This is a genomic window from Klebsiella sp. 18074 (assembly GCF_902705905.1).
Lineage (GTDB): Bacteria > Pseudomonadota > Gammaproteobacteria > Enterobacterales > Enterobacteriaceae > Klebsiella > Klebsiella terrigena.
Window position 1 is genome coordinate 1 of record NZ_CACSIS010000038.1, and the last position, 48,989, is coordinate 48,989.

At 58.2% G+C, this 48,989-nt stretch carries 46 protein-coding genes, 2 pseudogenes and 2 riboswitches; of the genes and pseudogenes, 22 read left to right on the top strand and 26 right to left on the bottom strand.

The features are described 5' to 3' along the window. Together GVK32_RS25675 and GVK32_RS25680 are read right to left on the bottom strand one after the other, a co-directional pair. On the bottom strand, positions 1-411 hold a 411-nt coding region (locus GVK32_RS25675), incomplete at its 3' end, for a hypothetical protein (protein WP_227697907.1). A gap of 35 nt (positions 412-446) precedes the next feature. Continuing rightward, positions 447-1,487: pseudogene (locus tag GVK32_RS25680) on the bottom strand (ISNCY family transposase); the annotation flags it as partial. A gap of 252 nt (positions 1,488-1,739) precedes the next feature. Here GVK32_RS25680 and GVK32_RS25685 point away from each other — a divergent pair. Both GVK32_RS25685 and GVK32_RS25690 read left to right on the top strand, forming a co-directional pair. Next, the gene (locus GVK32_RS25685) at positions 1,740-1,976 is read left to right on the top strand and encodes a hypothetical protein (RefSeq protein WP_159873425.1); all 237 of its coding nucleotides are present in this window, start codon (positions 1,740-1,742) and stop codon (positions 1,974-1,976) included. A 48-nt stretch (positions 1,977-2,024) separates the two neighbouring features. After that, positions 2,025-3,128, top strand: a complete 1,104-nt coding sequence (locus GVK32_RS25690) for an NADH:flavin oxidoreductase/NADH oxidase (protein WP_159873427.1) — start codon at positions 2,025-2,027, stop codon at positions 3,126-3,128. A 147-nt stretch (positions 3,129-3,275) separates the two neighbouring features. On the opposite strand, the gene GVK32_RS25695 is transcribed toward GVK32_RS25690, so the two are convergent. Continuing rightward, positions 3,276-4,286, bottom strand: a complete 1,011-nt coding sequence (locus GVK32_RS25695; RefSeq protein ID WP_159873429.1) for a LacI family DNA-binding transcriptional regulator — start codon at positions 4,284-4,286, stop codon at positions 3,276-3,278. A gap of 202 nt (positions 4,287-4,488) precedes the next feature. On the opposite strand from GVK32_RS25695, the gene GVK32_RS25700 reads away from it, so the two are divergent. Further along, positions 4,489-5,613, top strand: a complete 1,125-nt coding sequence (locus GVK32_RS25700) for an aryl-sulfate sulfotransferase (RefSeq protein WP_159873431.1) — start codon at positions 4,489-4,491, stop codon at positions 5,611-5,613. 54 nt (positions 5,614-5,667) lie between these two features. After that, positions 5,668-6,993 carry a uracil-xanthine permease family protein gene (locus GVK32_RS25705; RefSeq protein WP_159873433.1) on the top strand — a complete coding sequence of 442 codons (1,326 nt, stop codon included), beginning with the start codon at positions 5,668-5,670 and terminating at the stop codon, positions 6,991-6,993. A gap of 22 nt (positions 6,994-7,015) precedes the next feature. Here the strand turns inward: GVK32_RS25705 and GVK32_RS25710 are convergent, their stop codons facing one another. The 3 genes from GVK32_RS25710 to GVK32_RS25720 are packed head-to-tail and all read right to left on the bottom strand — an operon-like array spanning position 7,016 to position 11,476. Then, positions 7,016-8,260 carry a sigma-54 dependent transcriptional regulator gene (locus GVK32_RS25710; protein WP_159873435.1) on the bottom strand — a complete coding sequence of 415 codons (1,245 nt, stop codon included), beginning with the start codon at positions 8,258-8,260 and terminating at the stop codon, positions 7,016-7,018. Next, the gene (locus GVK32_RS25715; protein ID WP_159873437.1) at positions 8,241-10,253 is read right to left on the bottom strand and encodes an ATP-binding protein; all 2,013 of its coding nucleotides are present in this window, start codon (positions 10,251-10,253) and stop codon (positions 8,241-8,243) included. Before GVK32_RS25715 ends, GVK32_RS25710 begins: the two co-directional genes overlap by 20 nt. Further along, positions 10,250-11,476, bottom strand: a complete 1,227-nt coding sequence (locus GVK32_RS25720; RefSeq protein WP_227697906.1) for an ABC transporter substrate-binding protein — start codon at positions 11,474-11,476, stop codon at positions 10,250-10,252. The genes GVK32_RS25715 and GVK32_RS25720 overlap by 4 nt, the downstream gene beginning before the upstream one ends. A 501-nt stretch (positions 11,477-11,977) precedes the next feature. On the opposite strand from GVK32_RS25720, the gene pgtP reads away from it, so the two are divergent. Beyond that, on the top strand, positions 11,978-13,357 hold the full coding sequence (pgtP, locus tag GVK32_RS25725) for a phosphoglycerate transporter PgtP (RefSeq protein ID WP_159873439.1): 1,380 nt from the start codon (positions 11,978-11,980) through the stop codon (positions 13,355-13,357). A gap of 53 nt (positions 13,358-13,410) precedes the next feature. On the opposite strand, the gene oxlT is transcribed toward pgtP, so the two are convergent. Next, the gene (gene oxlT, locus GVK32_RS25730; protein WP_159873441.1) at positions 13,411-14,685 is read right to left on the bottom strand and encodes an oxalate/formate MFS antiporter; all 1,275 of its coding nucleotides are present in this window, start codon (positions 14,683-14,685) and stop codon (positions 13,411-13,413) included. Positions 14,686-15,001: 316 nt separating this feature from the next. Between oxlT and GVK32_RS25735 the strand changes: the two genes are divergently transcribed. Further along, positions 15,002-15,439 (top strand): GNAT family N-acetyltransferase, encoded by a 438-nt coding sequence (locus GVK32_RS25735; RefSeq protein WP_159873443.1) that lies wholly within the window; start codon positions 15,002-15,004, stop codon positions 15,437-15,439. A gap of 308 nt (positions 15,440-15,747) precedes the next feature. Further along, a pseudogene (locus tag GVK32_RS25740) lies at positions 15,748-15,969 on the top strand (SDR family oxidoreductase); the annotation flags it as partial. A gap of 29 nt (positions 15,970-15,998) precedes the next feature. Here GVK32_RS25740 and GVK32_RS25745 read toward each other — a convergent pair. Next, entirely contained in the window at positions 15,999-16,592 is a 594-nt protein-coding gene (locus tag GVK32_RS25745; protein ID WP_227697904.1) for a TetR/AcrR family transcriptional regulator, read from the bottom strand. A 73-nt stretch (positions 16,593-16,665) separates the two neighbouring features. Here GVK32_RS25745 and bdcA point away from each other — a divergent pair, with 73 nt between their 5' ends. The 3 genes from bdcA (at position 16,666) to GVK32_RS25760 (ending at position 18,422) form a co-directional block, all read left to right on the top strand. Then, the gene (gene bdcA, locus GVK32_RS25750; protein WP_159873447.1) at positions 16,666-17,379 is read left to right on the top strand and encodes an SDR family oxidoreductase; all 714 of its coding nucleotides are present in this window, start codon (positions 16,666-16,668) and stop codon (positions 17,377-17,379) included. A 141-nt stretch (positions 17,380-17,520) separates the two neighbouring features. Then, complete coding sequence (locus GVK32_RS25755) at positions 17,521-17,964, top strand: antitoxin Xre/MbcA/ParS toxin-binding domain-containing protein (RefSeq protein WP_159873449.1); 444 nt, start codon at positions 17,521-17,523, stop codon at positions 17,962-17,964. Then, positions 17,961-18,422: an RES family NAD+ phosphorylase gene (locus tag GVK32_RS25760; protein ID WP_159873451.1), complete on the top strand. Its 462-nt coding sequence runs from the start codon at positions 17,961-17,963 to the stop codon at positions 18,420-18,422. Before GVK32_RS25755 ends, GVK32_RS25760 begins: the two co-directional genes overlap by 4 nt. A 57-nt stretch (positions 18,423-18,479) precedes the next feature. On the opposite strand, the gene GVK32_RS25765 is transcribed toward GVK32_RS25760, so the two are convergent. From GVK32_RS25765 to GVK32_RS25775, 3 genes are all read right to left on the bottom strand, one after another. Further along, positions 18,480-18,725 carry a DUF2543 family protein gene (locus tag GVK32_RS25765; RefSeq protein WP_159873453.1) on the bottom strand — a complete coding sequence of 82 codons (246 nt, stop codon included), beginning with the start codon at positions 18,723-18,725 and terminating at the stop codon, positions 18,480-18,482. Between the two features lie 174 nt (positions 18,726-18,899). Further along, complete coding sequence (locus GVK32_RS25770; protein ID WP_159873455.1) at positions 18,900-19,391, bottom strand: GNAT family N-acetyltransferase; 492 nt, start codon at positions 19,389-19,391, stop codon at positions 18,900-18,902. A gap of 95 nt (positions 19,392-19,486) precedes the next feature. Beyond that, positions 19,487-20,164 carry a transporter substrate-binding domain-containing protein gene (locus tag GVK32_RS25775; RefSeq protein ID WP_159873457.1) on the bottom strand — a complete coding sequence of 226 codons (678 nt, stop codon included), beginning with the start codon at positions 20,162-20,164 and terminating at the stop codon, positions 19,487-19,489. 258 nt (positions 20,165-20,422) lie between these two features. Next, positions 20,423-20,497: riboswitch (Fluoride riboswitch) on the top strand. Between the two features lie 42 nt (positions 20,498-20,539). Between GVK32_RS25775 and GVK32_RS25780 the strand changes: the two genes are divergently transcribed. Beyond that, positions 20,540-21,499 carry a DHHA2 domain-containing protein gene (locus GVK32_RS25780; protein ID WP_227697905.1) on the top strand — a complete coding sequence of 320 codons (960 nt, stop codon included), beginning with the start codon at positions 20,540-20,542 and terminating at the stop codon, positions 21,497-21,499. A 40-nt stretch (positions 21,500-21,539) separates the two neighbouring features. Here GVK32_RS25780 and GVK32_RS25785 read toward each other — a convergent pair whose 3' ends face one another. The 6 genes from GVK32_RS25785 to GVK32_RS25810 form a co-directional block, all read right to left on the bottom strand. After that, positions 21,540-22,823 carry a citrate synthase gene (locus GVK32_RS25785; RefSeq protein ID WP_159873461.1) on the bottom strand — a complete coding sequence of 428 codons (1,284 nt, stop codon included), beginning with the start codon at positions 22,821-22,823 and terminating at the stop codon, positions 21,540-21,542. Positions 22,824-22,995: 172 nt separating this feature from the next. Continuing rightward, positions 22,996-23,712, bottom strand: a complete 717-nt coding sequence (locus tag GVK32_RS25790; RefSeq protein ID WP_159873463.1) for an ABC transporter ATP-binding protein — start codon at positions 23,710-23,712, stop codon at positions 22,996-22,998. Continuing rightward, on the bottom strand, positions 23,709-24,584 hold the full coding sequence (locus GVK32_RS25795) for an ABC transporter ATP-binding protein (RefSeq protein ID WP_045855347.1): 876 nt from the start codon (positions 24,582-24,584) through the stop codon (positions 23,709-23,711). Before GVK32_RS25795 ends, GVK32_RS25790 begins: the two co-directional genes overlap by 4 nt. Next, on the bottom strand, positions 24,581-25,867 hold the full coding sequence (livM, locus tag GVK32_RS25800; protein ID WP_159873465.1) for a high-affinity branched-chain amino acid ABC transporter permease LivM: 1,287 nt from the start codon (positions 25,865-25,867) through the stop codon (positions 24,581-24,583). Before livM ends, GVK32_RS25795 begins: the two co-directional genes overlap by 4 nt. Positions 25,868-25,877: 10 nt before the next feature. Further along, the gene (locus GVK32_RS25805) at positions 25,878-26,792 is read right to left on the bottom strand and encodes a branched-chain amino acid ABC transporter permease (protein ID WP_041145492.1); all 915 of its coding nucleotides are present in this window, start codon (positions 26,790-26,792) and stop codon (positions 25,878-25,880) included. Between the two features lie 106 nt (positions 26,793-26,898). Beyond that, positions 26,899-27,957: a branched-chain amino acid ABC transporter substrate-binding protein gene (locus GVK32_RS25810; RefSeq protein ID WP_200842943.1), complete on the bottom strand. Its 1,059-nt coding sequence runs from the start codon at positions 27,955-27,957 to the stop codon at positions 26,899-26,901. A 653-nt stretch (positions 27,958-28,610) separates the two neighbouring features. Between GVK32_RS25810 and GVK32_RS25815 the strand changes: the two genes are divergently transcribed. The 5 genes from GVK32_RS25815 (at position 28,611) to GVK32_RS25835 (ending at position 33,127) form a co-directional block, all read left to right on the top strand. Further along, positions 28,611-29,933 (top strand): glycoside hydrolase family 10 protein, encoded by a 1,323-nt coding sequence (locus tag GVK32_RS25815; protein ID WP_159873469.1) that lies wholly within the window; start codon positions 28,611-28,613, stop codon positions 29,931-29,933. Positions 29,934-30,121: 188 nt separating this feature from the next. After that, a complete protein-coding gene (locus GVK32_RS25820; protein ID WP_132510399.1) occupies positions 30,122-30,694 on the top strand; it encodes a peroxiredoxin in 573 nt (190 codons plus the stop codon). A 15-nt stretch (positions 30,695-30,709) separates the two neighbouring features. Beyond that, positions 30,710-31,942: a protein-disulfide reductase DsbD gene (locus GVK32_RS25825; protein ID WP_159873471.1), complete on the top strand. Its 1,233-nt coding sequence runs from the start codon at positions 30,710-30,712 to the stop codon at positions 31,940-31,942. Between the two features lie 14 nt (positions 31,943-31,956). After that, the gene (locus tag GVK32_RS25830; RefSeq protein ID WP_159873473.1) at positions 31,957-32,511 is read left to right on the top strand and encodes a sigma-70 family RNA polymerase sigma factor; all 555 of its coding nucleotides are present in this window, start codon (positions 31,957-31,959) and stop codon (positions 32,509-32,511) included. Next, positions 32,498-33,127, top strand: coding sequence for an NrsF family protein (locus tag GVK32_RS25835; RefSeq protein ID WP_159873475.1), 630 nt, complete (start codon positions 32,498-32,500; stop codon positions 33,125-33,127). Before GVK32_RS25830 ends, GVK32_RS25835 begins: the two co-directional genes overlap by 14 nt. On the opposite strand, the gene GVK32_RS25840 is transcribed toward GVK32_RS25835, so the two are convergent. The 9 genes from GVK32_RS25840 to GVK32_RS25880 all read right to left on the bottom strand — a co-directional run bounded on the left by GVK32_RS25840 (position 33,124) and on the right by GVK32_RS25880 (position 41,929). Continuing rightward, a complete protein-coding gene (locus tag GVK32_RS25840) occupies positions 33,124-34,443 on the bottom strand; it encodes a type II toxin-antitoxin system HipA family toxin (RefSeq protein ID WP_159873477.1) in 1,320 nt (439 codons plus the stop codon). The genes GVK32_RS25835 and GVK32_RS25840 overlap by 4 nt on opposite strands. Further along, on the bottom strand, positions 34,443-34,715 hold the full coding sequence (gene hipB / locus GVK32_RS25845) for a type II toxin-antitoxin system antitoxin HipB (RefSeq protein WP_045855339.1): 273 nt from the start codon (positions 34,713-34,715) through the stop codon (positions 34,443-34,445). Before hipB ends, GVK32_RS25840 begins: the two co-directional genes overlap by 1 nt. A gap of 185 nt (positions 34,716-34,900) precedes the next feature. Further along, on the bottom strand, positions 34,901-35,461 hold the full coding sequence (locus tag GVK32_RS25850) for an RNA polymerase sigma factor (RefSeq protein WP_159873499.1): 561 nt from the start codon (positions 35,459-35,461) through the stop codon (positions 34,901-34,903). 5 nt (positions 35,462-35,466) lie between these two features. Further along, entirely contained in the window at positions 35,467-35,901 is a 435-nt protein-coding gene (locus GVK32_RS25855; RefSeq protein ID WP_159873479.1) for a hypothetical protein, read from the bottom strand. 139 nt (positions 35,902-36,040) lie between these two features. After that, entirely contained in the window at positions 36,041-36,997 is a 957-nt protein-coding gene (locus tag GVK32_RS25860) for a hypothetical protein (RefSeq protein WP_159873481.1), read from the bottom strand. Positions 36,998-37,107: 110 nt separating this feature from the next. Beyond that, entirely contained in the window at positions 37,108-38,346 is a 1,239-nt protein-coding gene (locus GVK32_RS25865) for a sensor domain-containing diguanylate cyclase (RefSeq protein WP_159873483.1), read from the bottom strand. 318 nt (positions 38,347-38,664) lie between these two features. Next, a complete protein-coding gene (locus tag GVK32_RS25870; protein ID WP_159873501.1) occupies positions 38,665-39,771 on the bottom strand; it encodes a DUF4056 domain-containing protein in 1,107 nt (368 codons plus the stop codon). 54 nt (positions 39,772-39,825) lie between these two features. Next, positions 39,826-40,785 carry a hypothetical protein gene (locus tag GVK32_RS25875; RefSeq protein WP_200842941.1) on the bottom strand — a complete coding sequence of 320 codons (960 nt, stop codon included), beginning with the start codon at positions 40,783-40,785 and terminating at the stop codon, positions 39,826-39,828. A gap of 16 nt (positions 40,786-40,801) precedes the next feature. Further along, the gene (locus GVK32_RS25880) at positions 40,802-41,929 is read right to left on the bottom strand and encodes a BamA/TamA family outer membrane protein (protein WP_159873485.1); all 1,128 of its coding nucleotides are present in this window, start codon (positions 41,927-41,929) and stop codon (positions 40,802-40,804) included. 295 nt (positions 41,930-42,224) lie between these two features. Continuing rightward, positions 42,225-42,326: riboswitch (TPP riboswitch) on the top strand. 65 nt (positions 42,327-42,391) lie between these two features. On the opposite strand from GVK32_RS25880, the gene GVK32_RS25885 reads away from it, so the two are divergent. The 6 genes from GVK32_RS25885 to GVK32_RS25910 all read left to right on the top strand — a co-directional run bounded on the left by GVK32_RS25885 (position 42,392) and on the right by GVK32_RS25910 (position 48,695). Further along, positions 42,392-43,087, top strand: coding sequence for a TenA family protein (locus tag GVK32_RS25885; protein WP_159873487.1), 696 nt, complete (start codon positions 42,392-42,394; stop codon positions 43,085-43,087). After that, positions 43,084-43,812 carry an ABC transporter ATP-binding protein gene (locus GVK32_RS25890; RefSeq protein ID WP_123707887.1) on the top strand — a complete coding sequence of 243 codons (729 nt, stop codon included), beginning with the start codon at positions 43,084-43,086 and terminating at the stop codon, positions 43,810-43,812. The genes GVK32_RS25885 and GVK32_RS25890 overlap by 4 nt, the downstream gene beginning before the upstream one ends. Continuing rightward, positions 43,809-44,549: an ABC transporter permease gene (locus GVK32_RS25895; RefSeq protein ID WP_159873489.1), complete on the top strand. Its 741-nt coding sequence runs from the start codon at positions 43,809-43,811 to the stop codon at positions 44,547-44,549. Before GVK32_RS25890 ends, GVK32_RS25895 begins: the two co-directional genes overlap by 4 nt. Before the next feature lie 27 nt (positions 44,550-44,576). Further along, on the top strand, positions 44,577-45,512 hold the full coding sequence (locus tag GVK32_RS25900; RefSeq protein WP_159873491.1) for an ABC transporter substrate-binding protein: 936 nt from the start codon (positions 44,577-44,579) through the stop codon (positions 45,510-45,512). 306 nt (positions 45,513-45,818) lie between these two features. Further along, entirely contained in the window at positions 45,819-47,204 is a 1,386-nt protein-coding gene (locus GVK32_RS25905; protein ID WP_159873493.1) for a diaminobutyrate--2-oxoglutarate transaminase, read from the top strand. 9 nt (positions 47,205-47,213) lie between these two features. Then, a complete protein-coding gene (locus GVK32_RS25910) occupies positions 47,214-48,695 on the top strand; it encodes an aspartate aminotransferase family protein (protein ID WP_200842942.1) in 1,482 nt (493 codons plus the stop codon). Positions 48,696-48,989: the final 294 nt, after the last annotated feature.

The following is a 48,989-nucleotide window of genomic DNA, read 5'->3' on the forward strand; positions in this document are numbered from 1 at the left end:
TTTTAGCGCGGCTTTATCATCAGGGTTTTCAGTCTGCATAAAACCCTGTTTCCACTGAATAATCTGTTCAGGATAAAGTCCTTTTTTACGACAGTATTCCGCGATTTCGGCCTCACTGAGTGTGGCGAATTGAATTTCTATACTTCTGGCCTCAATTTTGCCTCTATTGAATATCTTAAGCCTGTAGTTATTTTTTGATACCTTAACAAGACGAGCACCAAGCTCAGCCTTCATTTCATTTATTGCCGAATTTGTTTCTTTCTGAAGAAGCAGCTTACGTAGTCTATCTTGCTCATCCTTCATAACCCGCTGTTCAGAATCACTTTTTTTTGACTTTAGCTCGGAGCGCACTTGACAGGCAATTGTTACCAGAAGGGCTAATGATGCAATGATATCGCTTGTTGTCATCATTTGATCCTTATATTTTTATTCCCTTTAAATGCATTTTCGCTGTCCTCAATCAGATAGAGCATTTTATCGTATTGTACGGTCAGACTTTTTGACACACGACGGGGCTCTCGCCATGTAAATTCCGCATCCAGGTCATCGTCTAATGTCAGCGGTCGATGCGCGTTAAAATCATGCAGAGGTGCTTTGGAAAAGCGCCGGTTGTAATCGGCCATGTATTCTTCCGCAAACGCATTCGCTGCGTCTATCGTACAGATCCCTTTAAGTCTGAGTTCCTTAACCAGTCGATCCTGAAGTGTCAGATGGGCGCGTTCCACGCGACCTTTCGCCTGGCTAGTTTCCGCGCAGAGTGGGGTTATATTGAGGCAGCGCATGGCCCTGGCAAACTGGGTTTCACCGGGACCAGTGGTGGCGTGCTTATTATTGACTCTGAATACGCTGGCTTTATCGCTGTAAAGGATCATGGGCTTACCGTATTTCTCGATATAGCCACGGGTCGCTTCAAAATAGGTAAAGGTGGACTCAGATTTCACAAACAACAGGTGCATCAGACGACTGGTGGCATCGTCAACATAGACCAGTGCCGTACAGGGCCGACCCCGATTTTCAAACCAATGATGGTCACAGCCGTCAATTTGTATCAGCTCGCCAGTACAGGGCCGCCGGTAACGGGGCTGATGAATTTTCGGTGCGCGTTGTCTGCGGGGGATCCAAAGTCCGGCTTTTATCATGAGACGTCTGATGGTTTCCTTGCCCAGGACCAGGCCGTGGACTTCCTCCAGTTTCTCCCGTGCCAGCGTGGGGCCAAAATCGCGGTAGCGTTCTCGTATGATACCCAGAGCCAGGTCAGTCAGTGACGCGGGCAACAGGCGATTACCAGTGCGACCGCGACTCTGATTGTTCATACCAAGCGGCCCGGACTGGCGATAACGTTTCAGTAGACGGCTGCAATGACGTGGCGTGATACCGAGCATCTCGGCCGCCTGGCCAGGACGCAGGTTACGTTCAATGACATCCTGAAGGATTTTGAGGCGGTTGATTTCTTTCACGGTGAACATCCCGGCGTCATGTATAGCCATAGAAAACTCCTCATCAGGAAAAGTGAGTCGTTGACTAGACATACAGGTTTGAAAACTATAGCCTGGACATTCCTAATGAGCCACAAATAGACATTAGCATTGAGCCACTACAGCATTGGTGCGCATAATGTATATTATGTTAAATTGATTATAAAGCTCACAGATTCGCCAGCATCCATAGCCCATCAGAAACCATAATCACCCTTCCCTTTACATTTTGACGCGCTGCGTATCACCAGAATATTGCATCTGATGCAATCTGCCTTTGCGCAAACTGGATGTTCATTTGCAGATAGCAATAAGCTATTGTTAATGAAAATTATCATTGTTGAGGCATCGCTCGGTTACCTTGAGGAACGCAAAGCCAAAAACTATTTCAGCGGCCTGACGACGTTTATCGGCGGCAAAAAGTTGGCCACACCATCGGCAAATTATTTCCTTTTTGACCAGGTCTGGGGCCTTCAGCAAAATCATCCAGAAGACTGCTGACGCACACGGCCAGCCCTGTTTCTAATGCTTCAACCCGGAGTGACAAATATGTCTAAACCCAAGCTATTTACACCGTTGCGCATCCGCAATCTTGCACTTGATAATCGTATCGTAATTGCCCCAATGTGCCAGTATTCCGCAGAGGATGGCTGTATGAATGACTGGCATATTCTTCATCTGGGACAGCTGGCGCAATCGGGCGCGGGCCTGCTCACCATAGAGGCGACGGCCGTATCACCCGAAGGCCGAATCACCTATGCTGATGTTGGCCTCTATGATGACAATACCGAGGAAGCAATGTCCCGAGTCCTCAAAGCCATCCGTCAGTGGTCAGATATTCCCGTTGGCATTCAACTGGCGCATGCGGGACGAAAAGCGTCAACCTATAAGCCATGGGATCGACACGGTCAAATACCGCCCGACCAGCAAGGCGGCTGGCAAACTCTGGCGCCCTCTGTGGTGCCCTACAGCGACGGCTATACCCCCCCTATCGCTCTCGACAACAGCGGCTTAGCCGAAATTCGCCGCCAATTTGCTGAAGCTGCAAAACGTGCGGCAAGACTTAACATTGATCTTATTCAGATCCACGCGGCACATGGCTACCTGCTGCATCAGTTTTTATCACCGCTGTCTAACCGGAGAACGGATAATTACGGCGGCTCGCTGGAAAACAGAGCCAGATTTCCGCTGGAAATAGTCGATGCGGTGCGCGAGGCATTCCCTGCAGATAAAGCAATCAGCGTGCGTATTTCCGCAACCGACTGGTTCGACGGCGGATTTAGCCTCGAGGAAGCCGTGGCGTTTTCTAAAATGCTTGAAGCACATGGCGTCGATGCCATACATGTCTCCAGCGGTGGTCTGCACCCCGACCAGCAAATTGATGTTTATCCCGGTTACCAGGTTCCGCTGGCAAGAGTGGTTAAAGCCGCAGTGGGTATCCCTGTTGTGGCGGTAGGCCTAATTACCGAACCAGAGCATGCGGAATCTATCGTGGCAAGCGGGGATGCCGATATCATCGGTATTGCCCGTGGCGCGCTCTATAATCCAAGATGGCCGTGGCATGCTGCGGCAGCGCTTGGTGCTCAGGTTCATGCGCCTAATCAGTACCTTCGTTGTCAGCCCCATACGCTGAAGAACTTGTTCAAGTCCTGAATAAATGCGCGATGTCCGTTGCAAGCATCGCGCATTTATACCGCTTTCGCCGGGCGCTGGCCTGGCTTGAGGTTCAGTGTGATATGCGAAACGCCGACACCTTCCTGCTGTTTCCAGATTCAGGCGACCCGCCGCCAGCGCGGCGGCTTACGATGCTCTGCTCGAGGCTCTGACCACCAATTCCGGCCTCTGTCCGCGGCTGCCGCTCACGTGATGACCGGCCAGCACTTCAAACAGCAGCGTGACGGCCTGACGAGCGACCTCGTCGAGGTGCATGTTCACCGCCGTCAGCGGCGGCTGGGATTCCCGGGCGCGAATACCGTCATAGCGGGTGGCTAAGCGCATCTGCCGCGGCATGGCGATCGACGCATCGTGAAAGGCGCGCACGGCACCGCTGGCAAAGGTATCAACCAGCACCAGGACGCCATTGACTTCGGGATGTTCCTGCGACATCTGACGCGCCGCCTGATAGCCAGCCGTTTCCCCTTCCTGCTCATCAAGGTAATAGATAACCGGCGCCTGCCGCCCTTCGCACCAGAGGCGATAGGCGGCCTCGGTTTCCAGCGCGGAAGTCCGCGGCGTATGCCCGACAAAGAGCGCGCAACAATCGGCGCCTTCTGCCTGCAGGTGGCTCAGCAGCAGTTTCGCCGTCGCCGCCGAATGCAGCTCCACCCACGGTACCGGCGTCGGCGTTCCCGGCGTTCGGCCGATGGTAATACAGGGGATCCCCGCCTGCTGCAGAGCCCGCAGCTGCGGATCGTTTTCGGCGGGTTCCAGCAAAATGGCGGCATCAAAGGTCACCATGTCCAGCGGGTTCTTCCCGGGCGGGACCAGGATCAGCGCATGCTGCTTCTCCAGCGCGATAATCGCCGCCGTAAGCGCGATCTCCATCATAAAACCCAGCTTTGAGGCTCCGGAAGCGATGGTCAGCGGCAAGGAAGAAAGAAGCGCAATGGTGTTGGTTTTCCCGGTACGCAGCTGGCGGGCGCGAATATTCGGCGTGTAGTTCAGCGCCTGAATCGCTTCCTCAATGCGCTGCCGGGTCTCAGGTTCGACAAAACGGGTGTGATGTAACGCATTAGACACGGTTCCGGGCGATACGCCGGCAAGGCGTGCAACGTCAATGAGCCTGGCGCGTTTTTTATCTTGAGCAGTCATCTGGCTGGCGGTCCCTCCCGAGAGTTTACGCTCAGGGTAGCACATTTCCAGGGTATGAATTTCGGCACTATTACATAACAAAATCATATTAAAAAAGTGGCCGTTTACCGTAGCTCTCTGGCGAGCATTCCTATCTAATACTTCTTCATTAAAACGTTTTAATGGCATATTTTGCTAGAAAATAATCGCTTCAGGAGGCTACGTGGCGCACTTATCTCAGGATCCTACATTCACCCTCGGGCGTCGTCCGGGCGGGCTGACCCTCGCCAACATGGAGAAAAGCTTCGGCGGCTATACGCTCTTTGCCCCACAAACCGCCGAAGGGCGGGTCTATCTGGTTGATGAGCGGGGAGAAGTGGCGCACCAGTGGCAGCTCCCGGTACGGGCAGGACGCGATGCCGTACTGCTGCCTAACGGTAACCTCGGTTATAACGGCAGCCACCGCACGTCGGCCAGCCTCTATCCGGCCTGGGATCTCTGGCACGGCGGCGATTTTTATGAAGTCACTCCGGATAACGAAGTGGTCTGGCATTATGAGGATATCTTCCATCACCACGACGCGCAGTGGCTGGCGAACGGTAACCTGCTGTATACCGCGGCGGCTCCGCTGCCAGCTGACATCGCCGCCCGCGTCGCCGGCGGCGATCCGCGCCGCGATGCGCCGGACGGCATCATACAGAGCGATGTCGTCAAAGAGGTCAATCGCGACGGTGAAGTGGTATGGGAATGGCGCGCCTGGGAGCATCTGGCCCCGGAAGATTTTCCGGTTCATGAGATCTTTGACCGCCGCCACTGGCCGATGATCAACGGTCTGTCGGTCACCCGCGACGGCCTGGTGCTGATGAGCCTGCGCACTACTTCCGGAGTGATTGCCGTCAATAAAGAGACCGACAGCGTGGTCTGGCACGCGGGTCCGAACGTTGTCGCCCAGCAGCATACCCCGATCGAGACGGATAGTGGGTCGATTCTGGTATTCGATAACGGCAACCTGCGCCCCGGCGTAACCTCTCCGCACTCCACGGTGCTGGAGTTCGACCCGCACACCCTGGCTATACGCTGGCAATATCGCGATATTTTCCCGCCGGCCTTTTTCTCACCCTACATGGGAAGCGCACAGCGCCTGGACAACGGCAATACCTTTATCTGCGAGTCTGCCTTCGGCCGCCTGTTTGAAGTCACGCCGCAGGGAGAAACGGTGTGGGAATACATTATTCCTTACTTCAATGAATACCCGGAGCATCTTAGCAAGGGGATTATTCCCGGTAAGCAAAACAGCGCCTTCCGCGCGCACCGCTACGCCGCCGATGCAGTACCGTGGCTGAAATAATCGCTCTTCGCCGGCGCGGTCGGCGGGGATTTATCACGTCTTTGGGAGGCATTTATGCCCTATTCTGACTCCGTCGTGCCGGAAAACGAAGCCTTGCGCTGGCAAACTAAGCTGCTGCTGGCCCTGCAACACGTGCTGGTTGTGGCCGCCACGCCGATCGCCGCCGTTTTTCTCATTGCCCAGGCGCTTCACTTCAGCGATGGCGTCACCACATCGCTGCTGAGCGCCACCTTTCTGATGTGCGGGCTGGGGGCGATCCTGCAAAGTCTCGGTATCGGCAGCTTCGGCGCGCGTCTGCCGTTTATTATGGTCCCGGGCGGTGCGCCGATCGCTCTCTTCATCGCTATCGCTTTGCAGACCAATATCCAGACGGCAATTGGCGCGGTGATCTTAACATCGCTGTTTTATTTTATTGCCCTCCCCGTTTTTCGCCGCTTTCTGCACCATTTCCCGCCGTTTATCATCGGGATTATGCTGCTACTGGTCTCCATCAACCTGATTCGCCTGTACGGTGGGCTCATTATCGGTCAGCCGGGGAGCAGCCACTTTGCCCAGCCAGCAAACATTATTCTGGCGCTGGTGACTATCCTGATTACGCTGATCTTCGCCCTGGCGTTCACCGGCATCCTGCGTCAGCTGTCGGTTATGTTCGGTCTGCTGGCAGGCACCCTGCTCGCAATCGTGCTCGGCAGCGCCGATTTTGGCGACGTCAGTCAGGGGCCGCTGTTCAGCCTGCCGCAGCTGTTTCCGTTCGGCTGGCCAATCTTTAACCTCTCAGCGTCGCTGCCGCTGCTGATCTATGCGGTGATATCTATGGCTGAAGCGACCGGGCAAACGATTGCCACCGCGGAGATCGTCAAATCGACACAAAACGTCCATCAGGCCATTCCCCGCACCATCCGCGGCGATGCCGTTATCTCGCTGCTGGGCGGCGTTTTCGGTACGTCATTGATCATCACCTCCGGCGAGAATATCGGCGTGGTGCGGACCACTAACGTCAAATCACGCCACGTCACGGCGCTCGCCGGGCTGCTGTTAATCCTGATTGCGTTGTTTTCGCCGCTGGTGCGCTTTGCCGCCTGCCTGCCCGGTCCGGTGGTCTGCGGGACGGCGGTGATTGTCTTCAGTATTATTGGGGTCATCGGCATTGATATGATTGCCCGCGAGCCGCTGCACAAGCCGGGTAAAACCTACGCCTTAGCCACCGGTTTAGCGATGGGTATGCTGCCGATTCTCGTGCCCGGCCTGTACCAGAATTTCCCCGCCGGAGTGCAGATGGTGCTGGGTAACGGCATGGCGGCCGGTACGCTCACCGCGATCGCCGTTAACTCGTTATTCCTGGTGAGCGAAAGGCGGGCCGCCGTGCGGCTAAAAGGCTGAACCGATACCCCGCTTTAGCCCGTTAACGATAGTGATGTTTGTTTAGACCAAACTTTTTCATCCGCAAATAGAGTTTTTTGCGCGGGATCTGCAGATATTCGGAGACATCGTTAATGCGGCCCTGGTGGATATTCAGGGCCTCGACAATAATCTGCCGCTCGTAATCTTCGACCCGCTGGTCGAGCTGAACAGGCTCAACGGCGTGCAGCACGGGGTTTGGGATATCGGCCAGCGGCATCACCCCGACGGCAAACAATTTGGCGGCATTGGCCAGCTCGCGAACGTTATTCGGCCAGGGGCGCGCGATCAGTTTTTTAGCCAGCGCCGGCGGAAGCTCGGGTACAGGGTTATTCAGGCGCAAACAGGCCTGTTGCAGGTAGTGCAGGAACAGCGGCTCGATATCGTCAAGCCGCTGTGAAAGCGGCGGGCAATGCTGCTGGGTCATGGCAAAGCAGTAGTATAAATCGGGGATAATGCGGCTATTGCCGGCCATGGCGATCGGCGGCTGTAGCCCGATGCCGACCAGGCGAAATGGCAGCACGTCTTGCCCCTGCAGATGCGCCAGCATATGCTGCTGAGCCTGGGTCAGGAACTCGATATTGCGCAGAACCAGCGTCCCGCCCTGCGCCTGAGCTATCCATTCATTGAGCGGCGCGTCCTGATCTTCGAGGATGTCGCCGAAGATAATCGGCTGCGCATGGCGTGAGCTGAGACGATGCATGTAGCACGCCGCCAGCGTACGCCCGGTGCCCCGTTCGCCATGCAAATAGACCGCGATATCGGTTTCTGCCAGCTGCCGCAGCGTGTGCCGCACCTGCATGACCCATTCGCTACGGCCGATCAGGTTGTCCTCCAGCTGCTCCTTTTGCCACTGCCGCCGCACGACCTGCGCCTGGCGCTGGGCCAGCGCTTTATCGACCAGGCCTAACAGCTGCTCCGGGTTAACCGGTTTTTGCAAAAAATCCCATGCCCCTTTTTTAACGGCGTCGACGGCCATCGGGACGTCGCCGTGGCCGGTAATCAGCATCACCGGCAGATGAGGGTCATGTTTCAGCAGGATCTTCAGCAAATCGATACCGGAACAATGCGGCATACAGACATCGCTCAGCACGATACCCGCCCACTCCTCGCTCACCAGATCCTGCGCCATCAGCGGATCGCGACAGGCATACACCCGGTGTCCGGCCTCCGTCAGCAGCTGAGCGTAGGCATCCAGCACGTCGCTGTCGTCGTCAATCAGCAGAATATTATGTTGATGAGTGAGCATGGTTGACATCCGTTGGTAAGAATTGCAAAACAACGCAGGCATGCTGGCTCAGCGTCGACGCCAGCCGTAAATGCCCGCCCATCTGCCGCATCAAAGATTCGCTGATCGACAGACCGATCCCCAGCCCCAGCTGCTTGCTGGTGACAAACGGTTTCAGCAGCGAGTCGGCCAGCTCCAGCGGCCAGCCGCAGCCGTTATCCGCGATCGTTACCGTCCAGCCTTCCGCTGACTCTCCCCATGCTACCGTAATGTCGGGTGCGCCCTGCGCCGCATCCAGCGCGTTGGTCAGCAGGTTGACCAGCACCTGCAGGATCCGCACCTCGTCTCCCAGCACCTGCACGGCGCCTGGCGGCAGATGCAACGCGCCGTGCAGCGGCTTATGCCGCAGGGATAACAGCTCCCAGGCGGCGGTAAAAGCATGGCGCAGGTCGACGGGGCTGGCGGGCGCATCGACCTCCGGGCGGCGGGTAAACTGCCGCAGATTGCGGATAATGGCGTCAATGCGGCCAATCAGCCCCTCGGCTTTGCTCAGCGTCTGACCGGCACTATCCGCCTGCCCGTTTCTGATGGCGCTGCGCGCGCTGTAGAGATACATCGACAGCGCGTTGAGCGGCTGGTTTATCTCGTGCGCCAGGGTGGTCATGGTCTGGCCAACCACCGCCAGCTTGGCGGTCTGTACCAGTTCATCCTGGGTGGTTCGCAGATGCGTTTCCACTCGTTTTCGCTCGATAATTTCGCGCTCCAGCAGCTGGCGCTGCTGATTTAACTGGCCGAGAGTATGGCGCAGGAGTTTACCAATGCGTCCCAGCTCATCTTCGCCGTAAACAGGAATATCGGCGTTAACGTCGCCTAACCCGATGCGGACCACCGTCTGGTTAAGCTGGTTAAAGCGTTTCACCAGCCGCGAGCGGATAAAATAGTGGTTGAGTAAATAGGCGAGGATCAGCGCCAGCAGCGTGGCGATCAGAATCAGGCTCCCGCTGAACCACATGGTATGCTCCAGGCGCTGATTGAAGGTGCGCATTTTGCCGTGGCTGTCGCTGAGCTGAGATTCCAGCTGGGCGCGAAAGCGGGCCAGCGTCGTTTCCTTATCCTGCGTCACCTGCGATAGCACGCGCTGTGCCCGAATATATTCGCGGATCGCCGCCGGCATTTTATTTTCGGCAATCCCGATATCGAGGAGTTCATCAATCGTCTGGCGCAGGGTTATCGTACTGGGATAGCCTTCCAGCAGGTGCATGTTGTCGCCGGCGGTTTTTTTCAGATAGGACAAATAGCGAATATGCCCTTCTATATTGCCGCTGCCCTCCGTGCTGGACTGCACCTCGGTGAGCTGGTCGCGCAGGTCGCTGATAATCTGATTTTCAATACGCGCCAGGGTATAGACCTGCTGCAGCTCCCCCTGCACCGCCCGCAGATTGGCCTGTAGCCGGGGAATGGCATTCCCCGGTTTTGCCTCCATCTGATCGAGTAGCGCGCCCTGCTGCCAGCTGAAATCCTGCACCAGAGAGTTCATCTCGGTGGTAAAATCCTCATGCAGCCAGTTAATCCGCGCGGTGGTTTCGTTGACCTTCTCGCGGGCGATAAACATGCTGTACAGCGAACGGTCAAGCCTGGTGAGGAGCTGGCGACTGTCCCTCAGCATCAGTTCGATTTGCCGGCGCTCCGGCGCGTCGAGGCGCTGGCTGAGAGCGGCAATTTGATCGAGGTGCTGCAGGATCTGGTTGCGCAGCTGCAGCCGCGAGGTGGTATTGGCCGCCAGAAGAAATTCGTTAAGCTGATCGACGACGGTGTTCAGGTTGTTTTCAATCAGAAATGAGGTTTGGATCCGAGGGAAATAGTCATTCAGGGCATAGCGGATTTGCGAACTTTGCTCGTGCCAGGAGTACAGGCTGACGCCGCTAACGATTAGCGTCAGCAGCGCCCCGGCGAGGAAGGCGCCGCGCAGGCTGGCGCTGATGGTCAGGCTTTTAATAAAATCGGGGAGCCTCATTTCAGATTCTCCAGTTGCTCAATCGCCTGCCGCTGCTGCTCCTGAAAAAAAAGCTGCCATTCCATCATCAACTGCTCGGCCTGCTCTTTATTATCCAACTGCTCGAGGTAGCGCCGATCGCTGCTTTGCCGGGCGCTTACCGGCATGGCGGTCAGCAGGGCGCGGATCTCCGGCAGCGGTCGCTTAAGCCGGGCTTCGGCGTTATGCAGCGCGCGCCAGGCATCTTTCAGCTGGGACAAGCGGAAGCTGATGGCGGTGTCGAACAGCGTTTGCACCAGGCTCTGGCGCTGCAGGATCAGCTGATAATTGAGGGAGGGCTCGCTCAGTAGCTGATGCTGCTGCCGCGCACGCACGCCGTTGCCAGGGTCCGGGATAATAGAATACTTCCCGGTATTGGTATCCGACAGCGCCTGCTGCCCCTCCGGGCTCAGCAGAAACTGAATAAAGCGCCGGGCCTCCGCCGGGTATGGGTTATGGCGGATCAGCGCCACATAGGTTGGCGAGGCGGCCGAGTGGGGAAAGTAGCGAAACGTCAGGTTCGGGTCGTCAAGCAGCAGGTTAGCGTAGTTATCAATGACCGGACCGACCGAGCCCAAACCGCTTTTAATTTTATCCGCCACGCCAAAGCTGCGGCTGGAAATGGTTATCAGGTTCCCTGCCACGCTCAATATGGTTTCCCACCCCTGCTGCCACCCCTCCTGCTGCAAAAGCGACTCCACCATCAGATGGTTGGTATCGGAACGGGAAGGACTGCTCATCAACAGGGTTCCCTGATAGCGCGCCTGCATCAGATCGTCCCAGCTGGCGGGCAGCGGCAGATGGCGTTCGCTGAGGTTGCGCTGGTTAATTAACAGCCCAAAGCCGGAGATGGCCACCGCGACGGCGGTACTGCGGATTGATTCCGGTACCAGCTGCTGGGACTGCGCTGGCGCATCCGGGTAGGCCGCCAGACGCTGATGTTCCTGCAGATGCTGCAGCAGCATCGGCGAAGAGGTCAGCACCAGATCGATATTCTCCCCCCCGGCGCTATCCAGCAGCTGTTCCAGGGAGGCGCTGGTACGGTTAAGGGTGCGGATAATCACCGACTGCGGCTGGGTTTGCCAGCGGCTGATGATATAGGCGGTGGCGTCGGGCGAAAACGTTGTGGCAATCACCAGTTCACTCTTTTTTGCCTGTACGGGAAATACCGTCAGCAGGCTGAGAAATAAACCAACGACAACCATACTTCGCTGCTGTTTATTTAACCGCTTACCCATATTGCGTCCTTTTGGCTGCCATCGTTTTGTGATCATTTTCATAAAACGGGGAAAATAATAAATAAAACCGCGCGCCGGTTTGTGACAAAAAAGTTCATTTATAGATAACGCCTCGATTAATCGCGGAGAAAACCAATATCCTGTTTAATCTCCGAAAAGAGACGGTAGCCTACCACCCTCATTAAAATCATACTGTTAAGATGATCAAACTAACGAACGCCCGGCTATTTCCCGCAAGGATATGGCGGAGCGTCAAGCCCATAACAATTATCCCCGAATGATAAGGCGAAGGCAAAAATACATTTTGAGTCAAAAACCTCCACCCTATTTTTGTATTTGAGTCAAATCTGACTCAAATAGGTCTGATTGTTTTGTTGATTTATTTTCACCACAATCCATTTCGCATATCACACCACCAATTTTGATCGTCATGATTCATTACCGATAACCTAATATAGGTACTTAAACATGTTTTCATTATTAAAACAAAAGATCGCCGCGGCGCCGGTTCCTGCGCAACAAATAAGGCCCACTTACCAACGCTATCGTATCCAGGCATTACTCAGCGTGTTTCTTGGCTACCTCGCCTACTACATTGTGCGCAATAACTTCATGCTGTCGACGCCGTACCTGAAAGAGCAGCTCGATCTCAGCGCCACCCAGATAGGGATGCTCAGCAGCTGTATGCTGATCGCCTACGGTATCAGCAAAGGCGTGATGAGCAGCCTGGCAGACAAGGCCAGCCCAAAGGTCTTTATGGCCTTTGGCCTTGTCATGTGCGCCATTGTTAACGTTGGTCTGGGTTTTAGCAGCGCGTTCTGGATCTTTGTCGTGCTGGTGGTGATCAACGGACTGTTTCAGGGGATGGGCGTTGGGCCCTCATTCATTACCATCGCCAACTGGTTCCCACGTCGCGAACGCGGCCGCGTCGGTGCGTTCTGGAATATCTCGCATAACGTCGGCGGCGGAATTGTCGCCCCTATCGTCGGCACTGCGTTTGCGCTGCTCGGTTCAGAACACTGGCAAACCGCCAGCTATATCGTACCTGCGGCGGTGGCGGTACTGTTTGCATTCGTGGTGCTGGTACTCGGTAAAGGCTCGCCGCGCAGCGAAGGGTTGCCGGCGCTGGACGAAATGTTGCCAGAAGAGAAAGTGCTGCTGAATACCGGTAAAGTCGAAAAGGCGCCGGAAAACATGAGCGCATGGCAGATTTTTTGTACCTACGTGCTGAAGAATAAAAACGCCTGGTATGTGTCGATGGTCGACGTCTTTGTCTATATGGTGCGCTTCGGCATGATCAGCTGGCTGCCCATCTATCTGCTGTCGGTGAAACACTTCACCAAACAGGAGATGAGCGTCGCGTTTCTGTTTTTCGAATGGGCGGCCATTCCGTCCACCCTGCTGGCCGGCTGGCTGTCTGATAAGGTATTTAAGGGCCGCCGGATGCCGCTGGCGATGATTTGCATGGCACTTATCTTCTTCTGCCTGCTGGGTTACTGGAAAAGCGACTCGCTGCTTATGGTCACGGTGTTTGCCGCCATCGTCGGCTGCCTGATTTACGTGCCGCAATTTTTGGCCTCGGTACAGACCATGGAGATCGTTCCGAGCTTCGCGGTCGGCTCCGCCGTCGGCCTGCGCGGTTTTATGAGCTATATCTTCGGCGCCTCGCTGGGCACCAGCCTGTTCGGGGTCATGGTCGACAATCTGGGCTGGCACGGCGGCTTCTATCTGCTCATGGGCGGGGTTATTTGCTGCATTCTGTTCTGCTATCTGTCGCATCGCGGCGCGCTGGAGCTGGAGCGCAAGCGTCAGCTGGCGGCCGAAGAGCAGGCGCTGGCGCTGGCATAAGCATTTAACAAACATCCCCCGACGACGGCGATAGCGGGTCGTCGGGGGACGCGTTAGCGCATGGCGGAATTCGCGCCGTGCTGCCTGATAAACCGCGCTCGCCACGGTTTTAACAGACCAATAGCCAGCGCGGCGGTCACAAAATCAAGCGCGATCGCACAGCTGAAGACCACGTGCCAGCCGTGAGTATGCTGGTACAGCAGCGCCGCCAGCGGGCCACCAAATATCGATCCAATTCCCTGCGAGATATACAGCCAGCCATAGTTTGAGGCCGCATATTCGCTGCCGAAGGTGTCGGTCAGCGTCGAGGGGAAGAGCGAGAAAATTTCCCCCCAGCCAAAGAACACCACCCCGGAGAGCAGTACAAACAGCAGCGGATCGTCGCGACACGCCAGCCATAGCATCATCGCTACGCCTTCCAGCGCGAAGGCGATGAACATCGTCTGCTCCCGACCATAGCGATCGGAGATAAAACCGAACAGCGGTCGCGTCAGGCCGTTGGTGAAACGGTCGATAGTCAGCGCCAGCGGTAACGCCGCCATCCCGAACACCACCGCTTTGCTGATGCCGAAATCTTCGGCAAAGACCGCCATCTGCGAGGTCACCATCAGCCCGGAGGTGGACATCATTGCCATCATCGTGAACATCAGCCAGAACAGCGGCTGGCGCAGCATTTCACGGGAGGTGAACTGTCGGGTGCTCTGCGCCACGCGCTGGCTAACCGGCAGCGCTCCCCGATCGGGAGGAAGCCTCAGCCCCTGGCTGGCCAGCAGACCAACGGCGGCAAAAATAATGCCGAAGATGGTCATGGTCTGTTCGAGCCCGTTGCTGACCAGCGAGAGGGAAATGGGAAAGGTGGTCATAATCGCTCCCATACCATACCCCGCGGCGACGGCGCCGGCGGCAAAGCCTCGGTGCTGCGGAAACCACTTCACCATCAACCCGACCACGCCGATGTAGACTATCCCGGTACCCAGGCCTCCCAGACAGCCGTAGACCAGATACAGCGCTGCCAGGCCATTGACCTGCGCAGACAGCACCCAGCTGAGCCCCGCCATCACCGTGCCGAGGGAGATCAGCAGCCGCGGGCCGAATTTCTCAACCAGCCGTCCCTGGAACGGGGAAAAGAAAGTCTGCAGGATAATTAACAGCGAGAAAGTCACCTGTAATTCCGCTAACCCAACCCCCAGCTTCTCGGTCAACGGTCTGGTCAACAGCGTCCAGACATATTGCGGGCTGGAAATCGAGGCCATGCAGATCAGGCCGAGCGTAAGCTGGGTCCATTTACCCCATTTTGCAACCACTAAAGGTTCTCTGAGAACGGTCATCGGCAGCTCCTGTGTTCCATTAATTGCACCTTGCGAAAAGTCTCCGCGCCCATGGCGCTCCCCGGTCTGCTCTCTGTTGGTACGATCTGAACCACTGCATTTCTCCTCTCTGCTCCGATACTTACACTGCTAAGCATTAAGCATGCCAGGATTTATAGTTGTTATTTATCAGTTAGTTAAATAATTTCATGCCAAGAAGGTAACGGGGCAAGGGGCGTTCGCTGCACCTCAGATGTGCGAGGCCATGTTTCAGGCATGTGCACAGAGAAAGCGGGATCCGATATACTGGCGAATCCGCAGACCAGGGAGAGAGAGCATGATTATTGCCGTTCGTCAGGCCACCCGACACGACTGGCCGGCTTTACTGCGCCTGTTTCTGGTATCGCGCTGTCGGACCTTCACCTGGCTCAACGTGAGCGATTTTCACCTGAGCGATCTGGACAAGCAGACCGAGGGAGAAACCCTCTGGCTGGCACAGGACGCCCAGGGCGAAGTGGCTGGTTTTATCTCGGTCTGGATGCCGGGGCATTTTATTCATCATTTACACGTCGCAACGGCATATCAGGGATGCGGCGTCGGTAAAATGCTGCTACGGGCCTTGCCCGGGTGGCAACAGCATGGCTATCAGCTGAAGTGCCTGACGCGCAATGACCTCGCGCTGGCCTTCTATAAAACCTGCGACTTTGTGATGGTTCGCGAAGGAACAAGCGACGAGGGAGAGTATCGCCTGCTGGAACGTAAGGCGGCCTGGTAGCCCTCGCGCAGTTTGCTGTGCCGCTGCGCATCGGGGTGGCTGGAACCTTGAACATGACCGCTGCCTGGCGGGCCTAACTTAATGCGTATGGCTGAATTTGGTTTAACCATAAGATTATTAGCCCGACGGCCTACCACATTACAGTGCTAAATATTAATGCCATCCGCCTACTCAAGTCATTTAATCAGCCGCCGACGGGCCAACATGATTTTTATGCGCAATTAATCCGGCTGAAATAAAACAGCAATGTTATTTAATAATAATCTCGCCTGCAGGTTACTTTAAAAGTATATGTGGATGCGATTTTAATTACCGTCAATACCGTCACGCCTGGCGCCATTGAAACCGATTTTGGCGGCGGGCTGGTGCGCGACAACGCCGAGATCAACGCCCGGTTTGCCGCAATGACCGCACTCGGACGCGTCGGCGTTCCCGACGATATCGGACCGATGATCGCCAGCCTGCTGCGGGACGATAACCGCTGGGTGACCGCACAGCGTATCGAGGTCTCGGGCGGGCAGACCATCTAGTCCCTAACTCCTGCCAACAGTGTCTGGCCTCAGCGAGGCAGCAGCTGTTCCAGCGCCAGACCCGCCAGGCGTACGGTTTCCTCCAGCCGCTCCAGGCTATCCCCCGCCCGCGCTTTTGCCGAAAGGCCGGCCATCAGGGTACTGATAAAGTCGGTCAGCCGCACGGCGTCCTGCGGATAGCGTCGGGCGATATAGGCCCGAATATTGTCTTCCGCGGCGGTATGCAGCTCGCTCGCGGCCTCGCGCGCAGGCCGGTCGTTGCAGTGGATCCCCTCCAGCACCAGGCATCCGGCGGCCGTCGGGTCGGCAACGTAGCGCCTTGCCGCCTCGTGCAGCACGGCCATCAGACACTCCACCACCGGACGGTCATCGCGCAGAAGCTGCGCAAAGGGAATCGCCCCGATGCGGCTATAGCGATCCAGCACGCGGTTATACAGCCCGAGCTTGCTGCCAAACGCGGCGTAGAAGCTGGGCGGATTGATGCCGAACGCCTTTGTCAGGTCGGCGACGCTGACCGCGTCATAGCCCCGGGAGTGAAAAAGCCGTTGCGCGACCTCAACGGCCTGCAGCGGATCGAACCGGCGAGGGCGTCCCGGGGGGCGGATCTGTTTTGTAGTGCTCACTACATTACTCCTTGACAGCGTGATTTGCCGAAGCATATTGTAATCCTCACTACAATATCATGAGGAACGAGCTATGGCTGCATCACAACAGAAATCGGTACTGGTTTTGGGCGGGAGTCGCGGTATTGGCGCGGCTATCGTGCGGCGCTTTGCCGCAGACGGCGCCTCGGTGGTCTTTAGCTACGCCGGATCGCCAGAGGCGGCGGCTACGCTGGCGGCAGAAACCGGCAGCATCGCGGTGCAGGCGGACAGCGCCGACCGCGAGGCGGTGATAGCGCTGGTGCGCGACAGCGGACCGCTGGATCTGCTGGTCGTCAACGCCGGGATCGCCCTCTTCGGCGATGCGCTGGAGCAGGACAGCGATGCCGTCGATCGTCTGTTCCGTATCAACATTCACACCCCCTACCATGCTGCGGTCGAGGCGGCGCGTAAAATGCCGGATGGCGGACGCATTATTGTTATCGGCTCGGTGAATGGCGATCGCATGCCCATCGCAGGAATGGCATCCTATGCCGTCAGCAAATCGGCGCTACAGGGGCTGGCGCGCGGCTTAGCGCGTGATTTTGGCCCGCGCGGGATTACGGTCAACGTCGTTCAGCCCGGCCCTATCGATACCGATGCTAACCCGGAGAATGGCCCGATGAAGGAGTTGATGCACAGCTTTATGGCCATTAAACGGCACGGCCGTCCCGAAGAAGTGGCGGGAATGGTTGCCTGGCTGGCAGGCCCTGAGGCTTCCTTCGTCACCGGCGCCATGCACACCATCGACGGCGCATTTGGCGCATAGGCCCCTATAAAGGCCACCGCGCGTGGCCTGTTAAGCCATCCTTGAGACCAATTGCCGATCCGGTGCGGGAAATGTGGCTCCGCACCGCTGGCCGAACGCATTCCATATGGTATAATTTTTGTACCAAATGGGAGGTTTGCCATGAAATTCTATTCCCCGACCGATAGCGCAGAAAAAAATCTTAGCCCCTGGCACGCCATCGGCCTCGACGCTGAGGACGGCATTGCGCTGATGGGTAAAATTAGCCACGGGCTGGAAGGTTCCGTCGCCCGGCAAATTTCCGCATGGGCGGAGATCACCCCTGCCGAACTGCGCAAAATGTCAGGTATTGCGAATACCACCTTTAACCGCAGCATTAAATCGCGCTTTTCCGCCGACCAAAGCGAGCGCCTGGTGCGCATTCTTCGCGTTATCGAGCGGGCGGTCGAGCTGTTCGAAGGTGATAAAGAGGCGGCGCAGAAGTGGATGAATGAACCCAACCGCGCGCTCGGCTGGAAAACGCCGGCCGAGGTGGTCTCTTCTGAAACCGGCGCGCTGGAGGTGATGCGCCTGATCACGCGCGTGGAGCACGGGGTCTATTCGTGATCCTCTACCGCCTGACTAAAACCCACTTTCTGACGACCGCCTGGTCTGGTTTTGGGGCGAAAGAGGCCGGCGGCCGCTGGAACAGCGTTGGTACGGCAATGGTCTATTTGTCGGAAGCCGCCTCTCTGACCATGCTGGAAACGCTGGTGCATATCAATGCTCCGCAGCTGCTGGATGATTTCACGCTGCTGAGCATTGACGTACCGGACGACCAGGTGCTGACCATCGATCCGGCCTCACTCCCCGCGGACTGGGCCCGCGAGGATGCGCCTGCCCGGCTGGCACGCTACGGTGACGAGTGGGCCGCGAGCGCGGCATCAGCGGCATTACGCGTACCGAGCGCCCTGTCGCCGGTGGAGTATAACTATCTATTCAATCCTCAACACCCTGCCGTTTTCGATCTGCTGGCAAGCGTAAAAAGGATCCCCTTCCGCTTTGATACTCGTCTTAAGGCCTAATAAACCGCATCCCGCAGTCGCTCCCGCGCTCTATAGCACTGACATCACAGAGAGCGGCTACTCGTTGCCCCATTGATTGAGAAATTCCGCAATATCATCGATCCGCGACTCCGCTATCCCGGCCTCGGCGGCCAGCTCTTTCTGCGTGTTTTCGCTGATCTCTTCGTTAGCCATCAGGCGGGTGATCAGCGCCTGGAAATAGGCGGCCAGCGGATCGCGTTCGGACTCGCTGACCGGTTTAGCTGATTCAGTCGCATACTCATCCACGATGTCATAAAACTTCAGCGGTATTTCATTGGTCATTACGTCTTTCCTCATGGGTTGATATTGATTGACTGAACGCCCGACGCGTAAACCCGCCTCTTTTACCCGGCGCAGGCTTACGCCCCATCGGGCGATTCTACCCTATAATTCAACGGCGCACGCCCTTCTCTCTGCGTATCAGCCGCAATGTTAACCACCGGGGGGCAATGAAGATTAAAGCGTCAGCATCATTTCATGCCACGCCATGCCGCCATGATCGGAGGCCGACGGCTTGATGTACTGAAAACCGAAGTGGGCGTAGAGATCGACGTGACGGTCCTTGCACATCAGATGAACGGTCTTCTTATTCATCGACCGCATCTGCGACAGAAATTCGCGCATCAGCAGAGATGAATAGCCCTTACCCTGGAAATCGGGGTGCATTACCACCGACATAATCACCACGTTGGGCGCCGCGGCATCGTGCCCGACCAGCTCCTTAAACTCCTCATCGGACATCACCACCTCCCAGGCACAGCCTGCGTTGATGAAGCCGACGATTTCACCCGCGATCTCCATGCACAGGAAGCCCTGCGGATATTGCGCGATGCGGGTCGTGATTTTTTCTAACGTCGCGGCTTCATCGCCCTCATAAGAGGTGATTTCAATCGCGTAGCAGCGGCTGGCATCGGCGAGCGTCGCCTGGCGTAAAACGAGGGTAGTCATGACCTGAACCTCTTTATACTCATGTGGTTGCGAGCATAATACGCTGCAGGCGGCCGCTTTGCGCGGCATTCTCGATGCCACCGAGTTATTCGGGCCTACTGCTCGGCCAGATGGCGGTCAATCATTCGCTGCACCGAGCCGTCCTGCTGCCATTGCGTTAGCAGAGCAACCAGCCGTTGATAGGGCCCGTCATTGCGTCGAGGAACGCAAATCGCCTGGTTTATCTGAACGAAACTATCGGCCAGCACGCGAAAGCCGGGGTGCCCGGCGGCGGCACGTTCGAGCGGTTGGCGGATGCCCGCGGCCATATCGCCTTCGCCGCTGATAAACGCATCGATGGCCGCCTGCGATGAGGCCAGACGGTTAAGCGTGGCGAAGCGCAGCTGCCGCGTCAGGTGCAGATCGTAAGCCGCGCCCTTGCCGACGTTAATCACCACGCCCTCTTTGTCCATTTCGGCGACGCTCTGCCACGGGCTCTGCGCCTTGACCAGCACGGTCCCCTGAATAGTGATATAGGGCTGGGTGAAGCGCAGCGTCTCTTCGCGCGCAGGATCGATCGCCAGAAAGGCAATATCCCAACTATCATTTTGCGCATCGTCCACCACCTTGCCCGCAGCCGGATAGGTGACAAACTGCAGCGTCGCGCCCAGCTCTGCCGCAATACGCCCGGCAATCTCCGGCGTAATTCCACCCGGCTGCCCGTCCGTAAGGGTTTGTGCCAGAACGGCGTTACCGAGGTTAATCGCGAAACGTAGGGGTTTGGCGGCGCTCATGTCGTATCTCCCTGAAGCGATAATATTGAGGGGCTGAAGTTCACCGGCTGCCCGGCCTGAAGCGCGAAACCGGGCATCCCGCAGCGTCAGCCGGCGATGCTAAATACGCTTAGCGCCCCCAAAATATAGCGTCATTTATGCTCACCGTGCAGAGCCGCAGTCCGACTATTTCGCGTAAAAAGCGCGGATCGGCGCGCTGGATCGCTTCCGATTGATCATCGCCGGTGATTGATTTCTCTTTACGCCTCGGATAAGGTTTGCCGACAAGGTGATGGTGTTCCACCTTTCCCAACCGCCGGCGCTGTCGAACCGGATGATGACGCCTGATATACAATTATTTCTGTTCCCCCACGGAGACGTATGTCAGGAGCTGCTATGCACAATCAAACCTCTTTTTCCGTACTGCCTGGCGCCGCGCCGGCGTCGATTATTCACGTCTTTGGTCATCGCAATCCCGATAGCGACACGATCTGCAGCGCGCTGGTTGTCGCCGACTGGCTCAACTATACCGCCAGGCCGGCTCGCCCTTTCCGCCTGGGGGAATTAACCCCGGAAACGCGCTATATCCTACAGGCTGCGGGAGTCGCGCCGCCGGATTTACTCCACGACGATCTGACCGATAAAAAGGTGTGGCTGGTTGATTTCACCGACGTTGAACAAGGTCCGCTAACGCTCCCCGACAGCGATGTGATCGGTATTATTGACCACCATCGCGTGGGAACCCTGGTGACCAAAAATCCGCCGGACGTTTGGATCCGCGCGGTAGGTTGCTGCGCGACGGTTATTCTCACCATCCTGACCACGGAGAGCCCGATGCCGCTTAGCGCGGCCCAGGCGACCCTGCTGCTGGGAGCCATACTCAGCGATACGGTTGCCCTCAGCGGCCCCACCACCACGGCGCGGGACCGCGAAGCGGTGGCGGTTTTGCGCGACATTGCCGGCGTTGATTACGACGCCTTCGTCTCCGGGCAGCTGGCAGCGAAAACCTCTCTGGCGGGTCAGTCCGCCGCGCAGCTGCTGCATCGCGATGCAAAAAATTACCGGATCCACGGCGTCTCTCTTCTGCTCGCGCAGATTGAGGTTCGCGACATGGCGGATATTAACCCGCATTTACCCGGGCTGAAGCAGGAGATGGAGCGCGCCAGGTTCGATATGGGGCTGGAGATGGTTGTGCTGATGCTAACCGACATTACCCATCACCATTCCGTACTCTACTTCACGCCCAACAGCCTTATCCCCAGCCAGCAGGTTTCCCTCCCGGGCATGACCAGCAGAAAAAAGGAAATTCTGCCCTGGCTGACCGAGCGCCTGGCCGCAGCGGATGAGCGATCGTGATATTTAACGGACGCCGCCCCGCTCAGGAGGCGGCCTGGGATTATGCCTCGCGGCGGGATACGTAATCTCGCGGGGCTTCGCCGGTGTAGATCTGCCGCGGGCGATAGATATTCAGCGGCGCTTCGTGCATCTCATTCCAGTGGGCCACCCAGCCCAACGTGCGGCCAACGGCGGTCACCACCACAAACATTGATGAAGGTAGCTTCATCGCCTTCAGGATCACCGCCGTATAGAAATCAACGCTGGGCGACAGGCCGTTTTCAACAAAATAAGGGTCGGTCAGCGCCACCTCTTCAAGGGCCATCGCCACCTGCAGCAGCCGATCCGACATTCCCAGCTCGGCAAGCACCCGGTGACAGGTATCGCGCAGGATCGCGGCGCGCGGGTCCAGGTGACGGTAGCGCGAGTTACCGAAGCCGAGGCGACGGAAGGCCTGCGGGTCGCGCTTCGCCTTACTCAGAAACACGGGCACCTGATCCACGGTTTCAATCTCTTCCAGCATCCGCATGCTGGCTTCGTTAGCCCCGCCGTGCATCGGCCCCCAGAGGGAGGCCAGTCCCGCCGCCACGCAGGCAAACAGGTTCGCCCCCGAGGAGCCGGCGGCCCGCACCGTAGTGGTGGAGGCGCACTGGCCGTGATCGGCATGCAGCACCAGAATCTGGTTCATCGCCTCCTCAATGACCGGATTCACCACGTATTTCTCCGCCGGAACCGCAAACAGCATATGCAGGAAATTCCCCGCATAGGAGAGATCGTTGCGCGGATAGGGCGCGGGCTGTTCGATGGCGTATTTATAGCTCATAGCGGCCAACGTCGGCATTTTTGACAGCAGACGCGTGGCCGCCAGGGCGCGGTGTTCAGGGTTTTCTACGTCCAGCACGTCATGGTAAAACGCCGCCAGTGCCCCGACCATCGCGCACATCAGGGCCATCGGATGGGAGTCGCGACGAAAGCCGCTGCACATCCGCGACATCTGTTCATGCACCAGCGTGTGGCGGGTGATCGTATTGCGGAAAGCCTGATAGCTGGCTTCATCCGGCGCCTCGCCCCGCAGCATGATATACGCCACCTCGAGGAACTCGCACTCCCGCGCCAGCTGATCTACCGGATAGCCGCGGTGCAGCAGCGTGCTGTTATCAGTATCAATATAGGAGATAGCCGACCGGCAGCCGGCGGTATTGGTAAAACCTGGGTCGAAGCTGCAGAGCTCCGACTGATTGAGCGCGCGGATATCAATCCCCACGCGGCCCAGCGTCCCGGAAACCGTCTCCAGGGGAATAGGCTGTTGCCCAGCGAAAGAAAGCGTTAGCGGTTGAGTTGCCATCCTGTAAAGTTCCCCCTGTACAAAAACGAGTCATAAACCTGAATCGATTCTTCAGGCGCAGCTCTCAACATAGCCGCAGCGGGGCCGCTATTCTTTGATTTGAATAGCTAAAAGGGACAATTATTGCCGCCATCAATTCATCACCGTTGCGGATCCATGACAGCGTCACCGGTCAAACCATCCCCAGATAGGCGTTCCTGACCTCCGGATTGTCGAGCAGCTCCCTCCCCGTGCCGCTGAGTCGGATCTGGCCGTTGACCATCACGTACGCCCGGTCAGAAAGCTTCAGCGCGTGGTGGGCGTTTTGCTCCACCAGAAAGATCGTCATGCCCTGTGCCGTCAGCTCGCGCAGGATCTGAAAGATTTGCTTCACCACCAGCGGCGCCAGGCCGAGGCTCGGCTCGTCGAGCAGCAGCAGCTTCGGCCGGCTCATCAGCGCCCGGGCAATCGCCAGCATCTGCTGCTCGCCGCCGGAAAGCGTCATCGCCCGCTGCGTCCGCCTTTCTTCAAGCCGGGGAAACAGCTGATACATGCGGCGCTTATCCTCTTCCTGATAGCGGCTGCCAATCGGGATGGTCCCCATCAGCAGGTTCTCTTCGACCGTCATATCCGCAAAAATCCGCCGCCCCTCCGGCGCCTGCGCGATGCCGTTGCCGGCGATAAAATGGGTGGATTTGCGGCTGATATCCTCCCCGCGATAGAGGATCTGCCCCTCGGCAATGCGCGGCTGACCAAAAATGGACATCAGCAGCGTGGATTTACCGGCGCCGTTGGCGCCGATCAGCGCTACCGTCTCTCCCTCATTGACCGCCAGCGAGACCTGGTTCAGCGCCTGAATCTGACCGTAAAAGACGTCCACCTGGCGAAACTCAAGCATCGGCTGACTCATACCGCAATCTCCTCTTCATCCGCGCCAAGATAAGCGGCGATAACGCTGATATTCGACTGGATCTCCTGCGGGGCGCCGCGGGCAATTACGTCCCCGCGGTCGAGGACGATAATATGATCGGAGATCTCCATCACCATCCCCATATCATGCTCGATCAGCAACACGGTGATGCCGTGATGCTGGCGCAGGAAGCGGATAATTCGGCTCAGGGCGTGCGTCTCCGCGGGGTTCAGCCCCGCAGCGGGCTCATCCAGGCAGATCATCTCCGGGCCGGTGCACATGGCCCGGGCAATCTCCAGCCGCCGCTGCTGGCCGTAGGAGAGTGTGCCGGCCAGCCGGTTGGCGCAGTCCACCAGATCCACCACCTCCAGCCAGTAGAAGGCGCGGTCGAGGGCCTGATTTTCGGCCCGACGATAGCCGCGGGTGTTGAGGATGCCGGCCACCAGGTTGCGGTTTACCTGCATATGCTGGGCCACCAGCAGATTTTCGATAACCGACATCTCGCGAAACAGGCGGATATTCTGGAAGGTCCGCGCCAGTCCGGCCCGGTTCACCAGATGCGTGCCGCCGAACATCTTGTAGTAGATCCTGGACCCCAAACGCGCCGGGTGCAGAAAATCATCGGGACGTATTTTTTGCCCGAGGACCTGAATCACGTCGGTCATCGCGGCGTGGGCGTTGAGCACAATCGCCCCGCCCGTGGCGCGATAAAACCCGGTCAGGCAGTTGAATACCGTGGTTTTCCCCGCGCCGTTCGGGCCGATCAGCGCGGTTATCGACCCCCTTTCCACGTCGAGGTTGACGTCGTTAAGCGCCTTGATGCCGCCAAAATGCATCATCAGATGCTCTACCCGCAGAATGCTGTCGCTCATGGTGCCACTCCCTTGCGCACGGAAACCCCCGTGCGGCTGGTGCGCACCAGCCCGCGCGGCCGCCAGATCATCATCAGTACCATCAGCACGCCAAACAGCAGGACGCGATACTCATCGAAGCCGCGCAGCAGCTCGGGGGCGACGGTCAGCACAAAGGCCGCCAGTACCACGCCCAGCGTCGATCCCATACCGCCCAGAACCACAATGGCCAGAATCAGCGCGGATTCAAAAAAGGTGAACGACGTCGGGTTAACAAACCCCTGGTAGGTGGCAAAAAAGACCCCGGCGATACCGGCGGTAGACGCGCCGAGCATAAAGGCCGAGAGCTTCACCAGCACGTGGTTGAGTCCCATCGCGCGGCAGGCAATTTCGTCCTCACGCAACGCTTCCCACGCGCGGCCGATAGGCATCCGCGTTAGGCGATGTTTGATAAGCAGCACCACCACCACCACCAGGCACAGCACGCCATAGATAAAGATAAACTTGAGGTTGGGGTTGTAGCTAACGTGGAGAAACTCATGGATTGGCACCCCGCCGTCCTTCGCACGGCGCCCGAACTCCAGACCGAACAGCGTCGGTGCCGGCACGGAAATGCCGTTCGGCCCGCCGGTAAAGCTGACCCAGTTGTTCAGCACCAGGCGAATAATTTCGCCGAATCCGAGGGTGACGATCGCCAGATAGTCCCCGTGCATGCGCAGTACCGGAAAGCCGAGCAGCGCCCCCGCCAGCGCCGCCATGATCGCCCCCAGCGGCAGCATCGCCCAGAATCCGAGCCCCAGATACTGGTAGCCCAGCGCCAGGCCATAGGCGCCAATCGCATAGAACGCCACGTAGCCCAAATCAAGCAGCCCGGCGAGGCCCACCACGATATTCAGCCCGAGCCCGAGCAGCACGTAAATCAGCCCGAGAATGGCCACCGTCAGCAGATACTTGGTGGCGATAGCCGGAAAGATGAGCGCCGCCAGCAGCAGTAGCGGCACAATCCAGCGCAGCCGCGAGCGATAGCCGACCGGACGAACGTACACGCCGTCATCGGCCCCTTCAAAACGGGCGATAAATTTGCGTCCGCCGCGGCTTTGCAGCAGCAGGCTCAGCAGCAGCCTCCCCACCATCACCACCGCGACGATGACCGCCACCCGCTGGGTGGAGAGTTCAAAACTGTAGCCTTTCAGCACAATGCCGACGATCGGTCCAAACACTATCAGCGCACACAACCCCGCCAGCACGCTATCAATCAGGCTTTTTTTAATATCAAGCCCTTGCCTGCGCGATACCTCACCCATGTTTTACCCCTTAAACCTTTGCGACCATCGGACGACCCAGCAGCCCCTGAGGGCGAAAAATCAAAATTGCCACCAGCAGAGCGAAGGAAAACACGTCTTTGTAATCAGAGTTCACCATCCCGGCAAACTGGGCCTCAGCCACCCCCAGCAGCAGGCCGCCGAGCATCGCGCCCGGTAGGGAGCCAATCCCGCCCAGCACCGCGGCGGTAAAGGCCTTAATACCAATAATGAAGCCGATATAAAAATCGAAGGTGCCGTAATTCATCGTCACCAGCACCCCGGCCAGCCCGGCCATCGCGGCGCCGATCATAAAGACCAGCGAGATAACCCGGTCGGTATTAATGCCGAGGATCGCGGCCATGCGCCGATCCTGCTGCGTAGCGCGGCAGACGCGCCCCAGCCGGGTATGGTTAATGACCCACGAGAGGATCAGCATCCCCGCCAGCGCGGCAACGAGAATAAATATTTTGGTCCACGTAATTTGCACCACGCCGTCGCCAACCTCGAAGCGCAGCACCCCCGTCAGCAGGGTCGGGATCCCCTGCTGGTTCGGCCCCTGGCTGATTTGCACATAGTTCTGCAGGATAAGCGACATGCCGATTGCCGAGATGAGCGGCGCCAGGCGGGTGGAGTTGCGTAGCGGGCGATAGGCGATACGCTCGATCGTCCAGCCGTAGACGCCGGTCACCACGATGGTGAACACCAGGGTGCCGAAGATCAGCAGCGGAAAGGAGTGAATGCCGAACCACGAGAGCAGCGCCAGGCCGATGGCGCAAAGGTAGGCGGAAACCATATAGACTTCGCCGTGCGCGAAGTTAATCATCCCGATAATGCCGTAAACCATGGTGTAGCCGATGGCAATTAATCCGTAAACGGCTCCCAGCGTCAGCCCATTAATCAGTTGTTGCAGAAAAAACGCTTCCATAGAAACCATCCTGCCAGTAAGCAGGCAGCGACCGGCAGGCTCCCGCCGTGCGCTGCCTTCAGTAGTACGACGCCCTTTTTACAGGGACAAAGAGTTCAGCAAACGGCTAAAGCTGGTGATACTTGCCCTTGTCATCCCACGCGTAGACCACATAATCCGACACCTTCAGATCGCCTTTACCGTCCCAGGCCTTTTTGCCCATCACCGTGTCAACGCTATGGCTTTTCAGCCACTCGCTGGCCTTGGTGTTGTCGGCACCCACCGCGTTATAGGCCGCAGCGATAGCCTGGATCGAGGCGTAGGCGTAAAGGGTATAGCCTTCCGGTTCGAAACCGCTGGCGCGGAACTTCTCAATCACCGTTTTGCCCTCAGGAATGGTGCGCGGATCTTTACCAAACGTCATCAGCACGCCGTTGGTAAACTGCGGGCCGCCGGCGGTGGTCACCAGCTCCTCGGTGACGACACAGTCGCCGGAGAAGAACTTAGCCTGCAGCCCCTGCTCCCGCATCTGCCGCACCAGCGGACCGGCTTCTGGATGACAGCCGCCGAAATAGACCACGTCAGGCTTCAGTGCGCCAATTTTGGTCACCAGGGCGTTGAAGTCCTTCTCACCCCGCGACAGCCCTTCGTACAGCACCTCCTTGGTGCCGCGTTTTGCCAGCGACGCGCGGGTGGCGTCGGCGAGCCCCTGACCGTAGGTATCCTTGTCGTGAATGACGGCAATTTTCTTCGCCTTCAGCACGTCAAGCATATAGTCCGCGGCAATCGCTCCCTGCTGGTCGTCACGCCCGCACATGCGGAACATATCCTTCATCCCGCGCTCGGTGATCAGCGGATTAGTCGACCCCGGCGTAATCGTCAGGATCCCCGCCTCGTCGTACACTTCGGATGCCGGCATCGTCGATGATGAGCAGAAGTGTCCGACAACCGCGGAAACCCCCGACTCATCAACCAGGCGGTTGGCTACCGCGACGGCCTGCTTCGGTTCACAGGCATCATCCCCCTGCACCAGCACAATTTTTTCGCCCTTGATTCCTCCCGCCGCGTTAATGTCTGCTACCGCCTGCGACGCCCCTTTCCAGTACTGGGCGCCATAGGAGGCATTGGGTCCGGTGAACGGCCCGGCAACGCCAATCTTCACATCCGCCTGTGCGTAAAATGCCACGCTCATACAACCTGCAATCGCAAAATGAAGAGTCAACTTTTTAAGTTTCAGAGACATTCAGATATTCCTCAGCGATTTATAACCTGGCGCCATTAAATGACGCGGAAAATATCACTTACCGTTTTGTTTGCCGAAGGCCGTTATCCAGCTGCAGCGGCTAAAGGTGGAAGAAGCAAAAACCCCGCCAGGAAGAAATGACATGACAGATCGCTTACTAATAGATGAGAGCAACGCGTAACAGCCGCGGTCACCGCCACCGACCAACGTGCATTTCAGGACAAGTCAGGAGATAGGTTGCCATCACGTGGCGAATTGAGGACTGCGGCATCCGTTCCGACCCGCGAGCTAAACATAGTTGTTCCTGGCAAGCGTTGCGCACCGGGCTGGTGCAAAAGTGCGAAAACGATCATGGGCGTGAAAAATTTTGTTGCAATATTGTGAACAAGATAGCAAGAGCGATCGTTTCGCCCCGCGGTTTCACTACGTAATGCAAAAAATAGATTATGCGTGCCAAAACCGCAGCCGATTTAGCGCATACCTAAAAAGCGAAAGCCGACGCCGGGCCCGGTTAATTCCCCATATAAAGGATTGACTTAACAACGCATAATACGAAAATGCTTCTTTTACGCGACTCACAGAATAAGCCCACGTCTATGATTATCCGCTCTCGTCGCTTTTTTATCGCTACCCTGGCCGCATCCGCCGCGGTGGTGGCGACCGCCTTTATCCTCGCCAGCTGCAGCCGCCAGCCGCCCCGTTCGCTGGTCACACCGCTGCCGCCGGCGGTTAAACAGGCGGCGCTGCCAAAAACGCACGAGCCGGTACGCGGCGTCTGGCTGACGACGGTCTCGCGCCTCGACTGGCCACCGGTGGGCTCGATCATTGCCAGCAGCCCGGAGAGCCGGATTAGCCAGCAGAAGGTGGCGCTGATTGCCAAGCTCGATAATCTGCAGCGCCTCGGGATTAACACCGTGTTCTTCCAGGTCAAACCCGACGGCACCGCGCTGTGGTCATCAAAGATTTTACCCTGGTCAGATATGCTGACCGGCGCCATTGGCGAAGACCCGGGCTACGATCCGCTGCAGTTTATGCTCGATGAGGCGCATAAGCGCGGGATGCGGGTTCACGCCTGGTTTAACCCCTACCGCGTGTCGGTGAACACCCGCCCGAAAACCGTCGCTGAGCTAAACCGTACACAGTCGCAAAGCCCGGCCAGCGTCTTTGTGCTGCACCGCGACTGGATCCGTACCGCCAGCGACCGCTTTGTTCTCGACCCGGGCATTCCGCAGGCTCGCGACTGGATAACCCGTATCGTCGCCGAAGTCGTCAAGCACTACCCGGTCGACGGGGTACAGTTTGACGACTATTTCTATACCGAAACGGCGGGCTCGGCCCTTAACGATAATCAAACCTTCCGGCAGTATGGTCAGGGATTTACCAGCAAGGCGGACTGGCGCCGGCACAATACCCAGCAGCTGATTGAGCAGGTGTCGCGCACCATCAAGCAGATTAACCCCAACGTGGAGTTTGGCGTCAGCCCGGCCGGCGTGTGGCGCAATCTTTCCCACGATCCCGCCGGCTCAGACACCCGCGGCGCGGCGGCTTACGATGAGTCCTACGCCGATACCCGTCGCTGGGTACAGCAGGGGCTGCTCGACTACATCGCGCCTCAGCTCTACTGGCCGTTTGCGCGCGACGCCGCCCGCTACGACGTACTCGCGAAATGGTGGGCGGAGGTCGTCAAGCCAACCCATACCCGGCTCTATATTGGCGTGGCGCTCTACAAAGTCGGTGAGCCGTCAAAAAATGAACCCGACTGGATGGTTAACGGCGGCGTACCGGAGCTGAAAAAGCAGCTCGACCTCAACGATGCGATCCCCGAAATCCAGGGCACCATTCTGTTCCGCGAGAACAATCTCAACCAGCCCCAGACCCGCCAGGCCGTCAACTATCTGCAGAGCCGCTGGGGAAATTAACCTCTGCCGCCTGCGGAACCCGTTCGCAGGCGCTTCCTCTCTACTTCCTCGGCCCCGGGCGTCGCGCGATGAGCCGGGTGCACTTTTTTTTCACCTGCGCGCAACTTTTCCCCTCGCTGCGGCGAACTGAATAGCTGAGATGAATGAGTTTGCCAAACCGGCACTCCCCAAAATCGCAGGAGCAGATAATGACACGCATCAAAACCCTCATCCGTACCCTGACCGTGACCGCCGTCCTGGGTCTCTCCGCCACCGCGTTCAGCGCCAGCGCGGCGCTGCCCGTCGGCGCGAAAGCCCCGGATTTTAAGCTGCAGGGCGCGCTCGCCGGTAAGCCGATGACCTTCTCCCTGCAGCAGGCGCTGCAAAAAGGGCCGGTGGTGCTCTATTTCTTCCCGGCGGCCTTTAGCGCCGGCTGCACCATTGAAGCCCATGACTTTGCTGAAGCCACCGACAGCTTCACTAAAATGGGGGCCACCGTGGTTGGCGTGACCGCGGGCAATACCGACCAGGTCAGCGACTTCTCCAAACTGGAGTGCCGGGATAAGTTCGCCGTCGCGGCGGACCCGGGTGCTAAGGTCGCCGCGCAGTACCAGACGCTGATGGAGATGAAAGGTAAAACGCTCTCCGATCGCACCTCGTACGTGATTGCGCCGGATGGCAACATCCTGCTGAGTTACACTGATAGAAACCCGGATGCACATATCGAGAAGACGCTCGCTGCCGTGAAGCAGTACGACGCCTCTCATCCGCAAACCCATTAAGTAAAGAGGCCAGCGATGTTAACCGCGATGCTGGCCGCCTTTATTGGCGGCATCATTCTCAACTTTATGCCCTGCGTTTTTCCGGTGATCTCCCTGAAGGCGCTGGGGCTGCTACGTCACGCCGATAACGCCGCCAGCGCCCGCCGCGAAGGTCTGGCGTTTTTGCTCGGCGTCGTTATTACCATGATGGCGCTGGCGGGCATTCTGCTGGCGGTGCGCGCCGGCGGCACCGCGGTCGGCTGGGGCTTCCAGCTGCAGTCGCCGCTGGTGATCGCGCTGCTCTCCCTGACGATCCTCGGCGCGGCCCTTAACCTGCTTGGCGTCTTTGAGGTCGGGCTGATGGCGCAGCGCGTCGGCGGGCTGGATATCGGCCGCGGCGCGTTTATCCGCTCGGCGCTCACCGGCGCGCTGGCGATCGTCGTCGCCACCCCCTGCGCCGCGCCCTTTATGGCCAGCGCGATTGGCTACGCCCTGGTCCAGCCGCCGGCGGTGTCGTTAACCATCTTCCTCGCGCTGGCGTTCGGCTTCGCCGCGCCCTTTACCCTGGTATCGCTCTTTCCGGCGCTGGCCAGAATATTGCCACGCCCCGGCCCGTGGATGGATATCCTGAAACGCGCGCTCGCCTTTCCGATGTTTGGCGCCTGGGCCTGGCTGGTGTGGGTTCTGGCGCAGCAGGCCGGAAGCGCGGCGCTGGCCGCCCTACTTGCCGCCTCGGTGGTGCTCAGCTTCGCCGCCTGGCTGTACGGTATTGCGCAGCGTCGCGCATTCCAGGGCAAGGGGCACCGGGTCCTGTTTGCGCTAACCGCCGCGCTGGTTGTGGCGGTTCTTGCGCCGCTGCCGGGGCTGGTTAAACCCGCCGCCTCCTCGTCGGAGCTCGGGCAGACGGCGGAGGTGTCGTCCCAGCGCTGGACGCCGCAAACCGTCGCCGCCCAGCGCGGTCACGGCAAGGCTATCTTTGTCAACTTTACCGCCTCCTGGTGTATTACCTGCCAGGTGAATGAAAAAACGTCGCTCTCCACCCAGGCGGTGAAAGAGGCGCTGGTAAAAACCGATACCCTCTATATGGTGGCGGACTCGACGAAATTTAATCCGGACGTCGACGATGCGCTCAACCAGTTCGGCCAGGGCGGACTGCCGCTGTACGTGGTTTATCCGGCCGACGGCGGGCCACCGAAGGTCCTGCCGCAGGTGCTGACGCCGGGGATTGTGGTCAATGCCCTGACCCAGGCCGCCGGCAAAAAAACGTAATAACAAGGCGGACTATGCAAACAAACGATAGCGCGCGCGAAAGCTGGCCCGCGCTAATGGAGCAGGCGCAGGCGGGCGACAGGCTCGCCTACACCCGGCTGCTCAAGGCGCTGGTACCGACGATCCGCTCACAGGTGCGCAAACGGATCGCCGACGAGGCGCTGATGGAAGACGTTATCCAGGATGTGCTGCTCAGCGTGCATCGGGTGCGTCACACCTACGATCCGGCCTTTCCCTTTCTGCCCTGGCTGCTGGCGATTATCTCGGCCCGCACCGTGGACGCGCTGCGGCGGCGCGGGCGCTATCAGCACTGGGAAATTTCTGACGAGGCGCTGCCCGAGGCGGCGGCAGCCGACCCGCCGCGCCAGGACAGCCGGGAGGAGCTGGCAGGCTACCTGCGTCAGCTTCCCCTGCGCCAGCGTGAAATTGTCGAGCACGTTCATCTGCGCGAAATGAGCCTGGCGGAAGCGGCCACCCATAACAATCTCAGCGTGGCGGCGGTGAAATCGCTGCTGCATCGGGCGTTGAAAAACCTGCGCCGATTTGGAGCCCACCATGACCGAACATAATCTGCTTATTGAAAAACTCGGCCGCGAAATGCGCCCGGTAAAACGTCCGTGGCCGACCGGCTGGCGCGTCGCCGGCTGGCTGGCGGTGGCCCTGCCGTGCGCCTGTGCCGCCAGTTTACTGGTACCGCGCGGCCTCACCGACTGGTCGCAGCCCGGCGCGCGGCTGGCGGTGGTGCAGCTGGTGCTGGCATTTCTGCTCGGAACGTTAACCATTCGCCGCGCCTTTACCATGAGCATTGCCGGGCGCCGGAGCATCAGCTGGAAGGCGCTGTTGCCCATCGGCCTGATGTGGCTCGGCCTGAGCATCAGCAGTATTCCCGGCGACGCGCCGCCGCTTCACGATGACGATAGCGTCAGCTGCTTTACCTTTCTGCTGGTCGTCAGTACGCCGATGATGGTGCTGACGATCGCCAGCCTGCGGCGCACCCGGGCGCTCTATCCGGCGCGCAGCCTGGCGATGGCCGGGCTCGGCGTTGCCAGCCTGGCGGTGAGCCTGCTGGCGTTTTGCCATCCGGTGCATCTGCACCTGCTCGATTTTGCGCTGCACCTGGCGGCGATCGTCACCATCGTCGCGCTGACGGTGGTTGTCGGCAGGCGTTGGGTTAGCGTACGCTAACCCGATAACCCGCTCTGCAGGCGGGCATGGTTTCTGAGTGTGTGGGTGGTAATGGCCTGGTAAACCGTCGGGGAAAAATCTTCCGGCAGCGACGCGCTGACCGCATCGACCACCCGCGGCAGGTTATCGGCAAAATAGCGCAGGATCTCCAGCATCTGCTGCTGCGCAAATCCCACCTCTTTTGCCGTGGCGAGGAAATGACGCGGATAGATAGTCTGAATCTCCGTTTTCCGCCCTTTCGACGCTTTCAGGCTCATCGACAGCTTAAGGTCACTGATATGCAAACCCGCGCCGCCGAGAAGCGGAAACGCCGAGATAATGTCGTAGAACGGCGTCAGGCGGTAGCTGCCGCCGGGCTGCAGGAAAATGGAAAAATTCTTCGCATGACCGTCGGTGGCGCCGATCAGCCATTGAAAAACGATGAACTTCATAAAATCGTCGCGATCCTTCAGCGCCTCGCTGGAGCCGAGCAGAAATGCCATGATGCTGGCGATCCCCGGCCCGCCGTCCGACTCGTATTTCATCGAGGAAGGAATGCCGAACGCCTGGCACAGATCCTCCTGCGGCAAGCGCAGCAGCCGCGTGTTTTCCTGCGCCCAGCGGCGGTCAAAGCGCTCAACGGCCAGCGCCCGGATGCTGCGGGTGGTCATAATTTCCGCATCCGGCACGGCAAAACCCAGCGCCCGCGCCAGGGCCAGACAGAGATATTCGTTATCGACGCTTTCGCTGAGATCCAGCACCGCGTCCGGCTGCCTTATCTCGCCGATCGGCAGTTTAATAATATGCGTCGTCGGCGTTGTCGCCGTCGGTATGCACCAGCGGCCGTCCATCTTCAGCAGCGCCGTTTTCTCCTGGGCGCCGGCGACCGATATTCTGAACTCCTCCTGGCCGTTAATCATGCCCAGCGGAATATCCGCGCGGTAGGCCGTCAGCAGCGCGTCCAGCCTGGCGTCGTCGAGCGCTTCCCAGGTCAGGGCGCCGGTCGCCGGAGCGGCGCCCTCGGGCAGAAGAGTGACCGCCCCGACGCTGTCGCGTCCCACCTCGGCCAGCAGGTCGAAGGGCTGCTTCGAGCGGGCCTGATAGCGCTTAACAATGCGGTCACGCACCAGCGGACTGTCGGGCAGCAGGTTGTCGAAGTAGTTAAACACCGCATCCGAGGTGATGTTGCCGAACTGCAGCGGCAGCGACAGGGAGAGCGGGCGGGCGCGCGGGTTTTGCAGCCAGCGTGGTTCATAACGGAACTGATGCGCGCCGTTGGCCAGCTTGACCAGCTCCCCGACGCGTTCATTGTTCATCCACGTAACGAGCGTCGCCATTACCACTCCAGATCCCGTTGGCTATCCTGTTGCTCAGGACCCGACGTCGCGCCCTTTTCGCACACCACCATGGTCATTTCAAGAGATTGTAAAATCTTAAACAGCGTGGTGAGAGTGGTTTTGTCCGGATGGTTTTCGAAGTTCGAGATCGTCGCCTGCTTAATGCCTATCCGGCGAGCCAGATCGCTTTGCGTCCATTGGTTTTTTTGCCGCACCAGCTTGATATGGTTTGCCAGCTGGGCCGGGCTGTAGATCGTCGGAGGCGTTATCATGGTCTTATCTATCCTCTTGTGGGGATAAGACTCTATTTATACCCTTGTGAGGATAATGTCAACTTTTAGCTGAGATATCCCCGTGAGGGGATAAATGCGTTGATATCCTTTGGTGGGGATAAGACGTCAAATATCCCCTGTTAAGGATAATGAGTGCGGCCCGATCGCCGCGATCGGGCCAGGATCTACCCGCTCATCAGCTCATCATAGAGGAGGCGCAGGCGCGTACGCAGGTAGAGTACGGCTTTATGCTTGCGCGATAGCAGGGCCTGCTCGCTGGCCCCGCACTCTGCGGCCAGCTCTTTGTAGCTGTAGCCCAGCAGCTCGGTCTTTTCAAAGACCTCCCGCTGGGCGGCGGGCAGTTCGGCTAGCGCCTGGTTCAGCTCCTCCCACAGCAGCTCCTTCAGGTACTCGTCCTCCGGCGTTTGCGGCACCCCGAACAGGGTCTCCGCCAGCTCATCTTCCGGGAACTCGTCCTCCTCATCCCCGGTGAAGTAGTCCGCCAGCGGCAGCTCGCGCTTTTTGCGCGCCCGGTCGGTCATTTCGTTGCGCGCGGCGCGGAACAGCCAGGCGGCAACGTTCTCCACCGGCTGCTCGACCTTCATCAACTGCCAGGTCACTTCCTGCAGAATATCGTCAGCCTCGTCGCGTACCGACGTGCGGCCGCGAATAAAGGCCTTCAGCCGGGATCGGCAGGCGTTGAGCGCCGAAACAAGCAGTGACTCCCCCGCCGCTGCGCCTTTCATTTCGCTCACTCGGTCGGCGTCGTTTTAGACGCATCGTCTGCCGGCTGCGCGGGCTCATTGCGGCGATCGCGCCAGCTGCAGTGCCCGCGATGGTCGCGGCGGTCGCGGTGACCAAAGCGCTGCATAAACTCTTCGCGCTGCTCGGGATTCATCCGCATCCAGCGTTCATGCATGCGCCGACGCTCGCGTCCCATGCCGAACATTCCCGGGCGGAAGCCAAGGCCGCCGAAGAGGATCCTCGACAGCGCCAGCAGACCTAAGGCCTGCCAGAAGCCGATGCTTTTAACGCCAATAATCGCCGGCAGCAGCGCGTTCCACAGCGACATCACCACCAGCCCAAGTAGCGCGACGATCGCCACGCCAACGATCAGCGCTTTGCCCATCCGAGGGTGGCCAAAGCCGTAGTGACGGCGGTTGTCATGCATATCAAAATTTCTCATCCTGTTGCTACCTCATGATTGTCGTGAATAAAGACTGCTGATGAGGTAGACGAATGAGCCGGAGAAATATTGCTAACAATTTTAAAAAAGCGGCTAAATATATTCATGCGCTGAATTTTGGGCAGCGAAGTTGCGCGCGCTAAAAGCTCATCGCCAGGCCAACGCCGTAGCCCTGGGTATTCTCACCAAACATATAGCGCGCCACGAGGCGGGTGCGGCTGATAAAAAAGTCATACTTACTGCTATCCAGCTCCAGGCCGATCCCCAGCGAGCTGAGGCCGTTGAAGCCCAGCTGCCCGCGCTGATCGCCCAGATACTCCGTATGGGCTCCTTCGAGAACGTAGCGCACCGGGCTTTTCAGCAGCGTCCAGTCGGCGATGGGTGCCCGGCGGCGAACGTAGAGTCCGAGGTTTTCGGCGCTGGCCTGACCGCTGACCGCCTCGGACGTATTGCCGAAAGTCTGCAGGCTCATGGCCGAGTAGCGAAGTTCGATATCAATATCCTGGGCGGGAGAAAACAGCTCGTAGTCCAGCATCAGCGACCCGCCCAGGCCGTAGGCGTTGAGCCTGCCGCCGTCGAGGAATTGAAAATCGGCGTCCCTGCGCCGCTCAATCGCCCAGCTGCCGATACGCACGTCGCTGGCCATCGTGCCCAGCATCACGTTAACGATGGGCCGCAGCACCAGGCTGCCGCCCCACCGGTCTTTATAGAGCCGGAAATCCCAGCCGACGCCGCCGGTGGCGGTGAGGCTGTTCCAGCGGGTCGGTATTTTTCGACTGTCGCTGCCGTCGCTGAGCACAAACTGCGGATCGTAGCGGCTGTAGCCCATCGTGCCCTCAAGGTAAATCGGGACGCTTTCACTCATCGTCGCGCCGCCGCCGAACTGGGTAATCGACAGCTTGTTCTTCTCGTTGGTGCCGGAGCCGATATTAAGATCGCTGGCGGTAACGTCGGGGACGACGGTATAGCTCATCAGCATCAATACCGCGTTCGCCCGCTGCTTTAAATGGCCGCCGTCGACGGCGAAGGCAGAGAATGAGGCCAGCGCCAGAGCGGCAGTCAGCGTGGAGAAGGTGCGGAGTAAGGAAACGCTCATAGCTTAGTGGTCACCTCGTCCGCCGATTAGCGATTAGCCTGACCCAACGGGCCCGTTTGCTATCCAGTATAGCGGCACTCCGGCGCCACCGGGCGGCATTGCGCCACGCCTCAATATTTTTCAACCAGATACAGCCGCACCTGGTTTCGTCCCTCTTTCTTCGCCGCATACAGCGCCTTATCGACGCGATTGAACAGCTGGTCGATCTCTTCGTCATCCTGACGGTCGGCGACGCCAATGCTGACGGTCACCGGGCCGGGTTGATCCGCCAACTGATAGCCGCTGACCGCGAGGCGGATGCTCTCCGCCATCTGCAGCGCCATCTCAATGGACCGCTCCGGCAGAAATAGCAGAAACTCCTCGCCGCCCCAGCGATATATTTTGTCCTGATGCGTCGCCGTCGATTCAAGGATCCGCGAAATAGTCAGTAAAACCTCATCGCCTTTCTGATGACCGTAGCTATCGTTAATGGCCTTAAAGTTATCGACATCAACCAGCAGCAAGCAAAAGCCGGCGGGTTTCAACGAGGCGGAATCGACGATGCGATAAAATTCGCGCCGGTTAAGCAGACCGGTGAGCGGATCGTGCGAGGCGGAAAACTCGAGCTCTCTTCTTAAATGCACCTCTTCGGTCACGTCGTGCACGATGCAGAGCATCAGGCGAATATTGTAGAGCACCACCGGACCGGCGTAGGTTTGAACGTGGCGAATGGAGCCATCGGCGAGAATATGGGTGAAATTGAGTGGCTTATGGCCGCCGGGCAGGCTTGCGACGTTGCGCATGATCGGCAGAACGTCCCGGCCAAGGGTATTAATCTGCCAGGTATGCTTCGCCCGCATCTCATCCGCGGTGTAATTATAAAAGCGCAGCGCGGCAATATTCGCGTCAATAATTCTGCCATCGCGGTGAGGATCGATTAATAGCATGGGCGCAGAGTTGGTCATAAAAAAGCGCGAGAAAAAACCGTTTCTGCGCCGCTGATAATGCCCGGAGGCGGTATTGATAGATTCATTTTTCTCAAGCAGTTTTACCGCCTCGAATAGAATCAGGGTGTCATACTCTTCTGATTTAATCAGCGTGGTTTTACAATAAATCGAGGTCTGGCCGTCGAGAGAGTTAATTGTCCAGACTTCAAAAATCTCGGCAATATTTTTGAAGTAATAGAGATAATTCTGCAGGCTCACTTCCGGGCAGGTGGAGAATGTCCCTTTGCGCATCTCATCCAGCGACATATCGCCGCTGAGGGTTCTGGAGGCCTGGTTGCTGTAGAGGATGCGCTCTTTGAAAGGATGAACCACCCAGACGGGGGTGGCTAACAGGTCGAAAATAATTAATTCTTTTAATAGCATGCCGCCCTCCACCCTCTATACATCGTCTATCTGTAATCCAGTCACATGAGCATTCATCGCCTGCTGGCGAAAATAAAGCAAATTATTCAGAGAGTTCAACGAGATGACGCAGAAGCGCCAATTATAGCCGCATTTTTAATAGCAAACGGTGTCTGAGCTGGCAAAAAACGCTATTCAGCGTGCCTGAGCGGCACCGGTAGCTATTATTCAATCCATTTCAAATGGATTGAATAAACTAGCAGAGTTGGTAGTTTCTTTTTCGTCCGCGCTATGCCGGTCGCAGGCCCTCTTCCCGCAGGTATTTTCTCTCGCCGGCGCCTATTTTTCTATGCGCTCAAGCTGGGTTTTATCCGCCTGTGCGGCGCTTTCCGCCAGCCCCTGAAACTGCTCCGGCGTATAGAAGCTCTGCGGAACCGGCAGCGACTGCATATCATGCCCGGGGTGGATCTGCAGCTGTCCGAGGTCGGCAAGCGCAAACCCGGCCACCTTCTCCGGCATCGTGAGCCGATAGGGCTCGGCGCGCTCGAAAGGCACCGGCGTGGGCAGGCGATTGGCGCGCAGATCGTAGTTACGTTTTAACACCAGAAACTTATCCGGCACCCGGCGATGGCTGTTCCACCAGTCACCGTCGAGCTGACGGAACATCTTCTCCGTTTCGCTCCTCGGCGCGACCATCAGCTTGACCAGCACCTTTTTCAGCGCGTCGGTCATCGCCCGGTTGTAGTCGTCAACCGACCCGGCGTGCCCCTGCAAAATGACGTCGATCGCCAGCCGCGCCCCGAGAAGATTGGAGTAGAGATCTTCCGGTGAAAATGCGGAGATCTCTTCCGAAAAGCCAGGCACCGACTGGAAGCCGTACCACTGGGCTATCTCATGCCACTGGGCAATTTCATACGCCAGATGTCCCGCCAGCCAGGCGGCGATCGTGACCCGCGCGGAAACTGACGCCGGCGGCATAAACGCGTTGAGCTGCACGCGCCTGACGCCAAGCTCCTCGCTATAGAAAATGCGCCCGGACTGCCCGAGGTTAGGGTAGATCCGGCTGTAGAGATAGAAGGTGTTGTCGGCGGTATCGCGAACGTGGGCGATATCAATAAAGCCGCCGCGGCGGGTATAGATCAGCCCGTTTTTTTCCTCACTCAGGCCCACCAGGTTTTTCACGGCGCCCAGCGCGCTATCGTTGTAGTGATGCTCACCGAGGGTATCGAGGGTCAGCACGTTGCCTATCTGATAAACCGGGATTGGCACGCCAATGGCCCTGACCTGCAGGTCGTAGCCAAACGCGCAGCAGGGCCGCAGAGACTCCGGCGGCGCCAACTGGCCCGCCACCTGCGTCACCCGAGGATGGGTGATGGTCGGCAGCAAAGGATCCTTCGCGCACACGGAGAACGCCGCCACCAGCAAAAACAACCAGCCATTACGCATTAACATCGTCTCCAGAACATAAAGCACGCTCGCGGCAAGCGGCAGGTTGAGAGGCTAAAAACGGTACTCTCCGGCAATAAAGAAGCTATTGCGTTCGTTAAAGCCAATCTCAGTTAACACGTTAAAATTCTGCGTAATTTCATACTGCGCCCCGATCAGCATATTCCACGGCGAAGAGAGACGCTGCTTCACATCGAACTTGCCCTGATCGTCTTTATTGACGGCGGCGATTAACGGCTGAAGCTCCGGCGGCATGTGCAAATCAGAGAGGTTGCCTTTGAACTCCTGCTGCACGTTCTGGTACATGCTGCCTACCCAGATGCTTAAGTTCGACGGCCCGGCAATCCCCTGCAGATTAAAGCGGTAGCCCACCCGAGGTGACACGGTAGTGGCGGAGATTTTACCATCGAGGATATCGAAATCGGTGCGGGTATAGTTGGTATCCACCAGACCAAACCAGTTGCCATAGCCCCCGGCGAGGGTAAAGCCGGTGCCCCAGGTGGTCCCTTTAAAATCCAGCGCGAAGTCAATATTTTGCAGCTGGCCGCTTTCATACAAACGATGCACAGACCCGGCAATCACTCGGTCCAGACCGCTGTATTTTGACGGGTCGGCGTCAACGGAAACTTTTGACAACGAGGAGCCACGGGTATGGCCGACGATGCCGTAGACATTAAGAAAAGGAAACACCCACATATCCAGACGCAGGTTTTCGGTTTTGCTTTTCTGCCGCGTATGACCGGCGTCAATGGCAAACATATCGCTGGGTATGGCGTGGTTGCCGAGCGCCAGACCGGAAAAAGAGATACTGTCGACCAGGATATCCTGGCGAATGTTCATGTAGCTTAAATTGACGCCGAACGGCAGCGGAATGGAATAGCCACGCGCTCTTGCCTCATCACCCCAGATAGGGAAATAGCTGTCGTTACTGCTGCCGGTACTGTCGGCAGTGCTGGCCCCCCAGGCGGTACCCGACGTTAACAACAACGTAATTACGGTTTTAGTCCATCGCATTTTCTTTCATCTGACCTTAAAGTCCGGAACCTACATTAAAATAGACCGCCTGTTCATGCTCGCTGAAGGCGATATCTATCCCCGTATGTAATCCATACTGGCGCGCTATCAGGTAACGAAAACCTGTCCCCCACGCCACTTCTGTCTGGTCCCACAATGCATGCGCCTCATCGGCAGCGCTGCCAACGCCAACAAATCCTTGCAGGATCCAGCGCGGCGTAAACTCCCAGGCAAGCTGGGTTTGTGCGGTCGTCACGTAATCGCCCTGATAGCGGTAACGAGAGATGCCGCGTAATTCGATATAAGGACGCGCCATTGGCGTTAGGCGATTATCGTGATGGGTCAATGACTGGTAGTTACCGGCGACGGCGAGCGTCAACGTGCGGCTCAGCGGGAAAAAGTATTTCCCGTCTAAAGAGAACTGGTTGTAGTGATAATCACCGCCTAACAATGAGCGGTAGAACCGGTACTCTCCCTGCACCGATAACCCTTTCTTAGGATAGAAAAAATTATCCGTCGTGTCATATTCAGCCACCACCCCTAAAGCCGACGACGTGCTCTCCTGACCGAACACCTGCTGCCAGACCCGATTGACCACTGGGTTTTCGGCTGAAATATCGGTTTTCGCGTAAACCTGAGAAGCCCCGACAAACACCGGCGAATCGCCGACGCGGAACAGCAGCTTCTGTAGCCCGCCATAGCCTTTGGTTTGTGAGTGAATGGCCTTCTTTTGGTCAAAATGACTTAAGCCGTCGCCGTAGATATCGAGTTTGATATTGGCGTAGCCCATCATCACCAGGTAACGAATGTGGTCGTCATTCCAGGTATGGCGATGGCCGCCGCCGACAAACCAGGTGCCGTTCTGCGTCGCGCCGCCGCCAAAAGCGGTCATCGGTGGGGGAATAAAATTATCCCCTTTGCGGGTGCCTTTACCGTGCAAAAAGAGGCCAAACAAACCGCCGCCGTAGCCCACCGCCGGCTCGGTGATGACCATTGGCACCGGAAGGAATCCGTACTGGTTGTCCTGCAGGTAGTGGCTCATGTCCACCATGCCATCTTCAGGATCAAACAGACTGCTCGCCATAGCAGAAATAGAAAACGGCCCGATAAGCGCTAGCAGTAAGGTTGAAAGCGTACACTTCATGCACTCTCCGGGGTTAAGATGGATTCTGAACACCCAGGTGACTGAAGAATAATGGGTTTCAGATAGCAAAAATATATCCTATGGCGCCCTGAACTACCAATTTTCGGTAACAGGTTTTCTTTAATTTTGGACAAAATAAGGAGATTTAGCACACATATTGCTAAAAAAGTTAACGTGAATATGCAACGAGCGAAGCGGATTGTCGTTGTCAGGCAGTGTGACATTGTCACTTATGCTATCGCTTTTCAGCGATGAACCAGGGGATTGTAATCAAAAAGTGAATGTCGTATAACATGGCCCTACCGAGGGGTGTCCCGTGAGGGCTGAGATGGCGTAAGCCGAACCCTTTGAACCTGATCTGGGTCATGCCAGCGAAGGGACGGGTCGGCAATTTTGCCACGCTACCGCCATTGCCTGTTCATACTTCCGCACGCCCGGATCTCCCCTTATTCAGGAGGTCCTGTGATTCTTCCCGCATTTACCCAAGGCATCTACGGTCGTCTGCGCCAGCAGGCGGGACGCGACTGGCAGCACTACGTCGCGCATCCCTTTTTACGTCAGCTGGCTGACGCCACCCTGCCCGAACCCGCGTTCCGCCGCTACCTGACGCAGGACTATCTGTTTTTGATCCACTTTGCCCGCAGCTATGCCCTGCTGGTCAGCAAGCTGCGCACGCTGCCGGAGATGCGCGCCGCGGCGGCGTCGATGAACGCCATCCTCAACGAGCTGCCGCTGCACGTTGGCTACTGCGCCGGCTGGGGGCTGGATGAAACCACCATGGCCGCCGAGCCGGAAGCGGCGGAGACGGTCAACTACACGCGCTACGTGCTGGATATCGGCCATTCCGGCGACGCGCTGGATCTGCTGGCCGCGCTGATGCCCTGCGTGGCCGGCTACGCGGAAATCGGGCTCGGGCTGCTGCACGGTCCGCAGACCCGTCTGGACGATAACCCCTACGCCTCGTGGATCCGTAACTACGGCGACGAAGGCTATCTCAACGGCGTCAACGCGGCGATCGCCCTGCTGGAAACCCTCTGGCAGCAGCGCGGCGGCGAGTCGAGATTCGCTGAGCTCAGCGCCATCTTCACCACCGCCACGCGGCTGGAGGCCAACTTCTGGCAGATGGGGCTGAACGCGGTAACGGAGGCGTCGGTGTGACGCCTCCGGCTATCCACGTGCGGGAACTGGGTTTGCGCTTCGGCTCGCGGGTTGTTTTTGCGGATTTGTCGTTCGATATCCCCGGCGGTCAGTGGGTCTCTCTGCTGGGAGCCAGCGGTGCCGGAAAGACCAGCCTGCTGCGCATCATCGCCGGCCTTGCGGCGCCCACCTCCGGCCAGGTATACGCCAGCGACGGGCAGCCCGTCGCGAAACGGCTGGCGTGGATGGGCCAGAAGGACCTGCTCTATCCGTGGCTGAGCGTGCGCGATAACGTCGCCCTCGGCGCGCGCCTGCGCGGGGAGCGCGTCGACCGCGCTCGCGTGACAACCCTGTTGCGCCAGGTGGGGCTGGAGCAGTGCGCCGACGATCGCCCGGCGTCGCTCTCAGGCGGCATGCGTCAGCGCGCGGCGCTGGCCCGCACGCTGTATGAAGACCGCCCCGTGGTCTTAATGGATGAGCCCTTCTCCGCCCTCGACACCATCACCCGCACGCGTATTCAAACCCTGGCGGCTGAACTGCTGGCCGAGCGTACCGTGGTGCTGATTACCCACGATCCGATGGAAGCCTGCCGCCTGAGCCACCGCCTGCTGGTGCTTTCTCCGTCTGCGGGAGGGATCGACGATTCGCACCATCTGACCGGCCTGCCGCCGCGCGCGGCGGACGATCCCGCGCTGCTGACCAGCCAGGCGGAGCTGCTGCAGCAGCTAATGAGGGCCGACGGATGAGGGGCAAACTCTTTCGCGGCGCGGTGGTATTTAGCGGCCTGCTGCTGATCTGGTGGCTGGTGACCCGCAGCGGGATCCCCGCCTTTCTGCTGCCTTCTCCCTCGGCGGTCGCCGGCGCCCTGTGGCTCAACCGCGCGTATCTGGGCTGGCATACTCTGGTGACGCTGAGCGAAATTGTCAGCGGGCTGCTGCTCGGGGTCCTGCTCGGCGTGGTGCTGGCGCTGTGCATGATTATCTCGCCGCGGCTGCAGCGCTGGCTGATGCCGCTGGTGCTGACCAGCCAGGCCATCCCGGTGTTCGCTCTCGCCCCTCTGCTGGTGCTGTGGTTTGGCTTCGGGATGAGCGCCAAGGTGATGATGGCGGTGCTGGTGATCTTCTTCCCCGTCACCTCTGCGTTCTTTGACGGTCTGCGGCGGGTCAATCACGACTATCTCGATCTGGCCCGCACGATGGGCGCCTCCTTTGGCGCCCAGCTGCGCCACGTGCGGCTGATGGCCGCGCTACCGGCGCTGGGATCCGGCCTGCGGATGGCTGCCGCCGTCGCGCCGATTGGCGCCATCATCGGCGAATGGGTGGGTTCTGCCGAAGGGCTCGGCTACGTCATGCTCAACGCCAACGCCCGGCTGCAGACCGACATCTGCTTTGCGGCCCTCTTTATTTTAGTGCTGCTGACCGTCCTGCTGTGGCTGGCGGTTGACGCTTTCTTGCACCGGCTGATCGACTGGACGCCGGAATAATGACCTATACGGATAATAAGGAATACCATGAGTAAACGTATTTTTGCCGGGATGGCCTTTAGCGCGCTTATCAGCGGACACGCCGCGGCGAACGAGAAGCTAACCCTGGTGCTGGACTGGTATATCAACCCGGATCACGCGCCGATTATGGTGGCGGAACAGATTGGCGCCTTTAAGGAACAGGGCCTCGACGTCAAAATCATTCCGCCATCCGACCCGGCGCTGCCGCCGCGGCTGGTGGCCGCTCGCCAGGCCGACCTCGCCATCACCTATCAGCCACAGGTACATTTTTTCGCCGATGAGGGGCTGCCGCTGGTGCGCGTCGGGACGCTGATTAACTCGCCGCTCAACACCATTATTGCGCTGGACAAGGACATCAAAACCCCGGCCGACCTGAAGGGGAAAAAGGTGGGCTACTCGGTGAGCGGCATCGAGCAGGCGACGCTGGCAACCATGGCGCAGTCGGCACATATCGACCCGCAAAGTATCAAGCTGATTAACGTTAACTTCCAACTGACCAGCGCCCTGCTTGCCGGCCAGGTTGACGCGGTTATCGGCGGCTATCGCAATATTGAGGCGCTGGAGCTGAAGCTGCAGGGCAAAGATCCGCAGGTCATGAACGTCGAGGATTACGGCGTGCCGGCCTACGACGAGCTGGTGATTGTCGCCAACCGCGATGAAGCGCACGCGGAGAAGATCAAAAAATTCCTCGTTGCGCTGCAAAAAGGCGTGACCTGGCTGCGCGCTCACCCGCAGGAGACGTGGCAGGCCTTCGCCGCCGCTCACCCTGAGCTCAATACCGAGCTCAACAAGCAGGCGTGGCTGCAAACGATACCGCTGTTCGCCAGCGACCCCGCGGCGCTGGATAAGCCGCGCTACGAAGCCTACGAACAGTTTTTGTTTAACAACAAGTTGGTTAAGAAAATCACACCTTTATCGCAGTACGCTATCGAACTGCATTGAGTAACCTTACTGCCGGCGGAACTATTTCCGCCGGCAGCATCAACGAAGCGGTAATAAAATAAGGCATAAACCCACACTAATAATTACATTTTTTATGGTTTTGTGAACGTTAAAATAATCACTACAAATCAATATGTTAACATTAAATTTAACAATGTAAAAATAGCGTAAAAATAGCGCAATAAATAAAACGTTGAATGCGGATTTAAAAAGCCATATATTGTGCGCGCTTTATGAATGGCGATTCATTTTCTTAAACCAATTATTCAACCAGAGTTCAACCGTAACCCTGGTTGTGGGAGTGATATGATGACGGATAAAGTCCGTATTGATACTTTAAGTGCAGATTTATTGGACGCAAACAACGAAACCTTTTTGGCCCGTCAGGCCGAATTCGAATCGAACGTCAGAAGTTACCCGCGCAAGCTGCCGCTCGCGATTACCAAAGCGGAAGGCGTATGGCTGACCGATGCGGATAACAAACAGTACCTCGACTGCCTTGCCGGTGCTGGAACCCTGGCGCTTGGTCATAACCATCCTGACGTGCTGCAGAGCATCCAAAGTGTCATTACCAGCGGCTTGCCGTTACATACCCTCGATCTGACAACTCCGTTAAAAGATCGCTTCTCCGAATACCTGCTCTCTTTATTACCGGGTGAAGGTAAAGAATACTGCCTGCAGTTCACCGGCCCGTCCGGCGCTGACGCCGTTGAAGCGGCGCTGAAGCTGGCGAAAAAATACACCGGTCGTTCTTCGGTGATCAGCTTCTCCGGCGGCTACCACGGGATGACCCACGGCGCGCTGTCGGTGACCGGTAACCTGTCGCCGAAAGAAGCGGTTAACGGCATAATGCCGGAAGTGCAGTTTATGCCGTACCCGCATCAGTACCGCTGCCCGCTGGGTATCGGTGGTGAAGCCGGCGTGAAGGCGCTGACCTACTACTTCGAAAACCTGATCAACGACGTTGAAAGCGGCGTACGCAAGCCTGCGGCGGTGATCCTTGAAGCCGTTCAGGGCGAAGGCGGCGTGAACCCGGCGCCGGTCGAGTGGCTGCAGCGCATCCGTAAAGTGACTCAGGAACACGGCATTCTGCTGATTATCGATGAAGTCCAGGCCGGCTTCGCGCGTACCGGCAAGCTGTTTGCCTTCGAGCACGCGGGCATTGAGCCGGACATCATCGTGATGTCAAAAGCCGTCGGCGGCGGTCTGCCGCTGGCCGTTCTCGGTATCAAGAAGCAGTTTGACGCCTGGGAGCCAGGTCACCACACCGGCACCTTCCGCGGCAACCAGCTGGCAATGGCAACCGGCCTGACCACCCTGCGTCATCTGAAAGAGAACGACATCGCCGGTAAAGTCGCGGCACAGGGCGAGTGGCTGAAAGGCAAGCTGGCCGACATGCAGAAACGCTACCCGGTAATCGGCCACGTTCGCGGCCTGGGTCTGATGATTGGCATCGAAATCGTTAAGCCGAACGAAGCGCAGGATCATATGGGCTGCTACCCGGCCGACGGCGCGCTCTCTGCCCTGCTGCAGAAAAAATGTTTCGAAGCGGGCCTGATCCTTGAGCGCGGCGGCCGTAACGGCTGCGTCCTGCGCCTGCTGCCGTCGCTGCTGATCAGCAACGCGGAGCTGGAAATTTTCTTCGACAAATTTGAACAGGCCCTGCTGGCCGCCGGCGTAAAACCGGTCTGAGTGGAGTAAGTGACCGCCATGTCCCAATTGAATCCGATCCTTGCCGGTTCGCCGCAGAGCATTGAGGCGTATCAGCAGGTTATCGCTCAGACCAGCCAGGCCGTCGCGCAATGGCTCAAGCAGCCTGAGATGTATCAAGGCAAAAGCGTCACCGAGCTGCGCGAGCGCATTACCCTTGAGTTCACCGAACAGGGTCTGGGCAACCAGGCGGCGATTGAACGTGCGATCGAGTACTTCCTGAAAGACAGCCTGTCGGTGCATCACCCGCAGTGCGTGGCGCATCTGCACTGCCCAAGTCTGGTGGTAAGCCAGGCAGCGGAAGTGCTGATTAACGCGACCAACCAGAGCATGGACTCCTGGGATCAAAGCCCGTCAGCCACCATCATTGAGATGAAGCTGATCGAGTGGCTGCGCGCCCGGGTGGGCTACCGGGCAGGCGACGCTGGCGTATTTACCAGCGGCGGCACCCAAAGCAACCTGATGGGCCTGATGCTGGCGCGCGATGCATTCTTCGCCCGCCAGGGCCACTCGATTCAGCAGGACGGTCTGCCGGGCGATATTCGCCAGTACAAAGTGTTCTGTTCTGAAAACGCCCACTTCTCGGTGCAGAAGAACATGGCGCTGATGGGCCTCGGCTACCGTTCGGTCACGCTGGTCAAAACCGACCGCTTTGCCCGCATGGACGTCGAAGACCTGAAGGCGAAAATTGCCGAAGCGCAGGCCAACGGCGAGCAGATCATGGCGATCGTGGCGACCGCGGGCACCACCGACGCGGGGGCTATCGACCCGCTGCGCGTGATTGCCGGCATTGCGGCGGAACATCAGATCTGGCTGCACGTGGATGCGGCCTGGGGCGGCGCGCTGCTGCTTTCCGAGCACTACCGCGATTATCTGGACGGCATTGAGTGCGTGGACTCCATCACCCTGGACTTCCACAAGCAGTTCTTCCAGACCATCAGCTGCGGCGCGTTCCTGTTAAAAGACGCGCGCCACTACGAGCTGATGCGCTATCAGGCGGCCTACCTGAACTCCGAGTTCGATGAAGAAAACGGCGTACCGAACCTGGTCTCGAAATCGCTGCAGACCACCCGCCGCTTCGACGCGCTGAAGCTGTGGATGGCGCTGGAAGCGCTGGGGCAGAAGCAGTACGCGGCAATTATCGATCACGGCGTGACGATGGCGAAAAACGTCGCTGAATACGTTGCCAGCCAGCCGACGCTGGAGCTGGTTATGGAACCGCAGCTGGCAAGCGTGCTGTTCCGTTCTCGCCCGCAGCAGACCGCGGGCAGCGACGATGCCGCCATCGCCCTGCTCAACCAGCGCATCGGCGACGCGCTGCTGGACTCCGGTCGCGCCAACGTCGGCGTCACCGAGCACAACGGCGTCACCTGCCTGAAGCTGACGCTGCTCAACCCAATCGTCACCCTTGATGACGTGAAGGTGTTGCTGAACCTGGTTGAACGCACCGCCCAGGAAGTGCTGGCAAAGTAAGCTGAACGCCCGGATTACGACGCCTGCGCCCGATCCGGGGTTACGCCCCTTGCCGCCCCATCCGGGACGTTAGCCTCCCGAAAGCCGATAACTCACCTTATCGGCTTTTTTGTGCACAGAAAACCCCCAGCTAGGCTGGGGGTTCAGTAAAGCTTTCAGCTTTGAGTCAGTTATAAAAACCCCTTTTGATTTGTTAAAACAGTTTGCGGTCTGGCAACTGCAAATGTTCAACAAGAAATCAAAAGGGGGTCCCAATGAGGGACGAAAAGAGCTTAGCGCACACCCGATGGAACT

Bases quoted from the DNA above. Each gene is read 5' to 3' on its own strand.
- GVK32_RS25685 (WP_159873425.1), top strand. From the start codon at position 1,740: ATGCAATCTGCCTTTGCGCAAACTGGATGTTCATTTGCAGATAGCAAT.
- GVK32_RS25690 (WP_159873427.1), top strand. From the start codon at position 2,025: ATGTCTAAACCCAAGCTATTTACACCGTTGCGCATCCGCAATCTTGCA.
- GVK32_RS25695 (WP_159873429.1), bottom strand. From the start codon at position 4,286: ATGACTGCTCAAGATAAAAAACGCGCCAGGCTCATTGACGTTGCACGC.
- GVK32_RS25705 (WP_159873433.1), top strand. From the start codon at position 5,668: ATGCCCTATTCTGACTCCGTCGTGCCGGAAAACGAAGCCTTGCGCTGG.
- GVK32_RS25710 (WP_159873435.1), bottom strand. From the start codon at position 8,260: ATGCTCACTCATCAACATAATATTCTGCTGATTGACGACGACAGCGAC.
- GVK32_RS25715 (WP_159873437.1), bottom strand. From the start codon at position 10,253: ATGAGGCTCCCCGATTTTATTAAAAGCCTGACCATCAGCGCCAGCCTG.
- GVK32_RS25720 (WP_227697906.1), bottom strand. From the start codon at position 11,476: ATGGTTGTCGTTGGTTTATTTCTCAGCCTGCTGACGGTATTTCCCGTA.
- pgtP (WP_159873439.1), top strand. From the start codon at position 11,978: ATGTTTTCATTATTAAAACAAAAGATCGCCGCGGCGCCGGTTCCTGCG.
- oxlT (WP_159873441.1), bottom strand. From the start codon at position 14,685: ATGACCGTTCTCAGAGAACCTTTAGTGGTTGCAAAATGGGGTAAATGG.
- GVK32_RS25735 (WP_159873443.1), top strand. From the start codon at position 15,002: ATGATTATTGCCGTTCGTCAGGCCACCCGACACGACTGGCCGGCTTTA.
- bdcA (WP_159873447.1), top strand. From the start codon at position 16,666: ATGGCTGCATCACAACAGAAATCGGTACTGGTTTTGGGCGGGAGTCGC.
- GVK32_RS25755 (WP_159873449.1), top strand. From the start codon at position 17,521: ATGAAATTCTATTCCCCGACCGATAGCGCAGAAAAAAATCTTAGCCCC.
- GVK32_RS25765 (WP_159873453.1), bottom strand. From the start codon at position 18,725: ATGACCAATGAAATACCGCTGAAGTTTTATGACATCGTGGATGAGTAT.
- GVK32_RS25770 (WP_159873455.1), bottom strand. From the start codon at position 19,391: ATGACTACCCTCGTTTTACGCCAGGCGACGCTCGCCGATGCCAGCCGC.
- GVK32_RS25775 (WP_159873457.1), bottom strand. From the start codon at position 20,164: ATGAGCGCCGCCAAACCCCTACGTTTCGCGATTAACCTCGGTAACGCC.
- GVK32_RS25780 (WP_227697905.1), top strand. From the start codon at position 20,540: ATGCACAATCAAACCTCTTTTTCCGTACTGCCTGGCGCCGCGCCGGCG.
- GVK32_RS25785 (WP_159873461.1), bottom strand. From the start codon at position 22,823: ATGGCAACTCAACCGCTAACGCTTTCTTTCGCTGGGCAACAGCCTATT.
- GVK32_RS25790 (WP_159873463.1), bottom strand. From the start codon at position 23,712: ATGAGTCAGCCGATGCTTGAGTTTCGCCAGGTGGACGTCTTTTACGGT.
- GVK32_RS25795 (WP_045855347.1), bottom strand. From the start codon at position 24,584: ATGAGCGACAGCATTCTGCGGGTAGAGCATCTGATGATGCATTTTGGC.
- livM (WP_159873465.1), bottom strand. From the start codon at position 25,867: ATGGGTGAGGTATCGCGCAGGCAAGGGCTTGATATTAAAAAAAGCCTG.
- GVK32_RS25805 (WP_041145492.1), bottom strand. From the start codon at position 26,792: ATGGAAGCGTTTTTTCTGCAACAACTGATTAATGGGCTGACGCTGGGA.
- GVK32_RS25815 (WP_159873469.1), top strand. From the start codon at position 28,611: ATGATTATCCGCTCTCGTCGCTTTTTTATCGCTACCCTGGCCGCATCC.
- GVK32_RS25820 (WP_132510399.1), top strand. From the start codon at position 30,122: ATGACACGCATCAAAACCCTCATCCGTACCCTGACCGTGACCGCCGTC.
- GVK32_RS25825 (WP_159873471.1), top strand. From the start codon at position 30,710: ATGTTAACCGCGATGCTGGCCGCCTTTATTGGCGGCATCATTCTCAAC.
- GVK32_RS25830 (WP_159873473.1), top strand. From the start codon at position 31,957: ATGCAAACAAACGATAGCGCGCGCGAAAGCTGGCCCGCGCTAATGGAG.
- GVK32_RS25835 (WP_159873475.1), top strand. From the start codon at position 32,498: ATGACCGAACATAATCTGCTTATTGAAAAACTCGGCCGCGAAATGCGC.
- GVK32_RS25840 (WP_159873477.1), bottom strand. From the start codon at position 34,443: ATGGCGACGCTCGTTACGTGGATGAACAATGAACGCGTCGGGGAGCTG.
- hipB (WP_045855339.1), bottom strand. From the start codon at position 34,715: ATGATAACGCCTCCGACGATCTACAGCCCGGCCCAGCTGGCAAACCAT.
- GVK32_RS25850 (WP_159873499.1), bottom strand. From the start codon at position 35,461: ATGAAAGGCGCAGCGGCGGGGGAGTCACTGCTTGTTTCGGCGCTCAAC.
- GVK32_RS25855 (WP_159873479.1), bottom strand. From the start codon at position 35,901: ATGAGAAATTTTGATATGCATGACAACCGCCGTCACTACGGCTTTGGC.
- GVK32_RS25860 (WP_159873481.1), bottom strand. From the start codon at position 36,997: ATGAGCGTTTCCTTACTCCGCACCTTCTCCACGCTGACTGCCGCTCTG.
- GVK32_RS25865 (WP_159873483.1), bottom strand. From the start codon at position 38,346: ATGCTATTAAAAGAATTAATTATTTTCGACCTGTTAGCCACCCCCGTC.
- GVK32_RS25870 (WP_159873501.1), bottom strand. From the start codon at position 39,771: ATGCGTAATGGCTGGTTGTTTTTGCTGGTGGCGGCGTTCTCCGTGTGC.
- GVK32_RS25875 (WP_200842941.1), bottom strand. From the start codon at position 40,785: ATGCGATGGACTAAAACCGTAATTACGTTGTTGTTAACGTCGGGTACC.
- GVK32_RS25880 (WP_159873485.1), bottom strand. From the start codon at position 41,929: ATGAAGTGTACGCTTTCAACCTTACTGCTAGCGCTTATCGGGCCGTTT.
- GVK32_RS25895 (WP_159873489.1), top strand. From the start codon at position 43,809: ATGAGGGGCAAACTCTTTCGCGGCGCGGTGGTATTTAGCGGCCTGCTG.
- GVK32_RS25900 (WP_159873491.1), top strand. From the start codon at position 44,577: ATGAGTAAACGTATTTTTGCCGGGATGGCCTTTAGCGCGCTTATCAGC.
- GVK32_RS25905 (WP_159873493.1), top strand. From the start codon at position 45,819: ATGATGACGGATAAAGTCCGTATTGATACTTTAAGTGCAGATTTATTG.